At 72.0% G+C, this 56,075-nt stretch carries 52 protein-coding genes and 2 pseudogenes (2 of these 54 only partly in view); 30 read left to right on the forward strand and 24 right to left on the reverse strand.

Annotation, left to right across the window (positions count from 1 at the left end):
• The 3 genes in view from ABD374_RS01370 to ABD374_RS01380 are tightly spaced (each overlapping or abutting the next) and all read left to right on the forward strand, a layout consistent with a single transcriptional unit that may run on beyond the window.
• Window positions 1-942, forward strand: the 3' portion of a protein-coding gene (locus ABD374_RS01370) for a PP2C family protein-serine/threonine phosphatase (protein ID WP_344489233.1). It extends 264 nt beyond the left edge of the window; only the last 942 of its 1,206 coding nucleotides appear in the window; the start codon falls outside the window, past its left edge; its stop codon occupies window positions 940-942.
• Entirely contained in the window at window positions 924-2,597 is a 1,674-nt protein-coding gene (locus ABD374_RS01375) for a sensor histidine kinase (RefSeq protein ID WP_425577095.1), read from the forward strand. The genes ABD374_RS01370 and ABD374_RS01375 overlap by 19 nt, the downstream gene beginning before the upstream one ends.
• Window positions 2,594-3,037, forward strand: a complete 444-nt coding sequence (locus ABD374_RS01380; RefSeq protein ID WP_344489236.1) for a response regulator — start codon at window positions 2,594-2,596, stop codon at window positions 3,035-3,037. Before ABD374_RS01375 ends, ABD374_RS01380 begins: the two co-directional genes overlap by 4 nt.
• 17 nt (window positions 3,038-3,054) lie before the next feature.
• Here ABD374_RS01380 and ABD374_RS01385 read toward each other — a convergent pair whose 3' ends face one another.
• Window positions 3,055-3,387, reverse strand: a complete 333-nt coding sequence (locus tag ABD374_RS01385; RefSeq protein ID WP_344489238.1) for an STAS domain-containing protein — start codon at window positions 3,385-3,387, stop codon at window positions 3,055-3,057.
• Window positions 3,388-3,586: 199 nt separating this feature from the next.
• Here ABD374_RS01385 and ABD374_RS01390 point away from each other — a divergent pair, with 199 nt between their 5' ends.
• The gene (locus ABD374_RS01390; RefSeq protein ID WP_344489241.1) at window positions 3,587-4,762 is read left to right on the forward strand and encodes a SpoIIE family protein phosphatase; all 1,176 of its coding nucleotides are present in this window, start codon (window positions 3,587-3,589) and stop codon (window positions 4,760-4,762) included.
• Between the two features lie 76 nt (window positions 4,763-4,838).
• Window positions 4,839-5,258 carry an ATP-binding protein gene (locus tag ABD374_RS01395; RefSeq protein WP_344489243.1) on the forward strand — a complete coding sequence of 140 codons (420 nt, stop codon included), beginning with the start codon at window positions 4,839-4,841 and terminating at the stop codon, window positions 5,256-5,258.
• Here the strand turns inward: ABD374_RS01395 and ABD374_RS01400 are convergent.
• Window positions 5,255-5,365: a DUF397 domain-containing protein gene (locus tag ABD374_RS01400; protein WP_425577101.1), complete on the reverse strand. Its 111-nt coding sequence runs from the start codon at window positions 5,363-5,365 to the stop codon at window positions 5,255-5,257. The two genes, ABD374_RS01395 and ABD374_RS01400, sit on opposite strands and share 4 nt — an antisense overlap.
• Before the next feature lie 19 nt (window positions 5,366-5,384).
• Window positions 5,385-5,693, reverse strand: a pseudogene (locus tag ABD374_RS01405) (endonuclease/exonuclease/phosphatase family protein); the annotation flags it as partial.
• 589 nt (window positions 5,694-6,282) lie between these two features.
• Between ABD374_RS01405 and ABD374_RS01410 the strand changes: the two are divergent.
• Window positions 6,283-6,792: a hemerythrin domain-containing protein gene (locus ABD374_RS01410; protein WP_344489246.1), complete on the forward strand. Its 510-nt coding sequence runs from the start codon at window positions 6,283-6,285 to the stop codon at window positions 6,790-6,792.
• Between the two features lie 175 nt (window positions 6,793-6,967).
• Here the strand turns inward: ABD374_RS01410 and ABD374_RS01415 are convergent, their stop codons facing one another.
• The 3 genes from ABD374_RS01415 to ABD374_RS01425 form a co-directional block, all read right to left on the reverse strand.
• Complete coding sequence (locus ABD374_RS01415) at window positions 6,968-7,204, reverse strand: hypothetical protein (protein ID WP_344489249.1); 237 nt, start codon at window positions 7,202-7,204, stop codon at window positions 6,968-6,970.
• Between the two features lie 235 nt (window positions 7,205-7,439).
• Window positions 7,440-8,273, reverse strand: a complete 834-nt coding sequence (locus ABD374_RS01420; protein ID WP_344489252.1) for a chaplin — start codon at window positions 8,271-8,273, stop codon at window positions 7,440-7,442.
• Window positions 8,274-8,862: 589 nt separating this feature from the next.
• Window positions 8,863-9,264, reverse strand: coding sequence for a VOC family protein (locus ABD374_RS01425; RefSeq protein WP_344489255.1), 402 nt, complete (start codon window positions 9,262-9,264; stop codon window positions 8,863-8,865).
• A 250-nt stretch (window positions 9,265-9,514) separates the two neighbouring features.
• Here ABD374_RS01425 and ABD374_RS01430 point away from each other — a divergent pair, with 250 nt between their 5' ends.
• Both ABD374_RS01430 and ABD374_RS01435 read left to right on the forward strand, forming a co-directional pair.
• On the forward strand, window positions 9,515-10,423 hold the full coding sequence (locus tag ABD374_RS01430) for an MEDS domain-containing protein (RefSeq protein ID WP_344489258.1): 909 nt from the start codon (window positions 9,515-9,517) through the stop codon (window positions 10,421-10,423).
• Window positions 10,417-10,881, forward strand: coding sequence for an ATP-binding protein (locus ABD374_RS01435; protein ID WP_344489261.1), 465 nt, complete (start codon window positions 10,417-10,419; stop codon window positions 10,879-10,881). The genes ABD374_RS01430 and ABD374_RS01435 overlap by 7 nt, the downstream gene beginning before the upstream one ends.
• A 27-nt stretch (window positions 10,882-10,908) precedes the next feature.
• Here ABD374_RS01435 and ABD374_RS01440 read toward each other — a convergent pair whose 3' ends face one another.
• On the reverse strand, window positions 10,909-11,472 hold the full coding sequence (locus ABD374_RS01440) for a DM13 domain-containing protein (protein ID WP_344489264.1): 564 nt from the start codon (window positions 11,470-11,472) through the stop codon (window positions 10,909-10,911).
• Window positions 11,473-11,605: 133 nt separating this feature from the next.
• Between ABD374_RS01440 and ABD374_RS01445 the strand changes: the two genes are divergently transcribed.
• The 6 genes from ABD374_RS01445 to ABD374_RS01470 all read left to right on the forward strand — a co-directional run bounded on the left by ABD374_RS01445 (window position 11,606) and on the right by ABD374_RS01470 (window position 16,471).
• Window positions 11,606-12,019, forward strand: a complete 414-nt coding sequence (locus ABD374_RS01445) for a hypothetical protein (protein WP_344489267.1) — start codon at window positions 11,606-11,608, stop codon at window positions 12,017-12,019.
• Between the two features lie 132 nt (window positions 12,020-12,151).
• Window positions 12,152-12,322 (forward strand): hypothetical protein, encoded by a 171-nt coding sequence (locus tag ABD374_RS01450; protein WP_344489270.1) that lies wholly within the window; start codon window positions 12,152-12,154, stop codon window positions 12,320-12,322.
• A gap of 300 nt (window positions 12,323-12,622) precedes the next feature.
• Window positions 12,623-13,093 (forward strand): cation:proton antiporter regulatory subunit, encoded by a 471-nt coding sequence (locus tag ABD374_RS01455; protein ID WP_344489273.1) that lies wholly within the window; start codon window positions 12,623-12,625, stop codon window positions 13,091-13,093.
• A gap of 3 nt (window positions 13,094-13,096) precedes the next feature.
• Window positions 13,097-14,374 (forward strand): cation:proton antiporter, encoded by a 1,278-nt coding sequence (locus tag ABD374_RS01460; protein WP_344489276.1) that lies wholly within the window; start codon window positions 13,097-13,099, stop codon window positions 14,372-14,374.
• Window positions 14,375-14,480: 106 nt separating this feature from the next.
• Window positions 14,481-15,581: an LLM class flavin-dependent oxidoreductase gene (locus ABD374_RS01465; RefSeq protein WP_344489279.1), complete on the forward strand. Its 1,101-nt coding sequence runs from the start codon at window positions 14,481-14,483 to the stop codon at window positions 15,579-15,581.
• A 263-nt stretch (window positions 15,582-15,844) separates the two neighbouring features.
• Entirely contained in the window at window positions 15,845-16,471 is a 627-nt protein-coding gene (locus ABD374_RS01470) for a hypothetical protein (RefSeq protein WP_344489282.1), read from the forward strand.
• Window positions 16,472-16,755: 284 nt separating this feature from the next.
• Here the strand turns inward: ABD374_RS01470 and ABD374_RS01475 are convergent, their stop codons facing one another.
• The 7 genes from ABD374_RS01475 to ABD374_RS01505 form a co-directional block, all read right to left on the reverse strand.
• Window positions 16,756-17,436, reverse strand: a complete 681-nt coding sequence (locus ABD374_RS01475; RefSeq protein ID WP_344489285.1) for a class I SAM-dependent methyltransferase — start codon at window positions 17,434-17,436, stop codon at window positions 16,756-16,758.
• A 384-nt stretch (window positions 17,437-17,820) separates the two neighbouring features.
• On the reverse strand, window positions 17,821-18,717 hold the full coding sequence (locus ABD374_RS01480; protein WP_344489288.1) for an aminoglycoside phosphotransferase family protein: 897 nt from the start codon (window positions 18,715-18,717) through the stop codon (window positions 17,821-17,823).
• Between the two features lie 171 nt (window positions 18,718-18,888).
• Entirely contained in the window at window positions 18,889-19,077 is a 189-nt protein-coding gene (locus ABD374_RS01485) for a hypothetical protein (protein WP_344489291.1), read from the reverse strand.
• A 48-nt stretch (window positions 19,078-19,125) separates the two neighbouring features.
• Window positions 19,126-19,737 carry a tellurite resistance TerB family protein gene (locus ABD374_RS01490; RefSeq protein WP_344489294.1) on the reverse strand — a complete coding sequence of 204 codons (612 nt, stop codon included), beginning with the start codon at window positions 19,735-19,737 and terminating at the stop codon, window positions 19,126-19,128.
• A 109-nt stretch (window positions 19,738-19,846) separates the two neighbouring features.
• Window positions 19,847-20,713 (reverse strand): ABC transporter permease, encoded by an 867-nt coding sequence (locus tag ABD374_RS01495; protein ID WP_344489297.1) that lies wholly within the window; start codon window positions 20,711-20,713, stop codon window positions 19,847-19,849.
• Window positions 20,710-21,744 (reverse strand): ATP-binding cassette domain-containing protein, encoded by a 1,035-nt coding sequence (locus tag ABD374_RS01500; protein WP_344489300.1) that lies wholly within the window; start codon window positions 21,742-21,744, stop codon window positions 20,710-20,712. The genes ABD374_RS01495 and ABD374_RS01500 overlap by 4 nt, the downstream gene beginning before the upstream one ends.
• A gap of 61 nt (window positions 21,745-21,805) precedes the next feature.
• The gene (locus tag ABD374_RS01505) at window positions 21,806-23,170 is read right to left on the reverse strand and encodes an aminotransferase-like domain-containing protein (protein ID WP_344489303.1); all 1,365 of its coding nucleotides are present in this window, start codon (window positions 23,168-23,170) and stop codon (window positions 21,806-21,808) included.
• 135 nt (window positions 23,171-23,305) lie between these two features.
• Between ABD374_RS01505 and ABD374_RS01510 the strand changes: the two are divergent.
• The 3 genes and pseudogenes from ABD374_RS01510 (at window position 23,306) to ABD374_RS01520 (ending at window position 26,650) form a co-directional block, all read left to right on the forward strand.
• Window positions 23,306-24,096, forward strand: a pseudogene (locus tag ABD374_RS01510) (alpha/beta fold hydrolase).
• 137 nt (window positions 24,097-24,233) lie between these two features.
• On the forward strand, window positions 24,234-24,485 hold the full coding sequence (locus ABD374_RS01515) for a DUF2630 family protein (RefSeq protein ID WP_344489306.1): 252 nt from the start codon (window positions 24,234-24,236) through the stop codon (window positions 24,483-24,485).
• Between the two features lie 137 nt (window positions 24,486-24,622).
• On the forward strand, window positions 24,623-26,650 hold the full coding sequence (locus ABD374_RS01520; protein ID WP_344489309.1) for an FUSC family protein: 2,028 nt from the start codon (window positions 24,623-24,625) through the stop codon (window positions 26,648-26,650).
• A 532-nt stretch (window positions 26,651-27,182) separates the two neighbouring features.
• Here ABD374_RS01520 and ABD374_RS01525 read toward each other — a convergent pair.
• On the reverse strand, window positions 27,183-27,401 hold the full coding sequence (locus ABD374_RS01525) for a hypothetical protein (protein ID WP_344489312.1): 219 nt from the start codon (window positions 27,399-27,401) through the stop codon (window positions 27,183-27,185).
• Window positions 27,402-27,421: 20 nt separating this feature from the next.
• Window positions 27,422-27,826: an RNA-binding S4 domain-containing protein gene (locus tag ABD374_RS01530; protein ID WP_344489315.1), complete on the reverse strand. Its 405-nt coding sequence runs from the start codon at window positions 27,824-27,826 to the stop codon at window positions 27,422-27,424.
• Between the two features lie 192 nt (window positions 27,827-28,018).
• On the opposite strand from ABD374_RS01530, the gene ABD374_RS01535 reads away from it, so the two are divergent.
• Both ABD374_RS01535 and ABD374_RS01540 read left to right on the forward strand, forming a co-directional pair.
• Window positions 28,019-29,503: an APC family permease gene (locus ABD374_RS01535; protein WP_344489318.1), complete on the forward strand. Its 1,485-nt coding sequence runs from the start codon at window positions 28,019-28,021 to the stop codon at window positions 29,501-29,503.
• A gap of 57 nt (window positions 29,504-29,560) precedes the next feature.
• Window positions 29,561-30,550, forward strand: a complete 990-nt coding sequence (locus ABD374_RS01540; RefSeq protein WP_344489321.1) for a hypothetical protein — start codon at window positions 29,561-29,563, stop codon at window positions 30,548-30,550.
• A gap of 45 nt (window positions 30,551-30,595) precedes the next feature.
• Here ABD374_RS01540 and ABD374_RS01545 read toward each other — a convergent pair whose 3' ends face one another.
• The gene (locus ABD374_RS01545) at window positions 30,596-32,653 is read right to left on the reverse strand and encodes a PhoX family protein (protein WP_344489324.1); all 2,058 of its coding nucleotides are present in this window, start codon (window positions 32,651-32,653) and stop codon (window positions 30,596-30,598) included.
• A gap of 429 nt (window positions 32,654-33,082) precedes the next feature.
• Here ABD374_RS01545 and ABD374_RS01550 point away from each other — a divergent pair, with 429 nt between their 5' ends.
• From ABD374_RS01550 to ABD374_RS01560, 3 genes are all read left to right on the forward strand, one after another.
• Entirely contained in the window at window positions 33,083-34,849 is a 1,767-nt protein-coding gene (locus tag ABD374_RS01550; protein ID WP_344489327.1) for a VWA domain-containing protein, read from the forward strand.
• Window positions 34,850-34,977: 128 nt separating this feature from the next.
• Complete coding sequence (gene metG, locus ABD374_RS01555; protein WP_344489330.1) at window positions 34,978-36,585, forward strand: methionine--tRNA ligase; 1,608 nt, start codon at window positions 34,978-34,980, stop codon at window positions 36,583-36,585.
• A 296-nt stretch (window positions 36,586-36,881) separates the two neighbouring features.
• Window positions 36,882-38,978 carry a hypothetical protein gene (locus tag ABD374_RS01560; RefSeq protein ID WP_344489333.1) on the forward strand — a complete coding sequence of 699 codons (2,097 nt, stop codon included), beginning with the start codon at window positions 36,882-36,884 and terminating at the stop codon, window positions 38,976-38,978.
• A gap of 103 nt (window positions 38,979-39,081) precedes the next feature.
• On the opposite strand, the gene ABD374_RS01565 is transcribed toward ABD374_RS01560, so the two are convergent.
• Window positions 39,082-39,912 carry a hypothetical protein gene (locus tag ABD374_RS01565; RefSeq protein ID WP_344489336.1) on the reverse strand — a complete coding sequence of 277 codons (831 nt, stop codon included), beginning with the start codon at window positions 39,910-39,912 and terminating at the stop codon, window positions 39,082-39,084.
• 153 nt (window positions 39,913-40,065) lie between these two features.
• On the reverse strand, window positions 40,066-41,832 hold the full coding sequence (gene aspS / locus ABD374_RS01570; RefSeq protein ID WP_344489339.1) for an aspartate--tRNA ligase: 1,767 nt from the start codon (window positions 41,830-41,832) through the stop codon (window positions 40,066-40,068).
• A 127-nt stretch (window positions 41,833-41,959) separates the two neighbouring features.
• On the opposite strand from aspS, the gene ABD374_RS01575 reads away from it, so the two are divergent.
• Both ABD374_RS01575 and ABD374_RS01580 read left to right on the forward strand, forming a co-directional pair.
• Window positions 41,960-44,071: a SpoIIE family protein phosphatase gene (locus tag ABD374_RS01575; RefSeq protein ID WP_344489342.1), complete on the forward strand. Its 2,112-nt coding sequence runs from the start codon at window positions 41,960-41,962 to the stop codon at window positions 44,069-44,071.
• 337 nt (window positions 44,072-44,408) lie between these two features.
• Window positions 44,409-45,239, forward strand: a complete 831-nt coding sequence (locus tag ABD374_RS01580; protein ID WP_425577103.1) for an MBL fold metallo-hydrolase — start codon at window positions 44,409-44,411, stop codon at window positions 45,237-45,239.
• A gap of 7 nt (window positions 45,240-45,246) precedes the next feature.
• On the opposite strand, the gene ABD374_RS01585 is transcribed toward ABD374_RS01580, so the two are convergent.
• Both ABD374_RS01585 and ABD374_RS01590 read right to left on the reverse strand, forming a co-directional pair.
• Window positions 45,247-46,338: an AI-2E family transporter gene (locus ABD374_RS01585; RefSeq protein WP_344489348.1), complete on the reverse strand. Its 1,092-nt coding sequence runs from the start codon at window positions 46,336-46,338 to the stop codon at window positions 45,247-45,249.
• A 95-nt stretch (window positions 46,339-46,433) separates the two neighbouring features.
• The gene (locus ABD374_RS01590; RefSeq protein ID WP_344489352.1) at window positions 46,434-47,393 is read right to left on the reverse strand and encodes a pirin family protein; all 960 of its coding nucleotides are present in this window, start codon (window positions 47,391-47,393) and stop codon (window positions 46,434-46,436) included.
• A 338-nt stretch (window positions 47,394-47,731) separates the two neighbouring features.
• On the opposite strand from ABD374_RS01590, the gene ABD374_RS01595 reads away from it, so the two are divergent.
• Window positions 47,732-47,932 carry a hypothetical protein gene (locus ABD374_RS01595; protein ID WP_344489355.1) on the forward strand — a complete coding sequence of 67 codons (201 nt, stop codon included), beginning with the start codon at window positions 47,732-47,734 and terminating at the stop codon, window positions 47,930-47,932.
• Here ABD374_RS01595 and ABD374_RS01600 read toward each other — a convergent pair.
• A complete protein-coding gene (locus tag ABD374_RS01600; protein WP_093799970.1) occupies window positions 47,929-48,390 on the reverse strand; it encodes an SseB family protein in 462 nt (153 codons plus the stop codon). The genes ABD374_RS01595 and ABD374_RS01600 overlap by 4 nt on opposite strands.
• Before the next feature lie 449 nt (window positions 48,391-48,839).
• On the opposite strand from ABD374_RS01600, the gene ABD374_RS01605 reads away from it, so the two are divergent.
• From ABD374_RS01605 to ABD374_RS01620, 4 genes are all read left to right on the forward strand, one after another.
• Window positions 48,840-50,666: an acyl-CoA dehydrogenase gene (locus ABD374_RS01605; RefSeq protein WP_344489357.1), complete on the forward strand. Its 1,827-nt coding sequence runs from the start codon at window positions 48,840-48,842 to the stop codon at window positions 50,664-50,666.
• Between the two features lie 94 nt (window positions 50,667-50,760).
• Window positions 50,761-51,474: a hypothetical protein gene (locus tag ABD374_RS01610; RefSeq protein ID WP_344489360.1), complete on the forward strand. Its 714-nt coding sequence runs from the start codon at window positions 50,761-50,763 to the stop codon at window positions 51,472-51,474.
• Window positions 51,475-51,520: 46 nt separating this feature from the next.
• Window positions 51,521-52,816 carry a M18 family aminopeptidase gene (locus ABD374_RS01615; RefSeq protein WP_344489362.1) on the forward strand — a complete coding sequence of 432 codons (1,296 nt, stop codon included), beginning with the start codon at window positions 51,521-51,523 and terminating at the stop codon, window positions 52,814-52,816.
• 126 nt (window positions 52,817-52,942) lie between these two features.
• Entirely contained in the window at window positions 52,943-53,164 is a 222-nt protein-coding gene (locus ABD374_RS01620; RefSeq protein ID WP_344489364.1) for a DUF6458 family protein, read from the forward strand.
• Between the two features lie 70 nt (window positions 53,165-53,234).
• Here ABD374_RS01620 and ABD374_RS01625 read toward each other — a convergent pair whose 3' ends face one another.
• Window positions 53,235-55,034, reverse strand: coding sequence for an NHL domain-containing thioredoxin family protein (locus ABD374_RS01625; protein WP_344489366.1), 1,800 nt, complete (start codon window positions 55,032-55,034; stop codon window positions 53,235-53,237).
• A 39-nt stretch (window positions 55,035-55,073) separates the two neighbouring features.
• Between ABD374_RS01625 and ABD374_RS01630 the strand changes: the two genes are divergently transcribed.
• On the forward strand, window positions 55,074-55,568 hold the full coding sequence (locus ABD374_RS01630; protein WP_344489368.1) for an LURP-one-related/scramblase family protein: 495 nt from the start codon (window positions 55,074-55,076) through the stop codon (window positions 55,566-55,568).
• Between the two features lie 114 nt (window positions 55,569-55,682).
• On the opposite strand, the gene ABD374_RS01635 is transcribed toward ABD374_RS01630, so the two are convergent.
• Window positions 55,683-56,075 carry the 3' portion of a carbon-nitrogen family hydrolase gene (locus ABD374_RS01635; protein WP_344489371.1) on the reverse strand. The gene runs 393 nt beyond the window's last position, so only the last 393 of its 786 coding nucleotides appear in the window; the start codon falls outside the window, past its right edge; its stop codon occupies window positions 55,683-55,685.

Raw genomic sequence — 56,075 nt, forward strand, 5'->3', positions numbered from 1 at the left:
GCGGACGGTTCCGCGGTGGTGGTCCTGACCGGGCTCGCCGAGGAGCAGGCCGGTCTGGCGGCGGTGGCGGCGGGCGCCCAGGACTACCTCCTCAAGGGACGGCTGGAAGCGGACCTGTTCGTACGCGCCATCCGTTACGCGATCCAGCGCAAGCAGACCGAACAGGCGGCCTCCGCCCTCCAGGCCGGCCAGCTGCGCGCCCAGGAGAACGCCCGGCTCGAACGCGGCCTGCTGCCCACCCCCCTCCTGCTCGACAAGAGCGTCGAGGTCTGCTCCCGCTACCAGCCGGGCCGCGCCCAGGCGCTGCTCGGCGGGGACTTCTACGACGTCGTGCAGACCCCCGACGGCACGACGCACGCGGTGGTGGGTGACGTGTCGGGCCACGGTCCCGGCGAAGCCGCCCTGGGCGTGTGCCTGCGCGTGGCCTGGCGGTCGTTCGTGCTGGCCGGGGCCCGCGGCGAGGAGCTGCTGGGCCTGCTGGAGCGGATGCTCGTCGCGGAACGCTCCGGACCGGAGATCTTCGCCACCCTCACCTGCCTGAGCCACACCGCCGGGGAGAGTCACGTGAACGTGTTGCGGGCCGGTCACCCCGGCCTGCTGATGCGCTCGCCGGACGGCGGCGTGCACCTGGAGGAGGTCCCGGGGGGCCCGGTGCTGGGGCTGCTGCCCGGCATGGCCAGGTGGCCGGTCACCCCCCTCCCGGTGGCGGTCGGCTCGGCCCTGGTGCTGTTCACCGACGGACTGATCGAGGGGCGCACCGGGCGGGGCACGGAGCGCCTGGGCGAGCAGGGGCTCCTCGACGTCGCCCGCCGCCACGCGCACCGGCCCGCCGACGCCTTCGTCGACTCCCTCATCCACACCGCGCAGACACTCGCGGCGGACAGCGGCGGACTGGCCGACGACGTCGCCGTACTCCACCTGGAATGGAAGAGCACCACGTGACACCCGTACAGCGCCGGCACCAGGAACCGTCCGCCGGCCCCGAGCCGTCCCGGCGCCTGACCGTGCAGGGCTGGTTCCTGCTCGCCCTGGCCGTGATGGGCGCCATGACCGTCGTCGCAGCCGGGGTGGGAGCGGCCGTGCTGTCGCGCACCACCGAAGCCGCGGACCACCTGGTCGACGACATCGCCCCGGCCCGCGCCGAGGCCCTCCAGTTGCAGGCCGCCCTGCTGGACCAGGAGACCGGCGTACGGGGCTACCTCCTGACCGGCGACGAGGCGCTGCTGGAGCCCTACCGGCGCGGACTCACCGCCGAGACCCGTGCGCGCGAGCGGCTGGCGGAGCTGACCCGCCGCTCGCCCCGTCAGACCGCCGACCTCCGTGCGGTCGACCGGGCGGCGCGCACCTGGCGCGAGGACTTCGCCGCCCCGGCCGTCGCCGGCGAGCGGGAGACCGGCGACGACGCCGCCGCCTCCGTGGCCGGGGGCAAGCGGCCCTTCGACGTCGTACGCGAACGGCTCGAAGCCCAGCAGACCCGGCTGGAGCAGGACCAGACCCGGGCGCGCGCGGCCCTCGAAGCGGCGCGTTCCGAGCGGGACCGGGCGCTCTACGCCGTCATCGTCGCGTTCCTGCTGACCGGCGTGGCGCTGGCGGCCCTCCTGCACTTCACCGTCGTCCGTCCGCTCGCGGCGGTGCGCACGGCCGCGCGGCGCGTCGCGGGCGGGGACTTCGACCACCACATCCCCGCCCGGGGACCCGCCGATCTGCGGGCGGTCGCGCGGGCCGTGGAGGCGATGCGCCTGCGCGTGGTGACCGAACTCATCACCTCCAAGTCCAGCGAAGCCGCACTGACCCGGCAGGCGGCGGACCTCGACGCCCACGCCGTCGAACTGCGCCGGTCCAACGAGGAGCTGGAGCAGTTCGCGTACGTCGCCTCGCACGACCTCCAGGAGCCGCTGCGCAAGGTCGCCTCCTTCTGCCAGCTGCTGGAGAAGCGCTACGGCGACCAGCTCGACGAACGCGGCACCCAGTACATCGCCTTCGCGGTCGACGGCGCCAAGCGCATGCAGATCCTCATCAACGACCTGCTCACCTTCTCCCGCGTGGGCCGTCTCAACGACGCCCAGGAGGCCGTGGCACTGGACACGGTCGTCGACCGGGCCGTACGCAACCTGGCCGCCGCCGTCGAGGAGACCGACGCGCGCGTCGACCGGCCGCAGGAGCTGCCGGAGGTGACGGGGGACCCGACCCTGCTCACCATGTTGTGGCAGAACCTGATCGGCAACGCGGTCAAGTTCCGCGCCCCGGAGCGTACGCCGCACGTGGAGATCACCGTCGACCGCGCGGAGGAGCCGGGCTTCTGGCAGTTCGCGGTGGCCGACAACGGCATCGGCATCCCCGCCGAGTTCGCCGACAAGGTCTTCGTCATCTTCCAGCGGCTGCACGCCCGCGACACCTACGCGGGCACCGGAATAGGCTTGTCCCTGTGCAAGAAGATCGTCGAGCACAGCGGCGGGCGCATCTGGATCGACACCACGCGCACCGAAGGCAGCCGCCTGGTCTTCACGCTCCCCGACGCCGCGTCGCAGACGGCTTCGGAGCCGTCCGCCGAAGGGTCCCAGGAGGCCCCCGTCACCACCGGGAGAAACCCCGCATGACCACCCCGCAGCCCGAGCCGGTAGAAGTGCTTCTCGTCGAGGACGACGCGGGTGACGAGCTCATGACCCGCGAGGCGTTCGAGGACAACAAGATCGGCAACACCCTCCACGTCGTGCGGGACGGCCTGGAGGCCCTGGACTTCCTCTACCGGCGCGGGGAGTACGCGGACGCGCCGCGGCCCGACCTCATCCTCCTCGACCTGAACCTGCCGAAGTACGACGGCCGCCAGGTGCTGGAGCAGATCAAGTCCGACCCCGACCTCAGTCACATCCCGGTCGTCGTCCTCACCACCTCCTCGGCCGAGGAGGACATCCTGCGCAGCTACAAGCTCCACGCCAACGCCTATGTGACCAAGCCCGTCGACCTGGACCAGTTCATGCTGGCCATCCGTCAGATCGACGACTTCTTCGTCACCGTGGTGAGGCTGCCCCGCCGCTGACGTAGGCGGCGCTCCCGCTACGGCCCGGGTACGGCGTCGACCGCCGCGTCCCGGCTGTCGCGGATGATGAAGGCGGTGTCCAGCCCCAGGACCCGCAGCAGGCGCATGACCGGCGCCGGGGGCGCGGCGAGGCGCAGGCGGTCCCCGAGCCGGGGGCGCGCCCGCAGCAGCGCGTTGATCATCGCGGTGTCGGCGAACCGGACGGCCGACAGGTCCAGTACGACGGGCCCCTCTCCCCTGCGCCCGGCGCCGTCCAGCGCCAGGCGCAGGGGTTCGACGGAGTTCAGGTCCACTTCGCCGCGCAGAGCGAGAATGTGAGCGCGTTCGGATCGGTGGCTGACAAGGAGCATGCGCTGATCGGTGCTACGAGTGTGCACAACTGGCCCCTCAGATGTGGCAGCGGAAACCGGCAGGTGCCGACAGGGCTGCCCCGATGGTGCGGCAGAATCACCCTAGGGCGAACAGTTGCCACTTAGCAACACTCCCTACTTGTCAACAGTTCGCGCCGACCCCCCGTACCCCACTCCTGACAAAAGAGGCCGACCGACCGTGACGTCTTTCCTGGCCGTGGAGCGTGCCGTACGCACCGCCGCACCGCACGCCCTCCTCGACACGGCACGTGCCGCGCTGGTCGAGCACTACGAAGCCACCTCCGTCGACCTGTTGATGGCCGACTACAGCCTCACGGTCCTCCAGCCCGTCACCGCCCTGCCCCACACCGCGCAGCCCCTGCCCGTCCACGCCAGCCCCGAAGGCCGCGCCTTCGGCAGCCAGGAGGCGTACGGGCAGGACGTCGCCGAGGACGGCGCGATGGACCTGCACCTTCCGGTGACCGTGCGCGGGGACCGCCTCGGCATCCTGACCGTGAGGCTTTCCAGACCCAGATGCACGCCCGAGACCATCGAAGAACTCACCGAGATCGCCGAACTCCTCGGCCACGAGATCATCGTCGCCGAGCGCGACACCGATCTGTACCTCCAGGCCCGCCGCGCCAGCAGACTCACCCTGGCCGCCGAAATGCAGTGGCAGCTCCTGCCCGGCCGCGCCTGCTCCCGCCAGGAGTACGCCGTCGGGGCCCAGCTGGAGCCGGCGTACGCCATCCACGGCGACAACTTCGACTGGGCCACCACCGCCGAGACCCTCACCCTCACCGTCACCAACGGAATGGGCGAGGGCATCGAGGCGTCCCTCCTCACCAACCTCGCCGTCAACGCGCTGCGCAACGCCCGCCGCGCCGGCATCGGCATCGCCGACCAGGCCGCCCTCGCCGACCAGGCGATCTACGGCCGGTACCGCGGAGCGGCGTACGTCTCGACCCTCCTCCTCTCCTTCGAACTGGCCACCGGCCGGGCGCAGGTGGTCGACGCCGGGTCCCCCCAGCTGTGGCGCCAGCGCGACAAGACCGTCGAGCGCGTGCCCTTCGAGGCACAGCTCCCGCTCGGCATGTTCGACGAGACGGCGTATGTCGCCCAGGAGTTCCGCGTGCTCCCCGGCGACCGGCTGATCTTCGTCAGCGACGGCGTGTACGCCGCCGCGACCCGCGCCGGAGAGGCGTACGGCGAACGGGCCCTGGCACGGGCCGTCCAGGCGGCGAGCCTCCTGCCCGCCGCGGCCGTCCCCCGTGCGGTCCTGCGCGAACTGGCGTCGACCCGCGACGCCGGTGTGGACACCGCCGACGACGCCCTCGTCGTGTGCCTGGACTGGTTCGGCCGGGACGAGGGCTGAAGTTAACGCGGGGTGAAACAGGGCAGAAGCCCCAAGGTCACCGGAGATTGATTTCCTGCCACCGAGGGTGAACGACATGAACCACCCGCATGCCATCAGTGACCACAAGGGCCACCGGGTCCGCTTCGCCCACCGGACGGTCCGTCCTGCCACGGCGGGCGAGGCGCGCGACGCCACGCGCGCGTTCCTGTCCGGCCTGGCCCAGGTGCCCGGCCCGGAGACCACCGACAACGTGGTGCTGGTGGTCTCCGAGCTGGTCACGAACGCGCTGCGGCACGCGGGCGGCATCACCAAGCTGCGCCTGGCAGCGGGCCGGACCACGGTGAAGGTGACCGTGCAGGACCCGAGCCCGGCGCGCCCGCGCCCCCGCCACCCCGACATCACGGGGTACGAGGGCGGCTACGGCCTCAACCTGGTCAACTTCCTGTCCCGCTTCGTCACGGTCACCCCGGCCTCCGGGGGCGGCAAGAAGATCTGCGCGGCCATCAGCATCTAGAGCATCCGGCGGGCCGAAGCCGCCATCGCCGCGGCGAAGGCGGAGAAGGCGGCGGGGGTGACGGTGAAGGCGGGGCCGTCGGGGTTCTCGGAGTCCCGGACGGCGATGCGGGCGGAGAGGTCGGCGGTCCGGCCCCCGGTCGTCCGCCGTGCTGTTGAGGTCGCCCAGCAGGACCACCCGGCCCAGGGGCTCGGCGGCGAGGGCGGCGCCCGGCAGAGCGGCGCTCTCGTCCCGCCACCCGGAGCCGAACCCGGTCGGTCCGAGGCGTACGGACGGCAGGTGGGCGACGTGCACGGCGACCGCCTCGCCCTCCGGCACCCGCACCTCGGTCCGCAGGCCGCGGTTCCAGTGCGCTCCGATGCCGTCCGTCCTGATGTCCACAGGCCGCGTGCCCGCCGGCGGGTACCTCGACCAGATCCCGGCCGTCCCCACCACCCCGTGGTGGGGATACTCCGGCGCCGGCGCCGCCGCGTGGGCGGGCAGCGCGCCGGGGGCCGGCTCTTCGTTCGAGGGCGATGAGGCCGGGGCGCGTCTTCACCAGGGCCCGCGCGGTGTCCGCCGGGTCGGCGTTCTCGTCGCTGACGTTGCGCCGGACCGCGACGACGCCGTACGCCGCCGGACCGTCCGCCGGCAGCAGCAGTCCGCCGAAGCGGCCGAGCCGGGCCGCGAGGGGAGGCAGCAGTGCCAGGAGGGCGGAGCCCGAGCGGCGCAGCAGCGCCGGGGCCAGCAGTACGGGGACCGCCAGGCCGAGCCAGGGCAGGAACGTCTCCAGGAGACTGCCGAAGCGGCCGCCCCCGTTGGACCACAGCGGCATGGAGAACCGGCAGACCGGCGACCACCACAGCGCGCGAGCCCGGCACACGCCCCCGCCCGCCCCACCGTCTTCCGTCGCGCTCCTGGCTCATCGCCCCGGCCGTAGGGCCGCGCCGCTCACCACGGCAACTGCACGAGAGTGACGGACGAAATGCCGGGAAGGCGGATGGAACGACGTACTCCAGCACCCCAGACCCAGGAGGCTGACGGAATGACCCGGAGCGCTGCCGAGACGACCGATGTGGTGGAACTGATCATCCAGGACCACCGGCGGATGGAGGGCCTCTTCCACGCGATGCGGAGCGTGGAGGCGGACCGGGCCGCCGCGCTCCGCGAGTTCGCGGACCTGCTGATCGCGCACGGCGAGGCCGAGGAGTCCGAGGTCTACCCGGCGTTGCGGCGCTACAAGAAGGTCGACGACGAGGAGGTCGAGCACGGCGAGGAGGAACACACCGAGGGCAACAAGGCCCTGGCGGCGCTGCTGGAGGTGTCGGAGGTGGGTTCGGACGAGTGGGACGAGAAGCTGGAGGAGCTCTCGGAGGCCATCACCCACCACATGGACGAGGAGGAGCGCACCCTCCTCAACCACGCCAGGGAACTCGTGAAGGACGAGCGACGGGCGGAGCTCGGCGCGGCGTTCGTCCGCGAGCGCGACCGGCTGCTCCAGCAGAACTGCGGAAGCCTGGAGAACGTACGCAAGGTCATCGCGAACTCGGAGTGACCCCGGAGGCAGCCGGCCCGCCCCGTCCGCCGGTTGTTCAGCCCCCGCCGGAAGCGGCCGTCACCACGCCGCCCCGTACGCACGTACACACGCGAAAAGGCCGGTACGCACACCCGATGGCGTACGTACCGGCCTTCGCGGCCCTGCGACCTCGCACAGGAGCGCAGGTGTTCCCTCAGCTCCCGATCGGCAGGCCACCGAGCCCCTGGGTGGCATCCATGGCCCCTTCGGCACCTTCCAGCACCAGCTTCTTGGAATCGCCTTCGTTGAGGTGCTGCGCGGCCTTCGTCGCGGTCCGCGGGACGGATTCGACGACAGCATCGCCCAGCCGGTCGGCGGCCATGGCCGGGGACACCGCTCCCGCAGCGATCATCGAAATGGCAATGGCCGAAGCGGCCTTCATGTACTTCATTCCAGTAATCCTTTTTTATGCTGGCGTAAAGCCGCGACCTACAAATCCCACAACACTCTGACGCTGCTGTTCCATGCCACTTACACCTGGACTAACGAAGGCCCGGACGGAGAGAAACTGAAGCCCGGGACGCTTCTTGTGATTCACCCGGATGCCGGGATTGAAAAGGTCCGGACACGACGATGGAGCGGGCTCCGGAGAACCCGCTCCATCGGACACGCCGGCGACCGGCGGCTCAGACCCGCGCGGCCTTGCGACGGCGGACCATCAGCACTCCGCCGCCGAGCAGCGCGGCACTGATCGCGGCGGCGGTTCCGATCTCGCCGCTGCCCGTGTGGGCCAGCGCCGGGGCTCCGACGACCGAGGTCTCCTTCGCGGGGACCTCGTCGGCCGGGGCCTCGGCCGCCGGGGCCTCGTGCACGGCCGGCTGGACCCTGGGAGGTCCGCCGACGGACGGCTTCTCGCCGGACGGCTTGCCCCCGGGGGTCTCCGCACCGGGCTCCGCGCCGACCGGCGGCTTCGCGACCGGCGGCTTCGCGGTCGGCGGCTTCGCCCCGGGGGTCTCCCCGCCGGGGTCCACGCCGACCGGCGGCTTCCCGCCCGGCGCCTCCTCGCAGGGCGGCTCCTGGCCGGGAGCCCCGCCTCCCGGGTACTCACCGTCCGGGTGGTCGCTGCCCGGGTGTTCCCTGTCCGGGAACTCCCGGTCCAACTGCTCCCTGTCCGGGAACTCCCGGTCCGAGCGCTCGTTGTCCGAGTGATCGATGCCGGGGTGCCCCTTGCCGGGCGCGCCCTCGCCATGGTCCCGGTAGGACGGCGGCATGCCCTCCTCGCCGTTGGCGCAGTCGTTGCCGACCGCCGGGTCGAAGGCACCGACGGCGTCGACGGTGTTGCCGCAGATGTTCACCGGAGTGTGTGCGGGACCCTGCGCCGTGCTGCCGGACCCGACGCCCGACGAACTACCGGCTCCACCGTGGGCCTGGACATCCGCGTGAGCGTAGCCGCCGGTCATGGCGAGGACCCCGGAGGCGGCCGCCGCAGCGAGTACGCCTCTGCTCAATACCTGTCGCACTTTGCCATTCCCTGTCTTTGATGCGTGCGAGTGAGCCGATTGCTCACGCGCGATGAGGGAAGTTCGATCGGCCGGACATTTCGTCCGGACTGAGAACCACTGGCTGACGCACTCGTTATCGACCGGTCAAGTCGCGGCGCACAGCCGTCGACATCCGTAACGATCGGGCCGCGCCGAGGAAACTCGGCAAAGGAGTCTGTCTCTTTGACTTCACCCGAAGGCTCCGGCTTCTTCGGAAACCCGCTCCCGATGCGGAATTGAAGTCAGATAACCGGCCGAATCCAGCGGGCGGTCGGTGAAGAAACACGACGCCGGGTCCGCGGCCTCTTCGGCCTTTCGGAGTACGACCCGGTGACCGGCGTCCCGGATCATGGTGAAACGGCTGCCCCGGACGGTCGCCGCGAAGGCGCTCCGGCACTCCGGCGAAGACCAGTGCCGGCACTCCGGACAGGCCGCCCGGGAAGTCCGGCCGTCCACCGGGGGCGCGGCGCACGGAGTCCAGGACGTGCGGGGAGTGCGGGGAGTGAGCGGAGGGGCCGGGAAGCTTCTTCCCGGCCCCTCCGCTTCAGGGCGTCACCGCGTCACCGCGTCACTTCTGCTTCTCTTCGCCGCCGCTGCCGTACGGGCGGGTGATCGCTTCCAGGAAGTGACCGACCGGGTCCATGAAGTACATGCCGCGACCGCCGTCATTGCGGTTGATCTCGCCCGGTCGCTTGCCGTGCGGATCGGCGTAGTACGTGATCCCGGCGCCCTCGACGCGCTGGAAGATGCCGTCGAAATCCTCCTCCGTGACGAGGAAGGCGTAGTGCTGGGCGGCGATCGTCTCCGCGGGGACGGTCGCGAAGTCCAGCGTGACGCCGTTGCTCAGCTCGATGGCGATGAACGGGCCCCACTCGGCCGAGATCTCCAGGCCCAGGAAGTGGGCGTAGAACTCGGCGGATTCCCGGTTGTTCCGGGAGTGAACGATGGTGTGGTTCAGCTGTACTGACACTGTGGAATGCCTCCGTAAGGCAAACTCACGGGCTACCTCCATGCCTCACCCGGCCGGTGACCGACACGCGATGCCGTACCGGCGATCCTAGGACGGACTCCCGTATCTGTCATGTGGATGCGGGCAGCGGCCGGGACCTGCGGCGCGGCCATCTCTTTCGAGTGCCGCCGACCGGCTTCCGGTACGGCTGTCCGGGCCGGTCCGGTATCCATAGGGTTGGGCGGAGAGCGGGAAGGGACCCCTGGAAGCGATGGACGAACGGGCTTACGCGCACCCGAGCCTGATGCCCGTTCAGGGGATGCGGGCGGGTGACCACGCGTTCCTCGGTTACGACGACGAGGCCAACTGGGACGCGCTCGTCACCTCCACCCGCTCCGGGCCGGCGCACGGCGAGAAGGTGATCGTCTTCGCGGCGCCGCAGGTCGACCCCGACGCCGTACGCGTGCGCCCGGACGGGACCAGCCCGCTGCTCGCCGAGGCCCGCGGGCGGGGGCAGCTGACGCACAGCAGCATGCGCGCGCTCATCCGGCCCGATCGCCGCTTCACCCCCGAACGGCAGTGCGAGTGCCTGCGCGAAGAGACCTCGCTCGCCGTCGCGCAGGGGTACCGGGGGCTGCGGGCGTTCATCGACATGCACTGGGTGGCGGACCTCGACGCCGATGTCACCACGATGATGCACCGCGAGTCCCGCACCGAGCACCTCTTCGACCGCCGGCCCTGCAACGAGATCTGTTCCTACGACCGGCGCGCGTTCGACGGCGACGTACTCGACACCATGTCCGAGGCGCACCCGCGCTCGCTGCTCTCCGCCCTCGGGGAGTTACGCATCCTGCACGCGGACGGCTCGGTCAGGATCGCGGGCGAGGCCGACCACGCCACGCGTGAGCCCTTCGTGACCGCCCTGCGCGACGCCCTCGATCGGACCGCCGGGCCCCGGCTGCTGGTGGATCTGATGTCTCTGCACTTCCTCGGCGTACGGTGCGCCCTCGACCTCATCGGCCTCGTCGATCACATCCACCACGCCGCCGGGGCCACCGGGACGGCCGGACACGACGGCATCGAGATCCGCTGCGGCACCGCACAGGCGGTGCTGCTGCGCAGACTCGGCTCGGACAGGGTCCGGCGCCTCACGCTGACGGAGGCGGTCCGGGAATGGTGACCGGAGGGGTGCACCTCAACGGCGGCGGACCGCAGGAGCGGCTGCTGGAGCTCGATTTCGCCCGGGACGACCTGCCCCGGCTGCGTGTGCTGGTCGATCAGCACGCCGCCTGGGCGGGACTGGCGGAGCCCCGGAGGGGCGACTTCGTCCTCGCGGCGGACGCGCTGGCGACGAACGCCGTCGAGCACGGCGGCGGGGGCGGCAGGCTGCTGCTGCGCCGCGCCTCCGGCGCGCTCGAATGCACGGTCAGCGACTCGGGGCCCGGCTTCGCCCCCTCCGTCATCCCGGAGCTGGCGCCGGGGCTCGGCGGCAGCCACTGCGGCCGGGGGTTGTGGCTCACGCGCCTGATCACGGACCGGCTGGTCATCACGGGCGGGGCGGACGGAGCGGGCGAGGCGGGTGGAGCGGGTGGGACGGCCGGGAGCGTGGTGACGTTCGCCATGGCGCTGCCGGGCTGAGGCGGCCGGTCAGGCCGGTTACGCCGGTTACGCGGGGGCGGTGAGTTCCGCGGCGCCGAAGGAGACGTCGAAGCGGTCGCACCAGATGCTGACGCTGGTGAGGCCCTTCAGGTCGAGGTCGGCGGGCAGCGCGTAGTTCTGGTCGCCCTTGTTGCCCTTCAGCTTGCCCAGGCTGACGTACGTGCCGTCGTCGAAGACGTGCCAACCGGCCTTGCCCTCCTTCACCGGCGCGTCGGTGAGCCAGACGTGCAGGTCGGGGCCGTTGCTGGTGTCGAGGTTCTCCAGGCGCAGGGTGTGGGAGCCGTCGGGGAGCCGGACGACCTTCGCCGTACCGGTGGTGCGGTGCTCGTGGCTGATCAGGGAACCGGAGACAAGGGTCCGGGGGGCGGAGGGGGCGGAGGAAGTGGAAGGGGCGGCGGAAGTGGAAGGGGCGGTCGGTGGAGTGGCGGGGGCCGCGACGGGGAGTTCGTCCCGCACCGTGTCGTCCACCCACAGCTTCCACGGCTGGAACCAGTACAGACCCACGCCGGCCACCACGACGGCGACGAGCAGCGCTCCGATGACCACGGGCTTGCCGAGTATGCGACTCATGCGCCCATTCAACGTCCGAAAGCCCGCTCCGACTTCGGCTTTCCGGTGACGAAAGCCTTACGACGCTAGCCCGGTGGAGGGGATTTTCGTGTCGTACGGCTAAAAACCGGCCCGGCCGTGGGACGAGACGCACATGCCTGCCTTGTGCCCCGGCCCGGTCCCGCGCGCGGTGCGACGCGGTGTGCTGACGGCGGTGCTGGTACTCACCGCGGTTCTCGCCGTGGTGCTGGGTGAGAGGGGCGCCGTACAGGCCCGGTCGCCGGTGGTGCCCGCCGCCGAATCGGCGCTGGGGACCGGGGCCGGGGCCGAGGGCCAGCCGTCGGACGCTGCCGACAGTGAGGCGCGCGGGAGCGGCGAGGGGTCCCGCGGGGCCCGGCGGGAGCGCGCGAGGGGTCGTACGGCAAGCGCGGGGGTGGTGGTGTCGTACCGGCGTACGCGGGCCGGACACCGGCTCCCGCGCCCGGCGGCCCGGCTCCGGGACCTGGGGCTGCCGGTCGAGGGGCCGTTGGCGCGCGCGGTGCGGCGGTGTGTGGTGCTGCGCTGCTGAGGAGGCCCGCGCCTGCGCCAAGCGCCTGGGCGCCATGCGCCACGCGCCATGTGCCACGCGTCTGCGCGCCAAGCGTCAGACGCCATCACCTCGCTTCAGCGCTGAACCCCCTCGACCGTAAGGACGTTCGCCATGCCCATCGATCCGTACGCCGCCCTGAACGCCATGCTGCGCGCCGAAGTCGCCCGCTCGTCCGATCCGTCCGCCGTGGACCCGTCCCCGGAGCGGCACGAGCCGCAGCAGTCCGACAGGGGCGCCGAAAGCGGCGGCGAAGAGGGCCCGGCGGCCGGCTGCCGCCCCTGACGGCTTCTCCCCGGCCGTAGAAGCCGATGGCGGGCTCGCCCGCCGCACGAGTTCGACCCGTGGCGGAACACCCGGAACACAAGGCGGCGGCGCTCCCGGTCCGGCCCGGCCCGGGGCCGGGACCGCTGCCTCCCCGTACCTTCCCCAGGGCGCCTGAGCTGCGCTTACGTCCGACAGGAGCCCTGCCCGAGCCCGGAGTAGGGTAATGCGTAAGCGAAGCAGCCGGCCGCTTGTGTGCTTTCGGCCGCCGCCCGGAAGTCCGTCCCTGCCGCGGCCGGGCAGCAGACCGGGAGGCAGAGCATGAGTACGCGCCGCACCACGCTGCCGGGCGTCGGCACGCAGTACGACTTCACCACCGACAGCGGCCAGCACATCTCCGTCGTCGCGCACAAGGACGGGCGGCGCTTCCTCGGCTTCTACGACCGCGACGACCCCGACGCGTGCCTGCTCTCCGTACCTCTGACGCCCGACGAGGCCACGGCCCTCTCCCACCTCATCGACGTGGAGCCCGCCGACGCCGCGCGCACGGACGGGGTCGACCTCGTCACCGGGCACATCCCCGTGACCGGCAGGTCCCCGTACGCCGGACGGCCGCTCGGCGACACCCGGGCACGCACCCGTACCGGCGCCTCGGTCGTCGCCGTGCTCCGGCGGACCGCCGTTTCGCCGTCGCCCGGACCGGACTTCCGGCTGTCCGTCGGGGACACGCTGGTCGCCGTCGGCACGCGCGAGGGCGTCGACGCGCTCACCGGGATCATCGCGGGGGGCTGAACCGTGCACAACACCGCCGCGCTGCTGATCGAACTCGGCACGCTCATCCTCGCGCTCGGCCTCATCGGCAGACTGGCGGGACGGGTCGGCCTCTCCCCCATACCGCTCTATCTGCTGGCCGGACTCGCCTTCGGGCACGGCGGGCTGCTGCCGCTCGACGCCAGTGAGGACTTCGTGGCCGTCGGCGCCGACATCGGCGTCATCCTGCTGCTGCTCCTGCTCGGGCTGGAGTACAGCGCGTCCGAGCTGGTCACCAGCCTCAGGACCCAGTACCCGTCGGGCGCCGTGGACTTCGTCCTCAACGCGACACCGGGCGCCGCCGCCGCGCTCCTCCTCGGGTGGGGGCCGGTCGCCGCCGTCGCGCTCGCGGGCATCACCTGGATCTCGTCGTCGGGGGTCATCGCCAAGGTCCTCACCGACCTGGGCCGCCTCGGCAACCGCGAGACCCCGGCCGTGCTCGGCATCCTGGTGATCGAAGACCTCTCGATGGCGGTCTACCTGCCGCTGCTGACCGCGCTGCTCGCGGGCGTCGGCCTGGCGGGCGGCAGCGTGGCGCTGGTGATCGCGCTCGGTACGGTCGGGATCGTCCTGTACGTCGCGCTGCGCCACGGGCGCCTCATCAGCCGGGCCGTGTCGTCCGACAACCCCGAGATGCTGCTGCTCGTCGTACTCGGGCTGACGGTGCTGGTGGCCGGTGTCGCGCAGCAGCTCCAGGTCTCGGCGGCGGTCGGCGCGTTCCTGGTCGGCATCGCGCTGTCGGGGGACGTCGCGGAGGGCGCGCGCACGCTCCTCGCGCCCCTGCGGGACCTCTTCGCCGCCGTCTTCTTCGTCTTCTTCGGCCTGTCGACCGTTCCGGCGGACATCCCGCCGGTGCTGCTGCCCGCGCTGCTGCTGGCCGTCGTGACGGCGTTCACGAAGATCCTCACCGGCTGGTACGCCGCCCGGCGGGCCGGCATCGGCACGCGGGGCCGGCTGCGGGCGGGCGGGGCGCTGGTGGCGCGCGGCGAGTTCTCGATCGTGATCGCGGGCCTGGCGGTGGCGACGGAGCCCCGCATCGGGCCGATCGCGGCGGCGTACGTCCTGATCCTGGTCCTCCTGGGCCCCCTGGCGGCGCGCTGGACCGAGCCGCTGGTCTCGCGGATGCGGCGGGGACGGGGGCGGGGGAAGGGGGCCGGGCGGACGGCCGGGGCGCGGGAGCCGGGCCCGCCGTCCCTCCACCGCGAGGCGGTCGGCCTGACGGCGCACGTGGCGCCGGAGCCGGAGGCGGAGCGCGGCGCCTGAGCGCCGCCGCGGGCCGCCGCGGAAGCGGAATACGACGAGGGAGCGCGCCGTTGCAGTATTTGTTCAACATTCAACTAGAGGCTTCCCCGCCTCGGAGGTGAGCGCTGTGCAGTTCGGGATCTTCACCGTCGGCGACGTGACGACCGACCCCACCACCGGCAGGACGCCGACCGAGCGCGAGCGCGTCAAGGCCATGACGGCCATCGCGCTCAAGGCCGAGGAGGTCGGACTCGACGTCTTCGCGACGGGCGAGCACCACAACCCGCCCTTCGTCCCCTCGTCGCCCACGACCATGCTGGGCTGGATCGCCGCGCGCACCGAGAACATCATCCTGTCCACGTCCACCACGCTGATCACCACCAACGACCCGGTGAAGATCGCCGAGGACTACGCGATGCTCCAGCACCTGGCCGACGGCCGGGTGGACCTGATGACGGGACGCGGCAACACCGGCCCCGTCTACCCGTGGTTCGGGCAGGACATCCGCCAGGGCATCCCGCTCGCCGTCGAGAACTACGCGCTGCTGCACCGCCTGTGGCGCGAGGACGTGGTCGACTGGGAGGGGAAGTTCCGTACGCCCCTCCAGGGCTTCACCTCCACACCGCGCCCGCTGGACGGCGTACCGCCCTTCGTCTGGCACGGCTCCATCCGCTCCCCCGAGATCGCCGAACAGGCGGCGTACTACGGCGACGGCTTCTTCCACAACCACATCTTCTGGCCGGCCGACCACACCAAGCGGATGGTCGCGCTGTACCGCGAGCGCTACGCCCACTACGGGCACGGCACTCCGGACCAGGCGATCGTCGGGCTCGGCGGCCAGGTGTTCATGCGGAAGAACTCCCAGGACGCGGTGCGCGAGTTCCGTCCGTACTTCGACAACGCGCCGGTCTACGGGCACGGGCCCTCCCTGGAGGACTTCACCGAGCAGACCCCGCTGACCGTCGGCTCACCGCAGCAGGTCATCGAGAAGACGCTGGCCTTCCGCGCGTACGCGGGCGACTACCAGCGCCAGCTGTTCCTGCTCGACCACGCGGGCCTCCCGCTCAAGACCGTCCTGGAACAGCTCGACCTGCTCGGCGAGGAGGTCGTGCCGGTACTCCGCAAGGAGTTCGCCAAGAACCGCCCGGCGAACGTGCCGGACGCGCCGACCCACGCCTCCCTCGTGGCCGCGGCGGACGCACGGGAAGAGAAAGAGGCGGCCTCGTGAAGCTCGTGGCGGTCAGGCGTTCGTGTGGTCCTGGCAGCGCACCTGGCTGACGCGGGGGGCCGCTCCCACGGTAAATGCCCGGGATCACCATGAAGGGAGCGGGCAGCGCATGAAACCTGTGCAGGTACTTCTGGGCGAGGACGAAGCCGAGACGGTACTCGACGCCGATGGCCTGAGGCCGGTCACACGCGCCTCCCGTACCGAGATCCCACTCGCCGCCGTCCAGGAGGCGCACCGGCAGCGGCGGGCGAAGTGTCGAGATCGTGCTCACCGACGGTGTGGCGTACCGAGTGGACGGCGGCAACCCGACCACCACCGCCGCATTCGTGACAGCGCTGAGTGCCGCGCTGCCCGAGCAGCGGGACCCGGCCGGCAGCGCCAAGGTCGCTGTCACTGAGCTGGAGCAGCCGGAGCGGCACACTCCGTCTCTGAAGTACCGGGCGCGTGTGGCGGTTGCCGGCATTCCCGTCCTGGCATACCTCGGCTACACCATCTGGGTCGGCATCGCCCACGGGCTTGAGGTGATCTTCGTGATCCTGGGGTCCGTGCCGTTCTTCCTCGGCTTGCTCCTGCTGTTCACGGCGTACGTCTTGATACTGGAACAGGTCGTGCTCACACTGCGCGGGATCACCGTGGTGGGCACGTTCGGCTTCCGGACCAAGGACGGCGCCGCCTGGTACAAGTTCACCGACATGGACGGCGTCGAGCGCACCCACCGAGGCAAGAACCGCGGACGGCACAACCGCATCACCTATGATCCGCGGGACCCCGTAGTAGCCTCCTCACAGCTGGCGTGGGGGCCGGTGGTGCTCAAAGCCTCCGCCTCCCTCGCCTCCGGGCTGCCGCTGCTGGGGATCGGCTCCGCGATGGCGTTCCTGATCGTGGGATGAGCGCGGTCTCCTCCTGCCCCTCGACATCAATGATCCGGTGCTCCGGTGACTGACCGCCCAGGTCAATGTGCTGGACACCATCCCGATGGCCGGCGGCTTCGGAGCGGGGCACGGGGCAGGACGCCGAGGCGAACACATCGGCACCCGAGCCGGAACGACTGTGCGGTTTCGAAGCAGCGAGAACACCCTTGATCTACTTGATCCATGAGAGGCCGCAGCCCGTTTTCGGTGGCTCGGTCATCCAGTCTGCCCAGCTGCCGTGTCTGCTGCGAGCGGAGGCGCTGTCAGCGCAGCCGGCGCGCCCGCAGCACCAGGTCGTCGGTATGGTGCGCGCCGGCGCCGCCGTCGGGTGCCACGCGCGGCCGCTGTTCGTTCACCTCCACCTTCCAGTCGTCGGTGAGCAGGGCGGCGACCATCGAGGGCCAGACGTAGTCAGCCGGGTCGAAGCCGCTGTCGTGCGCCTGCTGGGTGTCCATCCCCGCGTGGTGTACGAGCAGCAGCACGCCGCCGGGCGCGACGGCCGCGAGCAGCGCTCGCTCGGCTGCGGCGTCGGGGGTGCGCAGCAGGGCTGGGTACTGCGCGGAGACCAGGTCGAAGGAGGCCGGCGGGAGCACCGCTTCCGTCAGCGCGGCGTGCACCCAGCGAACGGCGACGCCTGCGTCCCGCGCGTGCCCGGCCGCCCGCTCCAGCGCCACGCCCGAGACCTCGAGCGCGGTCACGTCCCAGCCGGCGCGCGCGAGCCAGACGGCGTCCGCGCCCTCGCCGCAGCCGACGTCGAGCACCCGCCCGGGTGTGAGCCCGGCGACCTCGGCCACGAGCGCACCGTTGGGCCGGCCACTCCACAGCTGTTGCCGGTCGGCATACCGGTTGTCCCACTCCGCCCGCACCGCGGGGTCTCCGATGTATCCGTCGCCAGGCAAGGGGGTGTCAGACGCGGGCGATCCCGCTGTGATGTTGTCGGTCATGGGCCCACCGTCACCCACCGTGCCCCGGTCACGCCACTCCTGTTGCCGCTCCGGCAAAACGGCGTCCAAGGGGCGAAGAACAGCCGGGCGTAGTCGCACTGGACGTCATCGAAACAGACCGGCCGCGGCATCCTTGACCTGCGCAGTCGATCTTCGATGGCACACACCGTCGTCGATCAGTCTTCGGTGGCGATCGGGCAAGGTTCGATGGCACGGGACACTGGAGCACGCCATGCGTCCGCTCTTCGCCCATGTTCCGTCTCAGCCGATCTGATCCCTGTCCCACAGGGTCCGGCCCGACTCGCTCGTCGTCTCCGACGATCTGTTCCCCTCGGGGCTGCTGTCGGTGGGGGCGCCCCATCACGGTCTGCGATCGGGGCGGCATCACTCCATCGAATCCAGAATGCGGTCGAGTGTCCGGCGCCCCATTCTGCTCATCGTCGGATTGCTCTCGACGTAGTACCAGACCACACCCATCGCCTGTTGGAACGCCCATGCCCTGCCGCGCTCCCACTCCGGATCGTCACAGACCAGTGTCTGCCGGAGCACCTCCCGCGGGCCTGGCTGCAACAGGTGCCAGGCACTGACCAGATCCAGCGCGGGGTCGGCCGGGCCGAAGCCGCCGGTGTCGAGTACGCCGCTGAGCCGGTCTCCCGCGACCAGTACATTGCCGGGAATCAAGTCACCATGGCTCATCACGTCGGCACCCGTGCGTGGCAACTCCCGAAAGTGGCTCCACACCTGGCGCAGCCGGGGCACGTCGAGCAGCCCCTTGCTCTCCTCGAAGCACTTCGCCATCCAAGCGTCGTGGTGAGCGAGAACGCCACCACGACCCTCGCCGCTGAAGAGCCGCCCCCGCGTCCCGGCCTCCCGGAGGGCTGCGATGAAGGCCGCAAGGTCCTCGGCAAAAGCGTCCGACCCACTCGGGTCGGCATCAAAGGCGACCGATCCAGGCAGCCATGTCTGGACCGACCACGGCATGGGGTAATCCGCTCCAGGCTTTCCCAAGGCGACGGGTTCCGGGGCGGGGAACCGAGACACCTGCGCCAGCTCCGCGCTCGCCTGGGCTTCCTGTTCCAGAACCGCCAGCGCCTCGGCAGCATCGGCCAGACGCAGTGGGAAACGCGCCGAGAGGTCGTTCCCGATGCGGAAGATGGCGTTGACCGTCCCGGTCGACGGCAGGAGTCGGATCGCCTTGCCGCTCCACTGAGGGAACTGTTCCTCGATCAGAGTCGCAACGGTTTCGGTGGTCACGTCGACTTGGTCATCGTGCATGGTCATCTCTCGCGCGTTCTTCCACTGGTCCAACTCGAAACGCCGGAAGCAGACCAGATCAACTGAGACGACAGCCAGTATTTATACGCCCGGGTCCAGATCAACTGAGATTTTCGGCCACCCAGGCGTCTCAACCGTTCTGGTCGCCCCAGGGCACAGCTACGGCTTCGGACCAGATCACTTGAGGAGGGCCGGGGCTCGCACGGAGACGCCCGTACGGACGGCCTCCCGCGCCGGATCGAGCGGGCGGGCCCGGAGCTGGCGGGGCTGATGGAGTCGGGCGCCGGGTCCCGCCGGCCCGTGCGGTCCGCCGATCCGGGGCGCGTCGTGTACGAGGACGCGCACCAGATCGTCGTCGTCCCGCACGGCTGAGGGGAGCGCACCGGCAGCCCGGCCGGTGGTGCACGCTCCCGCTCAGATGCCGAACTCCGTGGGCGGCACACCGAGAGCGGCGCAGGCTTCGCGAATGGCGTACTGCTCGGACGGCTCGAAGTGCCCGTCGGCACCCGCGACGACCATGCCGGTCTGGATGACCGCGCGGGCCTCCGCGGGCTTCTTGGCCGCCTTGGCGATCACCTGGAGCACCTCGGCCTTGCCCAGTTCGAAGTTGGACAGGAGCCGGTCCACATGCTGGTTGAAGCGCTGGCGGAGCTGGTCCGCCGGGAAGTTCTGCAGGACCTCGTTGGAGACGATCAGCTCCTCGACGCGCTGCCGCTCCGCAGGCTCCACCCGCCCGTCGGCCGCCGCCACCAGTGCGCACATCGCCATGCTGGCGTCCCGGTAGGCACCGCTCTTGAGCTCGGTCTTGACCGAGGCGAGCTGGGTCTTGAACAGACCGATCAGCTGGGCCTTGGAACCGCCCGAGCCAGAGCCCGAGGCCGAGCCCGGCCGGTGGGCCCCGCTCTGGCCGTAGGCCCCGCTCTGCCCGTGGACGCCGCCCTGCCCGGGCCCCCCGCCGGTGCCCCGATTGCTCTGGGACTGCTGGAAGCTCTTGGCCTGGTCCTTGATCCGGTCCCAATTCACCACTGGTGCCACCTCGGGTTGTACGGCTGTCGATTGCCTTCGCGGTCTGTCAGGTGAACGTCTCGGGGAGTGACCGGGTTCCCGAAAGGCAAAGCCGGAGTAAAGCAGGCCGTCACTTGCGGTTGTAGAGCCGCATCGTGACCGTGCCGAAGACGACCAGCAGCACCGCCGACCAGCCGAGCGTCCAGCCGATGTCGGCGGCCGGCCAGTTCCCGGCCATCAGTTTCCGCACCGCCGTGGCCACGTGCGTCACCGGGCTGTTGTTGACGAACGCCTGGAGCCAGCCCGGCATCGTCTTCGGGTCGACGAAGACGTTGCTCAGGAACGTCAGCGGGAAGATCACCATCATGCTGACGCCCATCACCGACTTCTCGGTGCGCAGGAACAGGCCGAACATCGTCCAGATCCACGAGAACGCGAACGCGAAGACCATCAGCAGCGCCACACCGGCCACGACGCCGAGCACCCCGCCGTGCGGGCGGTAGCCGATGATCAGGCCGACCGTCAGCATCACGACGGACGCGATCAGGTAGCGGATCACGTCGCCGAGCAGGTAGCCGACCATCGGCGCCGGGCGCCAGATCGGCAGCGTACGGAAGCGGTCGAAGACGCCCTTGGTGATGTCGGTGTTGACGGAGACGCCCGTGTACATGGTGATCATGACGATGCTCATGGTCAGGATGCCGGGCAGCAGGAACTGGATGTACTCCGCGACCGATCCGGCCAGCGCCCCTCCGAAGAGGTACGTGTACATCAGCACCATCATGATCGGGAACGCCGTCACGTCGAAGAGCTGCTCCGGCACGTGCTTGATCTTGAGCATGGCGCGCCAGCCGAAGGTGAGGGACGCGGAGAGCGCGCCGGGGCGCGGTGGCCGGTCCTTGCCGACGAGAAGCGCGGCCAGTTCCTCGGCCTTCGGTGCTTCGAGGGCGAGTGCGTCGAGGCCCTTGTTCTTGTCCTTGGTCGCGACGGTGCTCATGCCGTGGCTCCTGTCGTCGTCTCGTCCGCCGCGCCGCCCGCCGTGCCGCTCTGCCTGCCGCTGCCGCCGTCGGTCAGGGCCAGGAAGACCTCGTCGAGGCTGGGCTGGCCCAGCGCGAAGTTGTCCACGGTGATGCCCGCCGCCGCGAGCTCCGACAGCGCCCGCGCGGCCTGCTCCGCCGCGCCGAGGTCGCTCGCCCGCCCGTTGACCGTCGCCGTCAGGGCGACCGGGTCCGCGTCCAGCTGCACGGCGGTGTTCAGCGCCCGCGTCAGCACCCGCTCGGCCTCGGGGCGCTGCGCCGGGTCGCGCAGCCGCAGGTGCACGGAGCCGGAGCCGACCGACGCCTTGAGCTCGCCCTTCGTGCCCTCGGCGATGACCTTGCCCCGGTCGATCACGGCGATGCGGGACGCCAGGTGGTCGGCCTCGTCCAGGTACTGCGTGGTCAGCAGCACCGTGGTGCCCTGTGCCACGACCGCCCGCACGATGTCCCACACCTGGTTGCGGCTGCGCGGGTCGAGGCCGGTCGTCGGCTCGTCGAGGAAGAGCAGGTCGGGTGTGTTGAGGATGCTCGCGGCGATGTCGATGCGGCGCCGCATGCCGCCGGAGTAGTTCTTGACCTGCCGGCCGGCCGCCTCCGCGAGCCCGAACGCCTCCAGGAGCTGGGCCGACCTGGCGCGTGCGGCGGGCTTGGGGTGGCCGAGGAGGCGGCCGAGGAGCACCAGGTTCTCCGTACCGGTCAGGTCCTCGTCGACCGACGCGTACTGACCGGTGAGGCTCACCCTCCCGCGCACCGCGTCGGCTTCCCGCACCACGTCCTTGCCGAAGACGTGCGCCTCGCCGCCGTCCGGGCGCAGCAGGGTCGCGAGCATCTTCACGGCGGTGGTCTTGCCGGCGCCGTTGGGCCCGAGGACGCCGTACACGGTGCCGGCCGGCACGGCGAGGTCGATGCCGTCGACGGCCCGGTTCTCACCGAACACTTTGACCAGGCCCGCCGTCTCGACGGCGAGCTCCGGGCCGGGGTGTCCACTCATGTCTTTCGCCCCTCCGGGGGGTCGGTCGGAACCTCTTTCCCAGTGTTGACCGCCCCCGTCCTCAGAAGTAATCGTTCTTTGGTCCTACGGCTCGGACCGGCTCGGACCGGCCCAGTCCGGCGAGCACCCCCAGGGCGTACGACAGCGCCTCGGGGGGCGGGGACGCCAGGCCGATCCGGACCGCGTCCGGGGCCGTGTGCGGGGGTACGGCGAAGGCCCGGCCCGGGGAGAGCGCGATGCCCCGGGCGGCGGCCGCCGCGACGAAGGTGTCCGTACGCCAGGGCGCGGGCAGCTCCCACCAGCAGTAGTACGCGCGCGGGTCGGTGCGGACGCGGAAGCCGCCCAGGTGGCGCCGGACGAGGCGGTGGCGGGCGGCGGCGTCCGCGCACTTGGCGGCGGTGACGGCGGCCACCGTGCCGTCGGTGATCCAGCGGACGGCGGCCTCCAGGTTGAAGCGGGCGGCGGTCCAGGCGCCGGAGCGCAGGGCGTCGGCGAGCAGGCCGGTGCGGGCGGTGGGGGCGACCAGGAAACCGGTGGTCAGGCCGGGGGCGAGGCGCTTGGAGAGGCTGTCGACGAGGACCGTGCGGCCGGGGGCGTGGGCGGCCAGGGGAGCGGGGGCCGTGGGGGCGAGGAAGGCCCAGGTGGTGTCCTCGACCGCGCCGATGCCCAGCCGGGCGCACACCGCCGCCAGGTGGGTCCTGCGCTCCTCGCTCATCGTCACCGCCGTCGGATTGTGCAGGGTCGGCTGTACGTACACCGCGCCGAGCGGCGCGTTCCGGTGCGCGGCGGAGAGCGCGTCGGGGCACAGGCCGTCGCCGTCCGCCGCGATCGGCACCAGGCTCACTCCGAGGCGTTCCGCGACGGCCTTCACCAGCGGATACGTGAGCGCCTCGACGCCGAGCCGGCCCCCGGGGCGTACGAACGAGGCGATGGCCGCGGCGATGGCCTGGCGGCCGTTGCCCGCGAAGAGCAGCTGCCCGGCGTCCGGCCGCCAGCCGCCCCTGGCCAGCAGCGACACCGCCGCCTCGCGCGCGGCGGGGGTGCCGTCGGCGGCTGCCGGCCGGGTGGCCGCTTCCAAGACGTCGGGGCGCAGGAGGCCGGTGAGCGACCGCGCCATGAGCTCCGACTGGCCTTCCGCCACGGGGTAGTTGAGCTCCAGGTTGATCGCGGGGCCGCCCGCCGCCTCCTCCGCGAGGGCGTGTCCGGGCGAGGGCGGCGCGGCCCGGACGAACGTGCCGCGCCCGACCTCGCCCACCGCCAGGCCCCGCCGCGCCAGTTCGCCGTACACCCGGATCGCGGTGGAGTTCGCGATCCGGCGGCTGCGGGCGAAGGCGCGCTGCGTGGGCAGCCGGTCGCCGGGGCGCAGCCGGCCCGCCGCGATCTCGGCGGCCACCTGATCGGCCACCCGCCGGAAATCCTCCGCCATCAGGGCCTCCGCTCTCCTGCTCCTGCTCCTGCTCCTGCTCCTGCTCCTGCTCCTGCTCCTGCTCCTGCCTCAGCATTGCACCGAGAGCAAAGATCCCATTGCACCGAGCAGTTGACCGCGCCTAGCCTCCTGCACATGACCACCGCGCAGTTCTCAGCAGACGTCAACGGCATCACCGTCGGCTACACCGACCGGGGCAGCGGCACCCCCCTCGTCCTGGTCCACGGCCACCCCTTCGACCGCACGATGTGGGCCCCGCAGGTCGACGCCTTCTCCGCCACCCACCGCGTGATCGCCCCCGACCTGCGCGGTTACGGCGGAAGCCAGGTCGTCCCCGGCATCACCCCGCTCTCCGTCTTCGCCACGGACGTCGCGGCCCTGCTCGACCACCTCGGCATCGAGCGCGCCGTGCTCGGCGGGCTCTCCATGGGCGGCCAGATCGTCATGGAGTGCTACCGCCTCTTCCCCGGGCGCGTCACCGGCCTGGTCCTCGCCGACACCTCCCCCGCCGCCGAGACCGAGGACGGCAAGCGGTGGCGCAACTCCCTCGCCGACCGGCTGCTCGGCGAGGGCATGCAGGGGTACGCCGACGAGGTGCTGGACAAGATGGTCGCCCCGTACAACACCGAGGCGGCGGCCCATGTCCACCGCATGATGGCCGCCGCCTCCCCGGAGGGCGCGGCCGGGCGGAGCGGCCCGACTACCGCGACCTGCTGACGCGGGTGAGCGTTCCCACGCTGATCGTGGTGGGCCGCGACGACACGTACACGCCCGTCGCCGACGCCGAGGCGATGCACGCGGCGGTCCCCGGTTCGACGCTCGCGGTCGTCGAGTCGGCGGCGCACCTTCCCAACCTGGAGCGCCCCGGCGTCTTCAACGGCGCCCTGCGCGCCCACCTGGACCGCTGCGCCCGCCTCGCCCGGTGACGCCGCCTCGCCCGGTGGCCCGGTACCCGCGCGCTGGAGCTGCACAGCGGCTGGAGGTGTGCTGGGGTGGGGGTGGGGTACCGGAGTGGTCCGAGCGATCCGACCGGTCCCGATCGATCCGACGGAGGCGAGCCGCCATGGAAGACGCCAACCAGAAGATTCTCGACACCATCAACAGTCTGGTCGGCGAGGAACGCGAGCTGCGCGAGCGCTCCACCCGGAACCTGGGTCTCGACGACACCGAGCGCACCCGGCTGAAGGCTGTGGAGGTCCAGCTCGACCAGTGCTGGGACCTGCTGCGCCAGCGCCGCGCGAAGTCGGAGTTCGGGGAGGATCCGGGCGAGGCGAAGGTGCGGCCGGCGGTCGAGGTCGAGAATTACAAGAACTGAATCGGTGGATGTCCACAGGAAGTGGACGCGTGAACGCGGAGGCGTTCCGCTCCGAAAGTTGTCCACAGGCTGTGGACGGTGATACCACTCCTCGTCGCTGACGTGCACAGGGAGTTCGAGTTCGATCTGTTGAGGGCATGGCTGAGCAGAGAGCAGGGGGCCGGCTGACGCCGCCCGAGTGGCTGACGCAAGGGCTGCGACCACAGCGGGCACCGGTCCCGTGGGCCGCCGCCGTCCGGGCCGGGATCGCGATGGCCGCGCCGCTCGCCGTCGGGTTCGCCGTCGACCGGCCGACGTACGGGGCGCTCGTGTCGATGGGCGCGCTGTCCGGCGTCATCGGCGACACCGCCGACGCGTACCGGATGCGCCTGCTCAACATCGCCGTCCCGCAGCTCTTCGGCGCGGTCGGCGTCACCCTCGGCACGCTCGCGTACGGGCACGGGTGGCTCGCCGTCGGAGCCCTGACACTGGTCGCGCTCGTGTCGGGGATGATCTCGACGATCGGCGCGGTCGCCTCCGTGTCCGGCCTGCTGCTCCTGCTCCAGGCCGTCGTCGGAGCCGGGCTGCCCATGCCGGACCCCTGGTGGACGGCGCCGCTGCTGCTCACCCTGGGCGGCCTCTTCGTCCTCGTACTGACCCTGGTCGCCTGGCCGCTGCGGGGCGGGGTGCCGGAGCGGGACGCGGTCGCGGACACGTACCGGGCGGCCGCCGACCTGCTGGAGGCGGCGGGGCGGGACCCGGACGCGTACGACGCCAGACGGCAGGCCGTCACGCACTCCCTGAACACGGCGTACGACCTGGTCCTGGCCCGGCGGGCCCGCGACCACGGCCGCAGGAGTCCGCTCGTACGGCTGCTCGCGCAGCTCAACGTCGTCGTACCGCTCGTCGAGTCGGCGCCCGCCGCGCATCTGCGGCGTCGACCGCTGCCGCCCGAGATCCCGGCCGCCGTGCGGGGGCTGGCGGACGCGGTCGCGGACGGGCGCGCGGGTGCGGGTGCGGGAACGGCCGTGGGCGCGGGTGCGGGAACGGGTGGGGGTGCGGGCGGAGTGGATCTGGGTCTGCCCGCTCCCACCTCGCAGTCCGGGCGCGCCGTCGACCACGCGTTGCGGCACGCGGCGGCCGTCGTCCTCAGCACCGACCCCGACGCGGCGGACCCGTACGCCAACGTCGACGACCGGCTCGGCCGCCCCGCCGCCCTCGGCGTACGGGTCCGCCGCGCCACCCGCAACGTGCTGCTCTCCCGCGCCTCCTGGCAGTACGGCCTGCGGCTCGCCCTGTGCATCGGCCTGGCGCAGGCGCTCGTCTCGCTCGTCTCCGTGCCGCGCTCCTACTGGGTCGCGCTGACCGTGGTGTTCGTACTGAAGCCGGACTTCGGGTCGGTCTTCTCGCGGGCCGTGCAGCGGGCGTTCGGGACGGCGCTCGGCCTGGTGGTCGCCGCCGCGATCCTGGCGGAGCTGGAGCGGGGGTGGTGGGACGTACCGGTGATGGTGGTGCTCGCCGCGCTCATCCCGGTCTTCACGGCGAAGGGGTACGCGTTCCAGACGGCCGCGATCACGCCGGTCATCCTGCTGCTGTCGGACGTGCTGAACCACCAGGGGTTCGGGCTGGTCCTGCCACGCCTGTACGACAGCCTCCTCGGCTGCGCGATCTCGCTGCTGGCCGGGTACCTGCTGTGGCCGGAGAGCTGGAGCACGCGGGTGGGCGCGCGGCTCGCGGACACGGTCGCGGACACGGCGGGCTATGTGGAGTGCGCGTTCGGCCCGCCGAGCCCGCAGGGCGAACGGCTGCGGCAGCGGCTGCGGCGGCGCCTCTACCGGGACCTGTCGGTCGTACGCTCCGAATTCCAGCGCGCCCTGACCGAGCCGCCGCCGACCGGGGCGCGGGCGGCGGCGTGGTGGCCGCTGGTGGTCGCGACCGAGCGGATCGTGGACGCGACGACGGCGGCCCGGGTCCGCGTCAACCACGGGGCGCAGCCGCCGGACGAGGCGGAAGTGGCGGGGGTGGCAAGGGAGTTGCGCGAGCTGGCGGAGGGGCTGCGGGCCAGCGACACGCTGGTGGAGGTACGGACGGACCTCCCCGGCGACGACGAGAGCGTCCTCGCGCCGCTGCGGCAGGAGGTGGCGGCGGCGCGATCGGTGGCTTCGCCGGTGACCCCACCGGGGTGACGCCGGCGGGGTGGGGCTTGTGGCGGTGGCGAGTGCGGGTGGGGGTGCGGGGGCTTCGGGGTCGGTGCCGCGCCGGGGCGTCCCCTCCCGGCACCGCGGGCCGGCGGGGGCGGTACGGCGCTCCGGAGTCCGGTGTGCCGCGCGGTAGCGGGGCGTTGGGGGTCGGCGCCGCGCAGAGATTCAGCCCGCCGGGGTCACCCGGAGGCAGCCCGGGGGGAGGTGGTGGAGCGGGGCCTGGGGCGGAAACCCGGTTGTGCCCCTCCCCGCGCCGCGCAGAGATTCAGCCCGCCGGGGTCACCCGAAGGCAGGCCGGGGGGAGGTCGTGGACCGGGGCCTGGGGCGGAGCCCCGGCACGTCCCCTCCCCGCGCCGCGCAGAAATTCAGCCCCTCGGGGGTCACCCGGAGGCAGCCCCGGGGGAGGTTGTGGGCGCGCCCGCAGGGCGAATGGGGGCCCGGGGGCTTGCTCCCGGTTCGGGAAGGGGCGGGGTGGGGAAAAGGCCCGCGCAGCGGCAGGCGCCGCGCCCCCGTCGCGCTAGAACAGGGGCAGCTGGCCGGGGAACGGCGGCAGCTCGTAGCCGTCCAGGGTGCGCTGCGACGCCGCCGCGGGAGCCGCGCGCTTCGAACCGGCGCACAGGGTCAGCTCGGCGGTGGCGGCCCGGGTGCGCGGGTCGTGGCGTACGAAGCGGCCCGCGACGACGGCGACCTCACGGCCGCAGAACGGGCACGGACGGCGCGGGGAAGTCGAAGACATGGCCCTCACTCTGCCAGCCGTCAGCCGGCCGTCGGCCTGGGCCCCTGGAGCCGCTCCATCTCGCGCCGGTCGCGCTTCGTCGGCCGGCCCGCGCCCCGGTCGCGCACCGCCACCGGCGCGACGAACTCGCGGGGCGGGGGCGGCGGGCTGTTGTCGACGTAGCACTCGGCCGCCGCGGGGGCGCCCACGCGCTTGCGGATGATCCGCGAGACGACCACGATCCGCTCCCGGCCGGCGTGGAACAGCCGTACCTCGTCGCCCGCCTTCAGCGCGTGCGCCGGCTTGACCCGCTCGCCGCCGACGCGGACATGGCCCGCCTTGCAGGCCGCCGCCGCCTGGGAGCGGGTCTTGGTGAGCCGTACGGACCAGATCCAGACGTCGATCCGTACCGTCCCGGCGCTGGTCGTCCCCTCGTCTGAAGCCATGGGTCCGAGGGTACGACCGCCCGACTGCTCCCGGCGCGCGAAGCGCACTACTATGCGCACGATCTCCCGTCCGGAGGGGACGCCTCCGGACTGGGGCAACATCTCTGACTTGTCGCCAAATGTCGTGTCACACAACGGGAACAGAGCATTCCAATTGTGTCCGGCACACCTCCGGAAGCAGTTGGGAACAGCATGAGCCACACCTCCGGCAGAGGGCTCCAGCCCAACGCCCTCGGCACCTTCGAAACGATCGTGATGGCCGTCGCGGGCAGCGCCCCCGCCTACTCCCTCGCCGCCACCACCGCCGTCCTCGTCGGCGCCGTCGGCCTCGCCAGCCCGGCCGCGCTGCTCTACTGCGCGATCCCCATGCTCGGCATCGTCCTGGCCTTCGGCCGCCTCGGCCGCATCGACGTGAACGCGGGTGCCACCTACTCCTGGGTGGGCCGCACCCTGCACCCCTTCCTCGGTTTCATCAGCGGCTGGGCGCTCGTCGTCGCCGCCACGATCTTCATGGTCGCCGGATCGCTTCCCGCGGGTCAGATGACCCTTTCCCTCGTCGACCCGGACCTCGCGTCGAACACCGCGCTCGCCACCGCCGCCGGCGCCGGCTGGTTCCTGCTGATGCTCGCCGTCGTACTCGGCGGTGCCCGCCTCTCCGCCCGCGCCCAGCTGCTGGTCTCCGGCGTCGAGCTCGCGATCCTCGCCCTCTTCGCGCTCGGCGCGCTCCTCCACGACGGCGCGGCGGCCGCCTTCGACTGGTCCTGGCTCGGCTTCGGCCACTTCGACGGCTTCACCGGCTTCGCCGCGGGCACCCTGATCGCCGCCTTCTACTACTGGGGCTGGGACGTCACCAGCAACCTCAGCGAGGAGACCCGCGACAGCCGCCGCACCGCCGGGCTCGCCTCGCTGGTCGGAGTGGGCGTCGTCTTCCTGCTGTTCGTCGTCTTCACGATCGCCGTCAACGTCATCCTGACGAGCGAGCAGATCTCCGCGCACGACACCAACGTCCTCGCGGTCCTCGGCGAGGTGATCTGGCCCGGCGTCGGCGGCAAGCTGATGGTCCTGGCCGTCGTGCTCTCCACCATCGCCACCCTGGAGACCACCCTGATCCAGGTCACGCGCTCGCTCTTCGCGATGGGCCGCGACCGTACGATGCCGTCCGCGCTCGGTCTCGTGCACCGCCGCTGGAACACCCCGTGGGTCGCGGTCGCCGTCGTCGGCACGGTCGCGCTCGTCCTCTTCGTCGCCTCGAACGCGCTCGGCTCGACCGAGCAGATCATGTCGGACGCGCTCGCCGCGATCGGCCTCCAGACGACGCTGTACTACGGGCTCGCGGGGCTCGCGGCCGTCGTCGCCTACCGCAAGACGCTGCTGGCCTCCCCGAAGGACTTCGTCCTCGGCGGGGCCTGGCCGCTGCTCGGCTCGCTGTTCATGTTCTGCGTCTTCGCCGCCTCGCTCACCGAGCTCAGCGCGGCGGCGATCGCGATCGGCCTCGGCGGGCTGGCCGTCGGCGTCGCCCCGATGCTCTGGTACTGGCGGCGGGGCAGCGCGTACTACGCCCCCGCGCGGCTCGACGCCACCCGCGCCATCCCGATCGAGGCGGTGCACGTCGGTTCCGGATCGGAGCGCGGGGGCCGCCGGGACTACGCCGACGCCGGATTCCCCACCGACTTCTGACCCGGCTCCGTGACCACGGACTCCCGACCGCCGACTCTCTGATCAGGAGGTGCCCCGATGGCCGTACTCCGCCGTCGTTCCGGTTCCGGTTCCGGTCGCGCACCCGACTTCGACCCGGACTTCGGCGACCGGCCGCTGACCGCGGCCCGGCAGGACATCGTGATCGGCCGCTGGCAGGGCGTACGCGACCTGCTGCGCGCCACGGGTGAGGACTGGGCCCTGCGCACCCACCGGCTGCGGCTGCTCGCGAACGCGGCCGCGAGCAGCTCCGTGGTGGAGGCGTGGCGGGCGGCCGAGCCGGACAGCCCGGACGCCGCGGTGCTGCGGGCCGCGACCGAGGTCGTACGGGTCTTCAACCAGGCCATCGAGGCCGGGCGCGGCACCGAGATCGACCGCGCCCGCATCGACGTCGCCGTCATGACCTGCCTGAGCGCGGCCGACGCGCGCCCCGCCGACCCGATGCCCTGGGTGTCGCTGCTGACCGTGGCACGGCTGTACGGCGACGGGGTCGGCCGGGCGGAGCTGCGCGAGTGGTGGGAGGAGCTGCGGCGCCGCGACCCGTACAACATCGAGGGCCATGTGCAGCTGCTGCGCTACCACTCGGCGCGCTGGCACGGCACGCACGGCCGGATGTACGACTTCGCCCGCGACGCGGCGGGCGCGGCGCCCGCGGGATCGCCGCTGCCGGTGCTGGTGCAGATCGCCCGGGTGGAGGAGTACCGGTACGTCGCGGCGGCGGCCAGGGGCCGTCCGGTGCGCGGTTTCGACCAGCACTGGCACCACGAGCTGGCCGTGACGGAGGTACGCCGGACCCAGGAGCGGTGGCTGGGCGGGCGGCCGCCGGGACCCGTGGCCCCGCAGGAGGTCGGTGAGCTCAACTACCTCGCCCACGCGGCCTGCTGGGCGGGCCTGCCGGACGAGGCGCGGGAGTCCTTCGCGCTGCTGGACGGGCGCGCGGCGCGGGTGCCGTGGGCGTACACGGGGGACGCCGCGGAGCAGTACACACGGTGGCGCGACCAGGTGGGCACGGAGCGCGGAAGGGGCTGAAGTCCGCCGGTGACGGCAGGCTCCAGCCCCTTCGGCGGGTGGCCGCTACACGCCGATGTCGCGGCCGTCCTCGCGGTACACCGCCACCACCGACGGGCGGACGAGCCTGCCCGGTCCGTCCGGCCACGCCGACGCCGGCTTCTCGACGCTCGCGCCGTCGACCTCGCCCGGGTGCTGGACCGCGACGAGCACCCGGCGGTCCTGGATGACCGGACCGCAGGTCTCGGCGCCCTTCGGGACGGTCAGGAACTGCTTCAGCTCACCGCGCCGCTCGCCGCGCGTCGCCACGCCGAACAGCCCGTCGTGGGAGCCGAGCTGGTTGCCGTCGGTGGAGAGCCACAGGTTGCCGTGCGGGTCGAAGGCCACGTTGTCCGGGCAGGAGATCGGGCTGACCCGGTCCTTCGGGAAGCCCGCGAAGTACGTCGCCGGGTCGTCCGGGTCGCCCGCGACCAGGAAGAGCCGCCAGGCGAAGCCGTCGGACGCCGGGTCGTCCCAGTGCTCGGCGAGCTCCAGGACCTGGCCGTGCTTGTTGAGGTTGCGCGGGTTGGCCTCGTCGGCGCCCGCCCTGCCGGGCTTGCCGCGGTCGGTGTTGTTCGTGAGCGCGACGTAGACGCGGCCGGTGCGGGGGCTCGGCTCGACGTCCTCCGGGCGGTCCATCTTCGTGGCCCCCACCTTGTCGCCCGCGAGGCGGGTGAAGACGTACACCTCCTCGGCGGTCATGCCGGGGACGTGCGAGGTGGTGCCGGTGGCGAGCGGGATCCAGACGCCGCTGCCGTCGAACTCGCCGTCGTCGGGGAGCCTGCCCGTGCCGTCGGCCTCGCCGGGGGAGTCTCCGGTGAGCTTGGCGACGTACAGCGTGCCCTCGTCGAGGAGGGTGAGGTTGTGCTCGCGGGCGGCCCGCGAGTTCCCCTTCTTCATCCGCTTCGAGGAGACGAACTTGTAGAAGTAGTCGAAGCGCTCGTCGTCGCCCATGTAGACGACGGGGCGGCCGTCGGCGGTCAGGCGGGGCTGCGCGGCCTCGTGCTTGAAGCGGCCGAGCGCGGTGCGCTTGCGGGGCGTCGAGTCGGGGTCGTACGGGTCGAGCTCGACGACCCAGCCCTGGCGGTGCGGCTCGTTCGGCTCCTGCTTGACGTCGAAGCGCTTGTCGAACAGCTCCCACTTGCGCTCGGTGGCGCCGGTGGAGATGCCGTAGCGCTTGTCGGTGGCGCTGGAGCCGTTGGCGAAGTACTGGTTGAAGTTCTCCTCGCCGTGCAGGGTCGTGCCCCACGGGGTGGTGCCGCCGGCGCAGTTGTTGAGCGTACCGAGGACCTTCTTGCCGGTCGGGTCGGCGGAGGTCTTCAGGAGGGCGCCGCCGGCGGCGGGGCCGGTCAGCTCGAAGACGGAGGTCGTGTGGAGGCGGCGGTTGAGGTGGTGGCGGGTGACCGGTGTGAGCTTGCCGGACTTGCGCTCCTCCTGGACGACGACGACGGACAGGCCGTGGGCGGCCCAGGCGGTCTCGACCTGCTCGCGGGTGGGCCTGGCCGGGTCGTACCCCTTGAACATCAGGATTTCGTCCGTGTACTCGTGGTTGGCGACGAGTACCTGGCGGCCGTGCTCACCGGGGAGGGGGAGCAGGGAGAGGAAGTCGTTGTTGTAGCCGAACTGGCCGGCCTGCGCCTTGGCGGACTGCCGGTCCGGGTCGAAGGCGGGGGCGCCGCGGAGGATGGGCTCGCCCCAGCGGATGACGACGTTCTGGGCGTAGCCGTCGGGGACCGTGACGGCGTCGGCGGTGTTGGGCGCGACGGGCGCGAAGCGCAGCCCGCGCGCGCCGTCGCCCTCGCCCTTGCCGGCCGGGGGCTTTTGGCGGCCTTCCGCCGCCACGGCCTGCGGGGCGGCGGAGCCGGCGAGGGCCGAGGCTCCGGCGGCGGTGGCCACGGTCACCACGGCGGCCGCGCGCATCATCGACCGTCTCGACAGAGCGCCGGCTATGACGTCACCGGCGTACTCGTTGTCGCTGGTGTTCGGGACGTCCTGGAAGCAGGCGTCTCCGCAGCGGTAGCGACAGGTCAGCGCGGAGCGCCCACCCGGGTGCGGCGAGTTGAGCAGCGGCAGCAGATTGCGCACGGACCCCTCCAAATGGGCTGTACGGGCAGTGTTTCGGCGCGCCCCGCGCCGACATCGTGTTCGTGTCGGAATGTCTCCGGCCGTGACGTTAGGGGCGTGCGTGCGCGTTCCGGCGGCCGCGGGGTGAACGCGGGGTGAATGCGTGACGGCCGTGCGGGAGTTGCCGTGGCGCCGAAGGGCGCGTACGGGGTACGGGGCGCGGGGGCCGGCGCCGGGGCGGCCCGAGGGGCGCGGTGGGCGCCGGTGTCCACCGGCGCGAGCCCTGCGCGAGCCGCGCGCGCCCGGAACGCGCCCGGAACCGGAACGGCACGGCTGACCCTCCCGAAGATCAACGGGCGGGGCCGCTAACCTTACGTGTCCGCCCTGGCCAGGGTTGATCCCACGGGTGCGGACGTGCATCGCACCCAACTCATGCGAAAGGCCTCGCCCATGGGCATTCGGAGCTTGCTGCGCAAGGTGTTCGGACGCGATCGAGCGGAGAGCAACGAGCAGCCGCCGGCACGGGAGACCTCGACGGCAGCTTCCGTTCCGTCCCAGGCCGAACGTAAGCCGGACCCGGTCTCCGCGCCGGAACCGGAATCGGCGTCCGCCGAGGTCAGGGAGACGGTGGCCTCCGTACCCACCCCGTCGCGGACCTCGGCCCAGGAGGACGAAACGGCGGAGAAGCCGGCCGGGAAGCCGACGGCTCCGGGCATCGCATCGGACCTGGTGGCGGCGGCCTTCGACAATCCCTCCGCGCCCGTGTCCCGCACGACGACTCCCCCGCCGGGGCCGAACGTCCCCGCCCAGTCCACCCCGGCAGACCCGCCCCCCGTGTCCCCCTCGGCCCCGGTCACGGTCCCCTCGCAGCCCACCGACCCCGAGGCGAAGGCGGCCACCGCCGAGCCGGTCGCGGCAGAAACCCCCGCCGAGCCCACCGCTGCCGACAAGGCCGACAAGGCCGACAAGGCCGACGACGTCGCAACGGCCCCGGAGCCCGCCGAGCCCGCCGAGGAGGCCGCACCCGAGCCCGCCGCGACCACCACCCCGGAGCCCGCGCCCGAGCCCGTCACGACGGAGGCCACCCCGGCCACCGAACCCGAGCCGACCGGCGAAGCCCCGGCCGACACCCAGCCGGCAGCCACATCCGAACCGGCCACCGCCGACACCCAGCCGGTCACCGAGCCCGCCGCGACCACCACCCCGGAGCCCGCGCCCGAGCCCGTCACGACGGAGGCCACCCCGGCCACCGAACCCGAACCGGCCACCGCCCCGGAACCGGCCACCGCCGACACCCAGCCGGTCACCGAGCCCGCCGCGACCACCACCCCGGAGCCCGCGCCCGAGCCCGTCACGACGGAGGCCACCCCGGCCACCGAACCCGAGCCCGAACCGGCGCTCACCCCCGCCACCGTCGCCGCCCCGGAACCGGAAGCGGAAGCGGAAGCAGAACCGGAAGCGGAAGCGGTGACCGAACCCGAGCCGCTCGCGGCCGAAGAGGAGTCCCTCGGCCAGAGCGACGGCGTCGTCGGCGAAGGCCGGGAAGGCAAGGGATCCGCCCTTTCCCTCGCGGACCTCACGTCACGCGCCCCCGCACTCGCCGCGCACTACCGGGCCGCCGGGGCCGCGCTCGACGCCGAGCGGCTCGCCGGGGCGCGGGCGGACGTGTACCTGGTCCTCGACCGGTCCGGGTCCATGCGGTCGTTCTACAAGGACGGCAGCGTCCAGCACCTCGCCGACCGGACCCTCGCCCTCGCCGCGCACCTCGACGGGGACGCCGCCGTACACGTCGTGTTCTTCTCGACCGACATCGACGGGACCCTCGACGTGAACCTCGATGGGTACGAGGGCCGGGTGGACGAGGCGCATGCCGCCATCGGACACATGGGTCGTACGAGCTACCACCGCGCCGTCGAAGAGGTCGTCGCGCACCACGAGAAGTCCGGCAGCGGCCGCCCCGCCCTGGTCGTCTTCCAGACGGACGGTCCCCCCGACGCCAAGGGACCCGCCAAGCAGGCCCTGGCCGATGCCGCCGGAAAGTCCCTCTTCTGGCAGTTCGTCGCGTTCGGCGAGCACGACGCCAAGGGCTTCGACTTCCTCCGGAAGCTCGACGCCCCCGACACCGCCTTCTTCCACGCGGGCCCGGCCCCGCGCGAGGTCGCGGACGCCGAGCTGTACGCCCGGCTGGTCCAGGGGCTGAAGGGTCTCAAGGCCTAGGCGGGGGCCTCAGGGCCCGGGCAGCGGGACGGTGACGGCGGTGCCTCCGGAGGACGGGGCACCGCCGTCGCCGTCCCGCCGTTTTACGCGTGTGAGTGGATCACCTGTGGGCCGTTAGGATTTCGACCATGGCGGCCACTGGATCCGAGAAGCAGGGGACGAAGGCGTTCTACGTCACGACCCCGATTTACTACGTCAACGACGCTCCTCACCTGGGCCACGCCTACACGACCGTTGCAGGTGACGTGCTCACGCGCTGGCACCGTCAGCGCGGCGAGAAGGTGTGGTACCTCACCGGCACGGACGAGCACGGTCAGAAGATCATGCGCACTGCCGAGGCGAACGGGGTCTCGCCCCAGGAGTGGTGCGACAAGCTCGTCGAGGATGCCTGGAAGCCCCTCTGGGAGCACCTGGACATCGCGAACGACGACTTCATCCGCACGACGGAGAAGCGGCACACCGACCGTGTGCAGGAGTTCGTGCAGGACCTGTACGACAAGGGCGAGATCTACAAGGGCGGGTACGAGGGCCCGTACTGCGTGGGCTGCGAGGAGTACAAGCTCCCCGGCGATCTCATCGAGGCCGAGGACGGCACCAAGCTGTGTCCGGTCCACAAGAAGCCGGTGGAGATCCTCAAGGAGGAGAACTACTTCTTCAAGCTCAGCGAGTACGGCCCGAAGCTCCTGGAGTTCTACGAGGCCAACCCCGGCTTCATCCAGCCCGAGTCGGCCCGCAACGAGGTCCTGAACTTCGTGCGGCAGGGCCTTCAGGACCTCTCCATCTCGCGCTCGACGTTCGACTGGGGCATCCCGGTCCCGTGGGACGAGAAGCACGTCATCTACGTGTGGGTCGACGCTCTCCTCAACTACGCCACCGCCGTCGGCTACGGCGCGGACCAGTCGAAGTTCGACGCGACGTTCCCGGCCGACGTCCACCTGGTCGGCAAGGACATCCTGCGCTTCCACGCGATCATCTGGCCCGCGATGCTGATGGCGCAGGGACTGCCGGTCCCGGGCCGGGTCGCGGCCAACGGCTGGCTGATGGTCGGCGGCGAGAAGATGTCGAAGTCGAACCTGACCGGCATCAAGCCGCAGGACCTGACCTCGCACTTCGGCGTGGACGCCTACCGCTGGTACTTCCTGCGGGCGATCGCCTTCGGCCAGGACGGCTCGTTCTCGTGGGAGGACTTCAGCGCCCGCTACACGAGCGAGCTCGCCAACGACTTCGGCAACCTCGCCTCGCGCGTGGCCGCGATGGTCGGCAAGTACTTCGGCGGCACGCTGCCGGAGGCGAAGGCGGCCGGTGACGCGGAGACGGCGGTCCAGGAGGGCCTCGCGAAGGCGCTCGCCGAGGCCGACCGGAAGATCGGCGAGGAGCTGGACTTCCAGGGCGGCATCCTGGCGATCTTCGACTTCGTGAAGCAGGTCAACGGCTACATCACGGAGCAGGAGCCGTGGAAGGTGGCCAAGGACGAGTCGCCCCAGGGCCAGGCCCGTCTCGCGACGATCCTCTACACGGCCGCCGAGTCGCTGCGCGCGATGGCCGTCCTGCTGAACCCGGTCATGCCCGAGACCTCGCAGAAGCTGTGGGACTCCCTGGGCGCGGAGGCGTCCCTGGGCGCCCTCGACGGCCGGCCGGTCCAGGACGCGGCCACGTGGGGGCAGCTCCCGGCCGGCGTGACGGTGACGAAGGGCGCGGTGCTGTTCCCCCGCCTGGAGGAGCCGAAGAAGGCGTAAGACGTGCCGTACGGCGCACGAGGGGGCAGGGCCCGGACCACACCTCCGGGCCCTGCCCTTCGTCGGCCGCCCCCCGCCGCGCCCGGCCCTGGCGGGGAGGCAGGCCCGCAGGGCCGGTCACATGTCCGCTCAAGGTGATTATTGTCTCGACCGATTGGTGCGGGGACGGTGCGCGTCGTACGGTCGGCGGTCGGCCTTCTTCGCCGTCCCTCGTCCCGCCTTGCCGACGCGAGAAGACCGGCCGCCCCCCAACGGCTTTCCCATTCGCTCGTTCCTCCCTGCCAGGAGCCCCGCCCGTGCCCTCTACCGGACTCCCCCAACGCCGCCGTGTCGTGCAGCTCTCCGCGCTGCTCGCGGTGCTCGCGGCATTCGCAGCTCAGCTCGTCGGCGCGCTGCTGGCCCATGTGCCGGTGTTCGTCGCCGCCTCCGCCGCGGGCCTCGCGCTCGATCTGTACCTCCAGTACAAGCGGCCCGCCCTGCTCTCGAAGCTGAACCGAATACGTTTCGACGTCACCGTCCGGCAGCTGCTGCGCGACATGCTGATCCTGGTCGGCCTGCTGCGCATCGACGACATCCAGCCGCTGCGTGAGCACTCCCCCCTCACCGTCGCGCTGCTCTTGTTCTACGCACTGCACTTCGCCTGCCAGGCGGTGGCGCTGATGGTCCGGCGCCTGCGCACGCTGCCCATCGTCACCCGCAACATCGACGTCTCGGCGCTGCGTCCGTCCACCGCTCCCCCGCGGATCCTGGCCCGCCGCCCCGGTCACCGGCTGCTCACCTTCTCCGTGCCCGCCACCGCCGGCCTGCTGGTCACCGCGGTCACCGGGGACGTGTACGGCGGCGCCGCCGGCATCGGCCTCTCCCTCCTCCTGATGGCCGCCGGCACCGTCCGCCTGGCCACCTGGCTGCTGCCGAAGAAGCGCCCCGCCACCCAGCAGGAGACGCTGGAGTGGCTGGACGCCTGGCTGGCGGAGTACCGGCCGACCGTGGCGATGTACTTCTCCGGCGGCACCACCTCGGCGTACCAGGCGAACATGTGGCTCTCCACGCTCTCCGAGCTGGACGGAAAGCCGCTGATCGTGCTGCGCGAGCGCTTCATGGTGCAGAAGATCCAGGCCACGGACGTGCCGATCCTCTGCATACCCAAGGTCGCGCACATGTTCGCGCTGGAGAACTCGACGCTGAAGATGATGCTGCACCCGGCGAACTCCGGTAAGACCTCGCAGGTGCTGCGCATCCCCTCCGTCAAGCACGCCTTCACCAACCACGGCGAGAGCGACAAGCTGTCCAGCTGCAACCCGTACGCCAAGGCGTACGACGAGGTGTGGGTGGCCGGCCCGGCGGCGCGCGAGCGCTACCAGCTCGCCGAGACCGGCGTCGACGACAAGGACGTGGTGGAGGTGGGCCGCCCGCAACTGGCCCCGATCCTGCCCTACGCGGGCGCTCCCGAGGGCACGTACACGACCGTGCTGTACGCCCCCACCTGGGAGGGCTGGGACGGCAACCCCGGCAACACCTCGGTCGTCCTGGCCGGCGAGAACCTCGTCCGCGCGCTCCTGGCGGACGACCGCGTACGGCTGCTCTACAAGCCGCACCCGATGACCGGCTCCGTCGTCCCGGAGGCCGGGGCGGCCGACCAGCGCATCCGCGCGATGATCGCCGAGGCCAACACCGGGCGCTCCGGTCCCCGCCCCGGCCCCGAGGCAGCCGCCGAACTCGACCGCCGCACCGCCGAACTCGACCGGCTCACCAGCACCGGCTTCCGGACCGGCGTGGACGAGCTGGAGCGGATGCTGCTCCAGGGCGCGCCCGAGGAGGGCCGCGCGGCGGCGGTCGCCGCGGCCGCCGAGGCCTGGGAGGCGGCCTACTGGGCGTCGTTCCCGGAGTGGGAGCACCGGATCGTCGTCACCGCGCGCCCCGGCATATACAGCTGCTTCAACCAGGCCGACCTGCTGATCAGCGATGTGTCGAGCGTCGTCTCGGACTACCTGTACAGCGAGAAGCCGTACGCCGTGGCCAACACCAGCGGCATGACGGAGACCGAGTTCCGGGCCGGCTTCCCGACCGTGCGGGCCGCCGCCGTCCTCGCCCCGGACGCGTCCGGCGTCCCGGAGCTCCTGGAGTCCGTGCGCCACCCGGAGAAGGACCCGTACAGGGAGGCCCGCGCCGAGCTGAAGGAGCACCTCCTCGGCCCGTCCGACCCGCCCTCCCTGGTCCGCTTCAACGCGGCCGCCCTCGCCCTGTGCGCCAAGGCCGACGAGCGCCGCGCCCGGATGACGACCCGCCTCGCCGCGGAGGTCCCGGCTCAGCGCACGGCCGGATTCGAGGACGCCCCCGGGGAAGGGGAACTCGACTCCGACCCGGCCGGCTCCGAGGAACCGGCCAACGCCTGACGGCCCGGCGGAAGCCGGCCGAGCCCCGGTCCGGTCCCGCCCTCCGCCCCACCCGTCGCCCCGCCGGTCACCCGACCGGCGGGGCGACGTGCTGTGCGCCCGCTCAGTCGCGCAGCGACGCCGCGTCGCCCATCACCACCACCGGGTTCTTCACCGGGTCGATCGTGCGCAGGAGGTGCTTCATCACGTCCTTGCGCAGGGACACGCAGCCCTGTGTCGGGCCGTCGTGGTCCACGTGCAGCCAGATGCCGCCGCCCCGGGCCGCGCCGAGGGGGCGGGTCCAGTCCAGCGGGGTGGTGCCGGGCTCGCGGTTGTAGTCGATGGCGATGACGTAGTCGAAGGAGCCCGTGAGCGGCTCGCCCAGGGAGCCCGTGCCGCGGGCGGTGAAGGCGGGTCCCTGGTCGTACGACAGCTTCGTGCCCGGATCGGGGAGCAGGCCGCCCGCGTCGGTCAGGGTGAAGACGCCGATCGGGGAGCGCAGGTCGCCGTGCACGTGCTTGTCGGTCCAGCCGCGCAGGCCGTTGTGGGTGGGCCAGGAGGTGCCGGGGCGCCAGGGGGCGCCGGGGCGGTCGCGCTCGTAGAGGACCGCCGTGCCCCGGTTCTCGTCGCGGCCCTCTCCGGTGACGACGAGAGCCTGGCGGGTGCGGCCGGGGACCCGGGCGAGGGTCTTGGGGCCCAGGCCCGGGAGCCGGAGCAGCGGGCGCCGCTGCGGCGACGCGGACCGGTCCGGCGCGACCCTGCCCGCCTTGCCGCCGGACGCCTGGTGCGCCGGCGCGCCGGGCCGTGCGTCGGTCCGCGGCGCCCCGGTGGTGGAGGCGGCGGAGCCGGTACCGGTACTCGTGGTGCCCGTGCCCGTACCGCAGCCCGCAGCCAGGAATGCGGCTGCCGCCAGCAGCGCGGTCAGCGGCGCGATGGTCCGGTTCCGGCGCTTCATTTCGTTCCCTTCGTCGTCCTGCTGCCGAACGGACCGCCTCGGCGCGTTCCGCGCGGAAGCCGGCCACACAGGCCCTCGCTTCCAGGAAGCATCCGCGACATGGAAGAAGGGGCCCGGAACCAGTCGGTTCCGAACCCCTTCAACCTAAGCGCACTACTTGTCGGAAACCGGCTTCCGCAGCTGAATGTTGAGCTCCCGCAGACGGGCCTCGTCCAGCGTCGTCGGCGCGCCCATCATCAGGTCCTGGGCGTTCTGGTTCAGCGGGAACGCGATCGTCTCGCGGATGTTCGGCTCGTCGGCGAGCAGCATCACGATGCGGTCGATGCCCGGGGCGATGCCGCCGTGCGGCGGGGCGCCGAACTGGAAGGCACGGAGCATGCCCGCGAACTCGCGCTCGACGGTCTCCTTCGAGTAGCCCGCGATCTCGAACGCCTTGAACATCAGCTCGGGCTCGTGGTTGCGGATCGCGCCGGAGGACAGCTCCACGCCGTTGCAGACGATGTCGTACTGCCAGCCCAGGATGTCCAGCGGGTCCTGGCTCTCCAGGGCCTCCAGACCGCCCTGCGGCATCGAGAAGGGGTTGTGCGAGAAGTCGATCCTGCCGGTCTCCTCGTCCTTCTCGTACATCGGGAAGTCGACGATCCAGCAGAACCGGAACACGCCCTCCTCGAAGTGACCGGCGCGCTTGGCGGCCTCGACCCGGACGGCCGACATGATCTTCGAGACCTCGTCGAACTCGCCCGCGCCGAAGAAGACCGCGTGGCCCGGGGCCAGCGACAGGCGCTCGGTGAGGACCTTGACGTCCTCCTCGGTGAGGAACTTGGCGATCGGGCCGCTCAGCGAACCGTCCTCGCCGACGCGCACCCAGGCCAGGCCCTTCGCGCCGTGCTCGACGGCGTAGTCACCGAGACCGTCGAAGAACTTGCGGGACTGGCCCGCCGTGTCCGGCACCGGCAGCGCGCGCACGTGCTTGCCGGCGAACGCCTTGAACTCCGAGCCGGCGAAGACGTCGGAGATGTCGACGAGCTCCAGCTTGGCGCGCAGGTCGGGCTTGTCGTTGCCGTACTTGAGCATCGACTCGCGGAACGGGATCCGCGGGAAGGGCGACGTGACGTGGCGGCCGCCGCCGAACTCCTCGAAGAGCTCGGTCATCAGCTTCTCGATCGGCTGGAAGACGTCCTCCTGCTCGACGAAGCTCATCTCCACGTCGAGCTGGTAGAACTCGCCCGGCGAGCGGTCGGCGCGGGCGTCCTCGTCGCGGAAGCACGGCGCGATCTGGAAGTAGCGGTCGAAGCCCGAGATCATCAGCAGCTGCTTGAACTGCTGCGGGGCCTGCGGCAGCGCGTAGAACTTGCCGGGGTTGAGGCGGGACGGGACGACGAAGTCCCGCGCGCCCTCCGGCGAGGTCGCCGTCAGGATCGGCGTCGCCATCTCGTTGAAGCCGAGGGCCACCATCTTGGAACGGACGGAGGCGATGACGGCCGAGCGCAGCATGATGTTGCGGTGCATGCGCTCGCGGCGCAGGTCGAGGAAGCGGTACTCCAGACGGCGCTCCTCCCCCACCCCGTCGTCGGTGTTGATCTGGAACGGCAGCTGCTGCGACTCCCCCAGCAGCTCGACCTCCGCGACCTCGACCTCGATCTCGCCGGTGGGCAGCTCCGGGTTGACGTTGTCGGCGCCGCGCGAGACGACCCGGCCGTCGACGCGGACGACCGACTCCTTGGTGAGCTTGTCGAGGACGTCGTACGCCGGGGTGCCGGGGCGGGCGACGAGCTGCGTGATGCCGTAGTGATCGCGCAGATCGATGAAGAGGATGCCGCCCAGGTCTCGACGATTGTGCAGCCAGCCGCTCAGCCGGACGTCGGTGCCGACGTCAGAGGCGCGGAGCTCGCCGCAGGTGTGGGACCTGTACCGATGCATCGTCGTTCATCCAGCCTTCGGGATTCGGGGTTGTCACAAGACACTCCAGGTTACCGCCCGGCGCCTCTCCTTTTTCTGGCCCGGCCTTCGCACGGCCGGTCCGGCTCCGACCTGTAAAGATGAGGCAATGCGTACCGAGGACATCCTGGCCGCCACCGCGACCGGCCTGTGGCACTGGGACAACGCATCCGGGGTCGTCACGCTCGACGCGGAGGCCGCCCGGCTCCTCGGCCTGCCCGCCGAGTCCGTGGCGCTCCCCGAGGCCGCCGTGCGCTCCCGCTTCCACCCCGCGGACTGGAACGAGGTCAACGGGATCGTGAACCTCGCGGCCGCCGAGGGCACCCTCGCCGAGGCCCGGCTCCGGATCATGGATGTGGACGGGCGGCTGCTCAGGACCGTACGCAGCCGCTCCAAGCCGGTCTCCGCCAACGGCGACTACCAGCTCTTCGGCACCCTCCAGGAGGTCGCCGGGCCGCAGCCGGGCGAAGCCGCCCACACCCCGGTCACCGGCGACTGGCGCCGCTCCCGCGAGGCGTTCCTGCTGGACGCGGGGCGGGCGCTCGCGGAGGCGCGGTCCACGTCCGAGGTGCTGCGGGTCGCCGCGTCCCTGTCGATGCCCGGTTTCTCACCGGACAGCCTCGCCGTCTTCGGCTCGTCGGGCAGCCGCATCACGGTCCTGGGACACCACGGGTACGGGCCCGGCGACGAGCTCCCGTTCGCCGACATGCTGCTGGACACGGACCACCCGGCGTCCGAGGTCGTACGGACCGGCCGGGCCATCTACCTCCCGTCCCCCCAGGCGTACAGCCGCCGTTACCCCGCCGGCCGCCCCCTCGCCCGCGCCTCCTCCCGCCGCTCATGGGCCTTCGTACCGCTGACGGTGGCCGGCCGCACCATGGGTGCCTGGATGGCGGGCTTCGCGCACCCCGTCGCGTTCACCCCCGACGAGCGCTCCGTACTGACGACGGTCGCCCGGATGCTCGCCCAGGCCCTGGAGCGGGCCTCGGTGGCCGAGAGCGAGCGCGAGCTGTCGCTCGGCCTCCAGCGGTCGATGATGCCGACGCTGGGCCCGGAGATCCCCGGCATGACGGTGGCCGCGCGGTACGTGCCGACCGGCGGGGGCCTCCAGGTCGGCGGCGACTGGTACGACATGATCCCGCTGCCCAACGGGCGAATAGCCCTGGTCATCGGCGACGTACAGGGCCACGACGTACGGGCCGCCGGACTCATGGGCCAGCTGCGCATCGCCCTGCGCGCGTACGCCTCCGAGGGACACCGCCCGGACGCGGTCCTCTCCCGCGCCTCCCGCTTCCTGCACGGCATCACCGACACCTACGAGCCCGGCGACTGCTCCAGCCCGCGCTTCGCGACCTGCCTCTACATCGAGGCCGACCCCACCACCGGCCTCCTCGACATCGCCCGCGCGGGCCACCCCGAACCGGCGGTGCGCCTCGGCGACGGGACGGTACTGGTCCGGCCGACCGCCGGCGGCCTGCCCCTGGGCATCGTCCCGGACACGGACTACCCGACGACACGCCTGGTCCTCGAACCGGGCGAGACGATCATGATCTGTACGGACGGCCTCATCGAGACCGGCGGCCACGACCTGGACACCGGCTGGGCCAGGCTCCGCCGGATCATGGAGGAGCACGCCGGCGACAGCCTGGAGAAGCTCGCCGACGCCCTCGTCTCCGCCGTGCACGGCCCCGCCTCGCACTACACCACGGGCCCGCTCGTGGACCGCCGCGAGGACGACATCGCGCTGCTGCTGCTGTGCCGCGAGAGCGCCGACTGCGGCTGCGGCCCCGGCTCCTCGGCGGGCCCGCAGGTCCCGGTCCGGCGTACGGCGCTGTCCGTGGCCCAGACCGAGCCCGAGCGCATCGCCGGCGCCCGGCGGCAGCTGCGGGACCTGCTGCACGACTGGACGGACGAGGAGCAGCTCGACGCGGCCGTGCTGATGGTCTCGGAGATGGTCACCAACGTCCTGGTGCACACGGACGGCGACGCCCTGCTGGTCGCCGAGGCGACGGGCGAGCCCGGCGCGCGGCGGCTGAGGGTCGAGGTGGCGGACTCCAGCGACGAACTGCCGCACAAGCGGCGCCCGGGGGAGATGGCGTCCAGCGGGCGCGGGCTGATCCTGATGGAGATGCTCGCGGACACCTGGGGGGTGGACCCGAGGGGCGAGGGCAAGTGCATCTGGTTCGAGCTCTACGAGGGCGGCGCGCCGCGGAACCTCTAGGGCCCGGGCTCCCCGAGCGCCACCCGCCCCACCCCGCCCCCGCAGGCCCGCGGTGCCGGGGGGGACGTGTCGGGGCGCTCCCCGCAGGGCGCCGAACGCGACCACCCCGAACAAAACCCCGTACCCGAACGTTCGGCGCCCGAGGAGACGCCCCGGCGCGGCACCGACCCCAGCGCCCCCGCACCGCACCGACCCCAACGCCCCCGCACCGCACACCGGGCTCCGGGGCGCCGTACCGCCCCCGCAGGAGCAGAATGGTCAAAAAGACGGACGCCCACCAGCACCGCCCTGTTCTGTTCCGCTGCCGGGGGGACCACGGAGACCCGCCATGAGCACCATGAGCACGCAGAACACCAGAAGCGACACCACCGTCCTGGCGGACTGCCTGGAGGTACCGGGCATCGGCTTCCTCCCGGTCAACGCCTTCGTCCTGTTCGCCGACGAGCCGGTCGTCGTCGACACCGGCCTCAGCCTCCCCGACCGGGATTTCCTCGACGTGCTCGGTTCCGCCATCGACCCCGCCGACGTGCGCTGGATATGGCTCACCCACCCCGACCGCGACCACACGGGCGGCCTGTTCGACCTGCTCGCCGCCGCCCCCCGGGCACGCCTCGTGACCACGTTCATCGGCGCCGGGATCATGTCCACCGAACGCCCCCTGCCGCTCGACCGGGTACGCCTGGTCAACCCCGGCCAGAGCCTGGACGTCGGCGACCGTACGCTCAGGGCCTTCCGGCCGCCGCTGTTCGACAACCCCGCCACCGTCGGCTTCTACGACGACCGGTCGCGGACCTGCTTCAGCTCCGACTGCTTCGGCGGGCCCATGCCCAGCGCGGACCTCGCGGTCAACGGCGAGGCCGCCGCGCTCGCCACCGCGGACCTGCGCGCCGCCCAGCTGCTGTGGGCCACCGTGGACAGCCCCTGGGTGCACGCCGTCGACACCGGCAAGTACCTCGCCACCGTCGAGCCCCTGCGCGCCATGGCCCCCGAGACCGTCCTGTGCACCCACCTGCCGCCGGCCGTGGGCATCGCCCCGCAGATGCTCGACACGCTCGCGTCGGCCCCCGGCTCGGACCCCTTCGTCGGCCCCGACCAGCAGGCACTGGAACAGATGCTCGCGGGTTTCGAGCCGGTGGCCGGGGACGCCGTCCCCCCGCAGGCCATGTGAGCGCGCGCTAGGGGCCGGCGTCCGGCGCGGCCTTCGCGCTCTCGCGCTCATGACGCCTGCGCAACTCCCCGATCACCCCGAAGACGGCCGCCGTCAGCGGCACGGCGAGCAGCATCCCGAGGATGCCCGCGACGGACGCCCCGGCCGTGATCGCCAGCATCACCAGGGCCGGATGCATCTGCACGGTCCGGCTCTGGATCACGGGCTGGAGGACGTGCCCCTCCAGCATCTGTACGGCCAGTACGACCCCCAGCGCCCACAGCGCGATCACGAACCCCCGGTCCGCGAGCGCGACGAGCACCGCGACCGCGCCGGAGATGAAGGCGCCGAGGTAGGGGATGTACGCGCCGACGAAGACCAGGGCGCCGAGGCCGACCGCGCCGGGCACCCGCAGGACCAGCAGCCCGGTGGTGATGAGGACCGCGTCGATCAGCGCGATGAACGTCGTACCGCGCATGAAGCCCTCGACGGCCTCGAAGGCGCGGCGGCCCATCGCTTCGACGGTGTCGGCGGTCGAGCCGGGGGCGAGGGCCCGCAGGGCCCCGGCGGCCCGGTCCGAGTCCCGGAGGAAGAAGAACATCAGCAGCAGGGCCAGGACGGCGACCGCGGTCATCTCCCCGACGACGCTGAGCCCGGTGATCACTCCGGACGCCGCGGTCCCGCCGAACCTGCCGAGCAGCTCCCTGGCGTTGCGGGCCACGTCGTCCAGGGAGGTCCCGGCCGCCCCGAAGTGCCGGGCCAGGTCTCCGGCCGCCTGCCGGAGCGAGCCGAGGATCTGGTCACCGGTCTCGACGAGCGCGTTGACGACGATGTACGAGGCGCCGCCGACGACGGCGACCACCGCGGCACAGGTGAGCAGGGCGGCGAGCGACCGGTTCAGCCGCATCGTGACGAGCCGCCGGTGCAGGGGCCCGAGCAGCGCGGTCCCGAGGAGGGCGAGCAGGACGGGGGTGACGGCGGTCTTGAAGGTGACGCACAGCCAGATCCCCACCGCGACGACCCCGGTGACGAGCAGCGCGACGACACACCAGGCGGCGGCCCGGCGCGCGGACTCGGGAAGGAGCGGCTGAACCGGCTGGGGCGGCTGAGGCGGCTGCACGGCCCCAGCGGACCACGGGCGGCGCGGGGCGGCCCGCCGGCGGGGCCCGCCCGGGTGACGGACAGCGGTCGCTCACCCGGGCGGATCCACACCGCTCAGCCCATGCCGTGGACGGCCGGAACGGTGCCGAGGCGGCCCCGCTGGAAGTCCTCGAAAGCCTGCTTCAGCTCCTGCTGCGTGTTCATCACGAACGGCCCGTAGTGCGCCATCGGCTCCCGGATCGGACGTCCGCCCAGGAGGACGATCTCCAGGTCCGGGGCGTTCGCGTCCTGCTGCTCGTCCGCGCGGACGGTCAGCGAGTCCCCGCCGCCGAAGACCGCGGTCCGGCCCGTGCGGACGGGGCGGCGGTCCGTACCGACGCTGCCGCGGCCGGCCAGGACGTACGCCAGCGCGTTGAAGTCCGCACGCCACGGAAGCGTGATCTCCGCACCCGGCCGCAGCGTCGCGTGGATCATCGTGATCGGCGTGTGGGTGATGCCGGGACCCTCGTGGCCGTCCAGCTCGCCCGCGATGACACGGAGCAGCGCGCCCCCGTCCGGCGACGTCAGCAGCTGCACCTGGCCGCCGCGGATGTCCTGGTAGCGGGGGGCCATCATCTTGTCGGATGCGGGCAGGTTGACCCACAGCTGGAGGCCGTGGAACAGACCGCCCGACATGACCAGCGACTCCGGCGGCGCCTCGATGTGCAGCAGGCCGGACCCGGCGGTCATCCACTGGGTGTCGCCGTTGCGGATCGTGCCGCCGCCGCCGTTGCTGTCCTGGTGGACGAACGTGCCGTCGATCAGGTACGTGACCGTCTCGAAGCCGCGGTGCGGGTGCCAGGGCGTGCCCTTCGGCTCCCCGGCCTCGTACTCCACCTCGCCCATCTGGTCCATCATGATGAACGGGTCGAGATGCGTGTAGTCGATGCCGGCGAAGGCGCGGCGGACCGGGAAGCCCTCGCCCTCGAAACCGCCCGGAGCGGTCGTGACGGCCAGCACGGGACGCGACACGGCGCCGCTCGGCACGACGACCTTCGGCAGGGCCAACGGGTTCTCAACGGTTACTGCGGGCATGGCGGGCCTCCTTGTACGTCCACTTTAGTTGAACGTAGAACTTCTTGCCACCCTCAACGGAGAGCGCCCGGAAAGAATTCCCCGGGCGCCGGTGCGCGTCACCGCCGCGTCCCGCCCCCTTCCGCCTTTCCGCGGACAGGCCCGCGCCCGGGCCAACCGCCTTGTTGGCGTGGCCACTTCGACGAGAGGGCGGAAAGACCGGATGACATCGGCCATGTTCCACATCGGCGGGGATCCGGGCGTCCGGCGTTCCGGGTCCGGAGCCATGCGGCCGCCGACCGGGCCCGGCCCCGCCCGCGAGGCGTCCCTCGCCGTCGCCCGGCGCGCCGTCGAACCGGGTGTCACGCCGGTCGGCACCGCCCACCTGTACGGCGGCCGACGAGGAACTCCCCGCCGAGGCTCCGCACCCGTACGCGGACGGGCCGCTCATCACCACCACGGCCGGCGTCGCGCCGCCGGGCCCCGCGGCCGAGCGGAAGCCGTCCGGGCGGCCGGAGGTCCCGCGCGACCGCCTCGACCAGTTGTCTCCGGGCGTCTAGCCGTACATCCGGCGCATGGCGAAGTCGACCATCTGCTCCACCGCCTTCGCGTCGAAGACCATCCGGTGCTCACCCTCCATGTCGAGGACGAAGCCGTACCCGGTCGGCAGCAGGTCGATCACCTCCGCGCCGGTGATCACGAAGTACTTCGACTCCTTGCCGGCGTACTTGCGCAGCTCCTTGAGCGAGGTGAACATCGGGATCACCGGCTGCTGGGTGTTGTGCAGCGCGAGGAATCCCGGGTTGTCGCCGCGCGGGCAGTACACCCTCGACGTGGCGAAGATCTGCTGGAAGTCCTCGGCGGAGAGCGATCCGGTGGTGAAGGCGCGCACCGCGTCGGCGAGCGAGGGCGGCGACGGCTCCGGGTAGAGCGGCTGCTCCCCGTAGCCGCCCTGGGGCGGGGGCTGCGGCGGCGCGTACTGCTGCTGTCCACCCTGGTTCTGGTCGTAGCCGTACATGGCCCACAGCGTACCGAGGCGGCCGGCCCGGCCTGCCCGGTACGCCGGATCAGCCCATGGCGTGCAGCGGCGGCAGCATGGCGCGCGGATCACGGCCCCGGCCCACAGGCCGGTCAGGAAGGCGGTCGTCGCCTCCAGCAGGCCCGCGCGGTCCAGGCCGCCCGCGTCGAACGGTACGCAGCCGATGCCGCGCACGAGGGTGCGCACCGTCTCCAGCGCCGCCTCGTCGTCGCCGCACAGCGGAACGGCGAGCGGTCCGTCGGCGAAGGCGGGCCACCGGACCCACGGAGGCGCGGAATCACGGAATCACCGCCCGATCCGGCGCGTAACGCGTCACAGACGGCCTCGTAGGGGTTGCGTCTTATTACCGGCGGGTAGCATCATCGTAGCTACTTGCCAGTAGTAGATGTACGAGGAATCTGCCTCCCGATCCTTACGGAGCCGTTGCCATGGGTCACTACAAGTCGAACCTCCGCGACATCGAGTTCAACCTCTTCGAGGTCCTCGGCCGCGACAAGCTGTACGGCACCGGCCCGTTCGCGGAGATGGACGTCGAGACCGCCAGGAGCATCCTCGACGAGATCGCCCGCCTCGCGGAGAACGACCTCGCCGCCTCCTTCGAGGACGCCGACCGCAACCCGCCGGTCTTCGACCCGGCCACCAACACCGCGCCCGTACCGGCGTCCTTCAAGAAGAGCTACCAGGCCTTCATGGACAGCGAGTACTGGCGCCTGGGCCTCCCCGAGGAGATCGGCGGCACTACCTCCCCCCGCTCGCTGATCTGGGCGTACGCGGAGCTGCTGCTCGGCGCCAACCCGGCGGTCTGGATGTACTCCTCGGGTCCCGCCTTCGCCGGCGTCCTCTTCGAGGAGGGCAACGAGGCGCAGAAGAAGATCGCGCAGATCGCCGTCGACAAGCAGTGGGGCTCGACGATGGTCCTGACCGAGCCGGACGCCGGTTCGGACGTCGGCGCCGGCCGCACGAAGGCGATCCGGCAGGAGGACGGCTCCTGGCACATCGAGGGCGTGAAGCGCTTCATCACGTCCGGCGAGCACGACATGTCGGAGAACATCCTCCACTACGTGCTGGCACGGCCGGAGGGCGCCGGGCCCGGCACCAAGGGGCTCTCGCTCTTCCTCGTCCCGAAGTACGAGTTCGACTGGGAGACCGGCGAGCTGGGCGAGCGCAACGGCGTCTACGCCACGAACGTCGAGCACAAGATGGGCCTCAAGGCGTCCAACACGTGCGAGATGACCTTCGGCGACCAGCACCCCGCCAAGGGCTGGCTGATCGGCGACAAGCACGACGGCATCCGCCAGATGTTCATGATCATCGAGTTCGCCCGGATGATGGTCGGCACGAAGGCCATCGCGACGCTCTCGACCGGCTACCTCAACGCGCTGGAGTACGCCAAGGAGCGCGTCCAGGGCCCGGACCTCGCCAACTTCATGGACAAGACCGCGCCGAAGGTCACCATCACGCACCACCCCGACGTCCGCCGCTCCCTCATGACGCAGAAGGCGTACGCCGAGGGCATGCGCGCCCTGGTCCTGCACACCGCGTCCGTCCAGGACGAGATCACCGCCAAGGAGGCGGCGGGCGAGGACACCTCGGCGCTCGTCGCCATGAACGACCTGCTGCTGCCGATCGTCAAGGGCTACGGCTCCGAGAAGTCGTACGAGCAGCTGGCGCAGTCGCTCCAGACGTTCGGCGGCTCCGGGTACCTCCAGGAGTACCCGATCGAGCAGTACATCCGCGACGCGAAGATCGACACCCTGTACGAGGGCACGACCGCGATCCAGGGCCAGGACTTCTTCTTCCGGAAGATCGTCCGCAACCAGGGCGCGGCCCTGAACTCGCTGGCCGAGGACATCAAGAAGTTCCTCGCGGTCGGCACCGGCGGCGAGGAGCTCGCCGCGGCCCGCGACCGGCTCGCCAAGGCGGCCGTGGACCTGGAGGCCATCGTCGGCGCCATGCTGACGGACCTCGCGGGCACCGAGAAGGACGTCAAGTCCATCTACAAGGTCGGCCTGAACACCACCCGGCTGCTGATGGCCTCCGGTGACGTCGTCGTCGGCTACCTGCTGCTCCGGGGCGCGGCCGTGGCCGCCGAGAAGCTGCCGACCGCGTCCCCGAAGGACGTGCCGTTCTACACGGGCAAGATCGCGGCGGCGAAGTTCTTCGCCGCGAACGTCCTGCCGGGCGTCGGTGTCGAGCGCGCCCTGGCCGAGTCCGTCGACCAGTCCCTGATGGAGCTGGACGAGGCCGCCTTCTAGTCCACCACCGGAAAACCCTCCGGCACCGGGCCGGGCCCTTCCCTCCGGGGACGGACCCGGCCCGGTGTCGGTGGTCCGTGCGACTCTGGTGGGCATGAGTTCCATGGAACCCCGCAGGGGTGGTTATTCCGTCCCGGCCGGCCGGCCGTACGCGCTCAGCGAGCTGCGCGGAAAGCTCGGCTCCGTGGGCGACCAGATCGGCGAGCTGTACGAGGGCTCCCACCCGCTCGAGTACGAACCGGTCGCCGACACGCTGTACGTCGCCTTCAAGACGGCCGCCGACCTCGCCCCCGTCAAGAGCTACACCGGCTGCGAGCTGCACCCCAACGGCGCCACCGACCCCGAGGCCCCCACGGGCTGGGGCCGCTGCCTGCTCTGCAACGACCGCCGCCGCCGCGGCGAGCGCAGCGTCCCCGCCCCGGCCGAGCAGCGCCGCCTCGGCTACCCCGTGCCCGATCCGCCGTACACGCAGAGCCGGCTCAAGGGGTACGTCCAGGAGGTCAACGACCGCGCCTTCGCCGTCACCGTCTCCTCCCCCGCCGAGGAGTTCGTGGAGATCGCGGACACCCTGCACCGCGCCTTCATCGTGGCCCGCGAGCTCTCCCGGCCGCGCAACGCGTCGGGCTGCGCCGAGCATCCCGGCTCGCCCATCGACCCGACCGCGCCCCCCGGCGAGGGCTGTCTGTTCTGTGTCGGCAGGCGCCGGCAGGCGCAGCGGCCGGCCGGCGCCCCGCAGATGCTGCCGCAGGTGCGGCGCGGCGAACGCCGGACGATACAGCGGAGGTTCGAGCGCCCTCCGGGGCTCTGACGCGGCCGGTACGGGCCCGTGGCCGCCCGTGGTTATGGTGAACCCCATGAGCGCACCCGTCCGCTTCGACCGCGGCCACACCGACGACCTGATGTCCTTCCTGGCGGCCGGCCCGTCGCCGTACCACGCGGTGGCGAACACCGCAGAGCGACTGGACAAGGCCGGGTTCCGGCAGGTCGCGGAGACCGATGCCTGGGACGCGACGGCCGGCGGGAAGTACGTGCTGCGCGGCGGGGCGATCATCGCCTGGTACGTACCGGAGGGCGCGCGGGCGAGCACCCCGTTCCGGATCATCGGCGGGCACACCGACTCCCCGCACCTGCACGTGAAGCCGCTGCCCGACATGGGCGCGGAGGGCTGGCGGCAGATCGCCGTCGAGATCTACGGCGGGACGCTCCTCAACACCTGGCTCGACCGGGACCTGGGCATCGCCGGGCGGCTGACGCTGCGCGACGGCTCGTACCGGCTGGTCAACATCGACCGGGCGCTGCTGCGCGTGCCGCAGCTGGCCGTGCACCTGGACCGGTCGGTGAACAGCGACGGCCTCAAGCTCGACAAGCAGCGGCACATGCAGCCGATCTGGGGCCTCGGCGACGTGAACGAGGGGGACCTCATCCGGTTCCTGGAGGAGGAAGAGGGCCTGGCCCGGGGAGAGGTCGCCGGCTGGGATCTCATGGCGCACAGCATCGACCCGCCGTCCTACCTCGGCCGCGACCGCGAGCTGGTGGCCGGACCGCGCATGGACAACCTGATCTCCGTGCACGCGGGGGCCGCGGCGCTGGTGGCCGTCAGCGGGTCGGACGGCCCGCTCCCGTACATTCCGGTGCTCGCCGCCTTCGACCACGAGGAGAACGGGTCGCAGTCCGACACCGGCGCCGACGGGCCGCTGCTGGGCAACGTGCTGGAGCGTTCGGTGTTCGCACGCGGCGGCAGCTACGACGACCGGGCGCGTGCCTTCGCCGGCACGGTCTGCCTGTCGTCCGACACCGGGCACGCCGTGCACCCCAACTACCGCGAGCGCCACGACCCGACGCACCACCCGCGCGTCAACGGCGGACCGATCCTCAAGGTCAACGTGAACATGCGGTACGCGACGGACGGCAGCGGCCAGGCCGTGTTCGCGGCGGCGTGCGAGAAGGCCGGGGTGCCCTGGCAGAACTTCGTGTCGAACAACGCGATGCCGTGCGGCACGACGATCGGCCCGATCACCGCCGCCCGGCACGGCATCCGGACCGTCGACATCGGCGTCGCGATCCTGTCGATGCACAGCGCGCGCGAGCTGTGCGGGGCGGACGACCCGTACCTGCTCGCCAACGCGATGACGGCGTTCCTGGAAGGCTGACGGCGTTCCGCGAAGGCCGCCCCTCCCGGATCCCGAAGCCTGCTTGCACGCTTGCCTGTTGAAGGGCCGGGTACGCGAAGGAGGTACACCGGCCCACACAGCCGGGCCTACAGGGAGGCAGAACTCATGGGACTGGGAGGATTCATTCTCCTCATCGCGGGCGGGGCGATACTCACCTTCGCCACCGACTGGGAGATGGAAAGCGTCAACCTCGACCTGGTCGGGGTCATCATGATGCTCGTCGGAATCATCGGGGTCGCGGTCTACGCCAGCGTCGCCAGGCGCCGTCGCATGGTCGTACCGCCCACCACCACCGTCGTGACCGAGGACCGGCACCACAACCCCTGACCCCGGCGGCGGCCGACCGGCGCACGCCGGGCCCGGGCGGCGCACACCGGGCCCGGAAGACGCCGGCCGCTCAGCCGTCCAGGCCGGCGAGCACGAGCGGCAGCCGGGGCGTTCCTTCCGCGCTCACACGGACGGGGACGCCCCAGTCCTGCTGGTGGACATGGCACGCCGGGTACTCGTTGGCCGGGTCGTCGTCGCAGGATGCGGCCATCGCCGAGACGTGCAGCACTCCCTCGGTGACCTCCGGGTTCAGCTCCAGCTCGCGGCTCAGACCGGTCCCGGCGCCCTCACCCCCGGCCAGCAGCTCCGGCGGGGTCGATGAGACCAGCAGTCGCGTCGAGGGCCCGTACCGCGTGTCCAGCTTCTGCCCGCTCGGCGCCTGGAAGACGACGTCCAACCGAAGCTTCCCGGGGGCCACTTCGGTCGCCGCGCGCTGCGTGCGGTGGGCGACGGCCTCGACGCGGACCGCCTCGTCGGGCAGGCGCAGCCGGGTCAGCCGGTGGCGGGCGGACTCGACGACGACGATGTCGTCACCGACGAGCACGGCGTCGCTCGGCTCCCTCAAATCCGTGGCAAGCGTGGTCACTTCACCGCTCGCCGGGTCGTAGCGACGCAGCGCGTGGTTGTACGTGTCGCTGATCGCGACCGATCCGTCGGGCAGCGCCGTCACCCCGAGCGGGTGCTGGAGCAGCGCCTGCCCCGCCGCGCCGTCGCGGTGCCCGAAGTCGAAGAGCCCGGTCCCGACGGCGGTGTGCACCACCAGGTCGCTGTCGACGTACCGCAGCGCGCTCGTCTCCGAGTCCGCGACCCACAGCCGCTCGCCGTCCGCCGAGACCGCGAGCCCGGACGGCTGGGCGAACCACGCCTCGGCGGCGGGCCCGTCCACGAGCCCCTCGTTGGTCGTCCCGGCCGCGGCCCGTACGGCCCCGGTCCCGGGGTCGTACGTCCACAGCTGGTGCACGCCGGCCATGGCGATCCACACCTTGCCCTGCCACCAGGCCACGTCCCACGGCGAGGACAGGTCGACCTCGCGGGCGGGCCCGGAGGTCGGGGACCCCTGCCACCACTGCTTTCCGGTACCGGCGAGGACCTCGACGGCGCCGCTCGCCGGGTCGTACGCGCGCAGCTGGTGGTGGACGGTGTCGGCGATCACGACCCGCCCGTCGGGCAGCAGCGCGAGCCCCTGCGGCTCCTTGAACCCGCCGCCGCTGTCACCGTTGCCGTTGCCGTCGATGCGCCGTACGACGGTCTCGCCGTCCGGTTCGAGCTCGACGAGCTGGTGGCGGGTGGTGTCCGAGACCAGCAAGTTCCCCGTGCCGGGCAGCAGCAGCGCCTTGCCCGGGAAGCGGAGGTCGGTCGCGACCGGCTCGGGCGCGACGTACGGCCCGTCCCCGCGCCGCAGCGTCCCCTTCGCCCCGTGGGCCGCCTCCAGCTCCTCGACGAGCTTCCCGATGGCGTGCGCGTGGCCCTCGCCGGCGTGCTGCGCGACGACGTACCCCTCGGGGTCGATGACGACGAGGGTGGGCCAGGCCCGTACGGCGTACTGCTTCCACGTCGCGAGCTCGGGGTCGTCGAGGACCGGGTGGTGCACGCCGTACCGCTCGACGGCGTCGACGACGGCCCGGTGCTCGGCCTCGTGCACGAACTTCGGCGAGTGGACCCCGATGATCACCACCGTGTCCCGGTGCTTCTCCTCCAGCTCCCGCAGCTCGTCGAGGACGTGCAGGCAGTTCACACAGCAAAAGGTCCAGAAATCGAGGATGACGATGCGTCCTCGCAGGTCGGAGAGGGTGTACTGCCGGTCACCTGTATTGAGCCAGCCGCCCTTGCCGATGAGCTCGGGGGCCCGAACGCGTGCACGTGTAGACATACCTCCATCCAACCGCATGCGCGGGGTAGGCATTCCGCCATGAAATATCTGGTACGCGACAAGATCTTCGGCATCGGTGACGACTACTGGATCGAGGACGAGCGCGGCCGCCACGCCTTCCTCGTCGACGGCAGGGCGCTGCGGCTGCGCGACACCCTGGAGATCAAGGATCCGGCCGGCCGGGTGCTGGTCACGCTGCGCCAGAAGGTGCTCAGCGTCCGGGACGCGATGACCATCGAACGGGACGGGCAGGCGCTCGCGACCGTGCGCAGGAAACGGCTGTCGCTGCTGCGCAACCACTACCGCGTCGCCCTGGCCGGGGGGACCGAGCTGGACGTCAGCGGCCGTGTGCTCGACCGGGAGTTCTCGGTCGAGCACGACGGCGAGCTGCTGGCCCGCATCTCCCGGAAGTGGTTCCGGGTCCGCGACACGTACGCCGTCGATGTCGTACGGGACGACGCCGACGCGGCGCTGCTGATCGCGGTCGCGGTGTGCGTGATCCGGATGGGGGAGAAGGAGCGCGAGGACGGCTGACCGCCGGGGGAGGGCCGGGCCCCCGGCGCCCCGGGCCCCCGGCGCCCCGGGCCCCCCGGCGCCCCGGGCCCCCCGGCGCCCCGGATCCCCCGGTGTCCCGCCCTCCCGGCGCCGCTAGCGCAGCCGCCGGTCCTTCAGGGCCGGGAACTGCTCACGGGTCTTCGCCACCCTGGCCGGGTCCAGCTCGACCGTGAGCACTTCCTCCGCCGGTCCCGCCTCCGCCAGCACCTCGCCCCACGGGTCGACGACGATGCTGTGCCCCGCCTGCTCCATCCCCGCGTGGGTGCCGGCGGTGCCGCAGGCCAGGACGTACGCCTGGTTCTCGACGGCGCGGGCGCGGGTGAGCAGGGTCCAGTGGTCGCGGCGCCGGGCGGGCCAGCCGGCCGGGACGAGGAACGCCTGCGCCCCGGCGTCGACGAGGCCGCGGAAGAGTTCGGGGAAGCGCAGGTCGTAGCAGGTGCCGAGGCCGAAGGTCAGGTCCGCGGCCCGCACCGTCACGAGCTCCTC

Origin of the sequence: Streptomyces enissocaesilis (assembly GCF_039533765.1) — a bacterium.
Classification (GTDB): Bacteria; Actinomycetota; Actinomycetes; order Streptomycetales; family Streptomycetaceae; genus Streptomyces; species Streptomyces enissocaesilis.

Excerpts from the sequence above, each read along its gene's own strand:
- ABD374_RS01375 (WP_425577095.1), top strand. The coding sequence starts at position 924 with ATGGAAGAGCACCACGTGACACCCGTACAGCGCCGGCACCAGGAACCG.
- ABD374_RS01380 (WP_344489236.1), top strand. The coding sequence starts at position 2,594 with ATGACCACCCCGCAGCCCGAGCCGGTAGAAGTGCTTCTCGTCGAGGAC.
- ABD374_RS01385 (WP_344489238.1), bottom strand. The coding sequence starts at position 3,387 with ATGCTCCTTGTCAGCCACCGATCCGAACGCGCTCACATTCTCGCTCTG.
- ABD374_RS01395 (WP_344489243.1), top strand. The coding sequence starts at position 4,839 with ATGAACCACCCGCATGCCATCAGTGACCACAAGGGCCACCGGGTCCGC.
- ABD374_RS01410 (WP_344489246.1), top strand. The coding sequence starts at position 6,283 with ATGACCCGGAGCGCTGCCGAGACGACCGATGTGGTGGAACTGATCATC.
- ABD374_RS01415 (WP_344489249.1), bottom strand. The coding sequence starts at position 7,204 with ATGAAGTACATGAAGGCCGCTTCGGCCATTGCCATTTCGATGATCGCT.
- ABD374_RS01430 (WP_344489258.1), top strand. The coding sequence starts at position 9,515 with ATGGACGAACGGGCTTACGCGCACCCGAGCCTGATGCCCGTTCAGGGG.
- ABD374_RS01435 (WP_344489261.1), top strand. The coding sequence starts at position 10,417 with ATGGTGACCGGAGGGGTGCACCTCAACGGCGGCGGACCGCAGGAGCGG.
- ABD374_RS01440 (WP_344489264.1), bottom strand. The coding sequence starts at position 11,472 with ATGAGTCGCATACTCGGCAAGCCCGTGGTCATCGGAGCGCTGCTCGTC.
- ABD374_RS01445 (WP_344489267.1), top strand. The coding sequence starts at position 11,606 with ATGCCTGCCTTGTGCCCCGGCCCGGTCCCGCGCGCGGTGCGACGCGGT.
- ABD374_RS01450 (WP_344489270.1), top strand. The coding sequence starts at position 12,152 with ATGCCCATCGATCCGTACGCCGCCCTGAACGCCATGCTGCGCGCCGAA.
- ABD374_RS01455 (WP_344489273.1), top strand. The coding sequence starts at position 12,623 with ATGAGTACGCGCCGCACCACGCTGCCGGGCGTCGGCACGCAGTACGAC.
- ABD374_RS01475 (WP_344489285.1), bottom strand. The coding sequence starts at position 17,436 with ATGACCGACAACATCACAGCGGGATCGCCCGCGTCTGACACCCCCTTG.
- ABD374_RS01480 (WP_344489288.1), bottom strand. The coding sequence starts at position 18,717 with ATGACCATGCACGATGACCAAGTCGACGTGACCACCGAAACCGTTGCG.
- ABD374_RS01495 (WP_344489297.1), bottom strand. The coding sequence starts at position 20,713 with ATGAGCACCGTCGCGACCAAGGACAAGAACAAGGGCCTCGACGCACTC.
- ABD374_RS01500 (WP_344489300.1), bottom strand. The coding sequence starts at position 21,744 with ATGAGTGGACACCCCGGCCCGGAGCTCGCCGTCGAGACGGCGGGCCTG.
- ABD374_RS01505 (WP_344489303.1), bottom strand. The coding sequence starts at position 23,170 with ATGGCGGAGGATTTCCGGCGGGTGGCCGATCAGGTGGCCGCCGAGATC.
- ABD374_RS01515 (WP_344489306.1), top strand. The coding sequence starts at position 24,234 with ATGGAAGACGCCAACCAGAAGATTCTCGACACCATCAACAGTCTGGTC.
- ABD374_RS01520 (WP_344489309.1), top strand. The coding sequence starts at position 24,623 with ATGGCTGAGCAGAGAGCAGGGGGCCGGCTGACGCCGCCCGAGTGGCTG.
- ABD374_RS01525 (WP_344489312.1), bottom strand. The coding sequence starts at position 27,401 with ATGTCTTCGACTTCCCCGCGCCGTCCGTGCCCGTTCTGCGGCCGTGAG.
- ABD374_RS01530 (WP_344489315.1), bottom strand. The coding sequence starts at position 27,826 with ATGGCTTCAGACGAGGGGACGACCAGCGCCGGGACGGTACGGATCGAC.
- ABD374_RS01535 (WP_344489318.1), top strand. The coding sequence starts at position 28,019 with ATGAGCCACACCTCCGGCAGAGGGCTCCAGCCCAACGCCCTCGGCACC.
- ABD374_RS01540 (WP_344489321.1), top strand. The coding sequence starts at position 29,561 with ATGGCCGTACTCCGCCGTCGTTCCGGTTCCGGTTCCGGTCGCGCACCC.
- ABD374_RS01550 (WP_344489327.1), top strand. The coding sequence starts at position 33,083 with ATGGGCATTCGGAGCTTGCTGCGCAAGGTGTTCGGACGCGATCGAGCG.
- metG (WP_344489330.1), top strand. The coding sequence starts at position 34,978 with ATGGCGGCCACTGGATCCGAGAAGCAGGGGACGAAGGCGTTCTACGTC.
- ABD374_RS01565 (WP_344489336.1), bottom strand. The coding sequence starts at position 39,912 with ATGAAGCGCCGGAACCGGACCATCGCGCCGCTGACCGCGCTGCTGGCG.
- aspS (WP_344489339.1), bottom strand. The coding sequence starts at position 41,832 with ATGCATCGGTACAGGTCCCACACCTGCGGCGAGCTCCGCGCCTCTGAC.
- ABD374_RS01575 (WP_344489342.1), top strand. The coding sequence starts at position 41,960 with ATGCGTACCGAGGACATCCTGGCCGCCACCGCGACCGGCCTGTGGCAC.
- ABD374_RS01580 (WP_425577103.1), top strand. The coding sequence starts at position 44,409 with ATGAGCACGCAGAACACCAGAAGCGACACCACCGTCCTGGCGGACTGC.
- ABD374_RS01590 (WP_344489352.1), bottom strand. The coding sequence starts at position 47,393 with ATGCCCGCAGTAACCGTTGAGAACCCGTTGGCCCTGCCGAAGGTCGTC.
- ABD374_RS01600 (WP_093799970.1), bottom strand. The coding sequence starts at position 48,390 with ATGTACGGCTACGACCAGAACCAGGGTGGACAGCAGCAGTACGCGCCG.
- ABD374_RS01605 (WP_344489357.1), top strand. The coding sequence starts at position 48,840 with ATGGGTCACTACAAGTCGAACCTCCGCGACATCGAGTTCAACCTCTTC.
- ABD374_RS01610 (WP_344489360.1), top strand. The coding sequence starts at position 50,761 with ATGAGTTCCATGGAACCCCGCAGGGGTGGTTATTCCGTCCCGGCCGGC.
- ABD374_RS01615 (WP_344489362.1), top strand. The coding sequence starts at position 51,521 with ATGAGCGCACCCGTCCGCTTCGACCGCGGCCACACCGACGACCTGATG.
- ABD374_RS01620 (WP_344489364.1), top strand. The coding sequence starts at position 52,943 with ATGGGACTGGGAGGATTCATTCTCCTCATCGCGGGCGGGGCGATACTC.
- ABD374_RS01625 (WP_344489366.1), bottom strand. The coding sequence starts at position 55,034 with ATGTCTACACGTGCACGCGTTCGGGCCCCCGAGCTCATCGGCAAGGGC.
- ABD374_RS01630 (WP_344489368.1), top strand. The coding sequence starts at position 55,074 with ATGAAATATCTGGTACGCGACAAGATCTTCGGCATCGGTGACGACTAC.